Source organism: Enterobacter cloacae complex sp. P1B (assembly GCF_014982345.1).
Taxonomy (GTDB): domain Bacteria; phylum Pseudomonadota; class Gammaproteobacteria; order Enterobacterales; family Enterobacteriaceae; genus Enterobacter; species Enterobacter bugandensis.
On sequence record NZ_JADCLF010000008.1, the window covers coordinates 1 to 56,558 of the forward strand.

The window sequence follows — 56,558 nt, forward strand, 5'->3', positions numbered from 1 at the left end:
TTTGTGCGCCGGAAAATGCCGGATGGCGGCACCGCCTGACCGTGCCTACAATTGTTAAAACGATTTTAACAATGGTGCCGCTTTGACACGTCCCTTTGATTACCAAAAAGATTTTGCCAACATTAATTTCCGTGACCATGCAGAGTTGTATCAGGTGGGGCGGGGAGAGCAGGGTGTGCTCATGGTGGAACCTTACAAAAGCGAGATCCTTCCGCACTGGCGATACAAAGATGCTGAAGTTGCAGCGCGATCGGCAAAAGAAATTTACGCCCTGTTTGAAGAATATCGTCAGCAAAACGACTTTGTGGGTATGGATATGGCGCGTAAATTCATTCAGATGGGCTATACGCGCGCCAGGCGATACGCCAATCATAAAGGCGGTAAAAAGTACGATGAGAAGCGCCAGGTCAAACCGCTGGATTGCGATCCCGTAAAAGCCGAAGCCGCCGCGGTCTTCAAAAAGTGGTGGGATAAAATTCGTGCAGATGAAGATTATTTGCAGCGAAAAAAGGCGCATCAGCAGAAGTGGGGATAATTGCTACGCCCGCTAATAATTCGATACCTGATCGAGTTCACAAAACGTAATGAAACATATTGGAAACATTTTATTTACCTAACGATTCGTTTTAAATCCGGTTTTACTGTTTGTGGGCAATGGCCCGCAATGTGAGACAGGGGATTTTAAAATGACAGAAACCGTAGCCAGTGCAGATACGGATAACACCAATTTGGCAGGTAAGGATACCCGTCGTCGGGTTTGGGCAATCGTTGGGGCCTCCTCGGGGAACCTCGTAGAGTGGTTTGACTTTTACGTCTATTCATTCTGTTCACTCTACTTTGCGCATATCTTTTTCCCGTCCGGGAATACCACCACTCAGCTTCTGCAAACCGCAGGCGTTTTTGCCGCCGGGTTCCTGATGCGCCCTATCGGTGGATGGCTGTTCGGCAGGATCGCAGACAGAAAAGGGCGCAAGACCTCCATGCTCATCTCCGTATGCATGATGTGCGTCGGCTCGCTGGTGATTGCCTGCCTGCCCGGATATGACACTATCGGAACATGGGCACCCGCGTTGCTGCTGCTGGCACGTCTGTTCCAGGGGCTGTCGGTCGGTGGGGAATACGGCACCAGTGCGACATACATGAGCGAAGTGGCGGTTGAAGGCCGAAAAGGTTTCTATGCATCATTCCAGTATGTGACCCTCATTGGCGGACAGCTGCTGGCGTTACTGGTTGTGGTGATCCTGCAACAAATCCTTAGCGATGAAGATTTGCACGCCTGGGGCTGGCGCATCCCGTTTGCTATGGGCGCTGCCCTGGCGGTTGTCGCCCTGTGGCTACGCCGTCAGCTTGATGAAACCTCTCAACAGGAGGTCAGGGCGCTGAAAGAGGCGGGCTCGATGAAGGGGCTCTGGCGAAACCGCAAAGCATTTTTGATGGTGTTAGGTTTTACCGCCGCGGGCTCGCTAAGTTTCTATACCTTTACCACCTACATGCAAAAATATCTGGTTAACACCACGGGCATGCATGCAAACGTTGCGAGCGTCGTCATGACGGTGGCGTTACTCGTCTTTATGCTTATCCAGCCGATTGTCGGCGCGCTGTCGGACAAAATAGGTCGCCGCACCTCCATGCTGATCTTTGGCGGCATGCTCACCCTGGGTACCGTTCCGCTTTTGACTGCGCTACAGCAGACAACGTCGCCGTATGCCGCTTTCGCGCTGATCATGGTGGCACTCATTATTATCAGTTTTTACACGGCAATCAGCGGCATTTTGAAAGCGGAAATGTTTCCCGCACAGGTGAGGGCGCTGGGTGTTGGCCTCTCTTATGCGGTCGCGAATGCCCTGTTTGGCGGTTCGGCAGAGTATGTCGCGCTATCGCTTAAGTCGTGGGGCAGTGAAACGACCTTCTTCTGGTATGTCACCGTAATGGGAGCGCTGGCGTTTATTGTCTCGCTGATGCTGCATCGCAAAGGAAAAGGTATCCGCCTTTAATAATGAGCCATCTGCCAGACGGCGTAGCCGGTCGTTGCGCCGGCGACATCCCAGGCGAAATCTTTCCAGCTCCAGCCGCTCCCTGAGGGGCGGCTATCCCATAGTTCTTTTGATGCCCCAAGGCCCACTGAGAACATCAACCCTATCGCCGCGCTACGGTCCCGGCTGTATCCCTGATGCTGCGCGTACTCATTACCGGCTGCAGACAGCATAGCGGAAGCGAGGAAGTGTTGTGCTTTGTCCTGACCGGACCAGCTATCATTGGCCATATGACTGCAGCCAGTCAGAAAGAAAGCGCTCAGTAACAGAGGAATACGCATCAACGGGCTCCATAAAAAAGCCCTGCGGGTAACAGGGCCTGGACATTACAGAATTCGGCTGATAAGTCGGTCAATACGGATACGACGCAAGCGGCGAATCAGCTTGCGAACTTTCACAGGATAATCGGCAATGCTCTGCAGCTCGCGGTAATGATTAACCACCGTGGTGTGCGTGCGAATCAACTCCAGTTCACGCTCACGCTGTGCGGCTAACTCATGCTGCGGGTCATGGATCAGGATCGCGTTTTCCAGATCCAGTCTCCACGCGCGCGGGTTCAGGTTGTTACCGGTCAGCAGCATCCACTCATCGTCGACCCACATACCTTTCAGATGGTAACTGTTGTCTTCATCTTTCCACAGACGCACAACCAGCTGGTCAGTGTTTACGTAATACTGTAAACGGCTCAGGAAGCGGCGCAGGTTAATTTCATAAAGATAAGGCAGCGCACCGATGATTTTGAACGGCTGATCTTCAGGTATGAAGAAGTCGTTCGCCGTTTTATCCCCAACGATAATTTCCACTTTTTTACCATCGCGCAGCAGCTGAATGATATTACGCACCAGCACGGCAGGAAGGTTAAAGTACGGCGTACAGATGGTGAGCTTTTGCTCCGCGCACGGCATCAGATGGAAAATCGTTTTATTCAGCAGGCTTGATTTGCCAAGCCCAACCAGCGGGGTAACGGATAACTCTTCGTTGTTAGCGTCGCCCTGAAAATGGTAAACAGCATCGCGCAGCTCCTGGCGGAAGGCGCGAACATCGTTTTTGATTTCCGGGCTCTTAGGGCGCTCGGGATCGTCAAGGCGATTAACGCCACGGCCATGTACCAGGTTTTTATCAACCCAGTTAAACATGATATCGGCCATCTGAGGATTACGGATCAGATGGTAGCGGTCATAGCGATATTTATCGAGCTGATGAAGGTAGACATCATTGAGGCTTGCGCCGCTGTAAAGCACGCTGTCATCGATGATGAACCCTTTAAAATGAAGGACGCCGAGCGCTTCTCGGGTATTCACCGGGACGCCATAAACAGGTACATCGACGCCAGGATTTTCCTGCGCCGTGCGGCAATACCAGTCTGCATTGGTGTTTGAAGCGGCCGCGCCAATACGGCCACGCTGGGCGCGATGCCAGTCAACCAGCACGCGAACATCCAGTTCCGGACGCTGACGCTTGGCTTCATAGAGCGCGTTCAGGATCGCGCGCCCGCCTTCATCTTGTTCAAGATACAGGGCCACAATGCAAATGCGTCGCGTGGCACTGGCAATCTTTTCCAGAAGCGTCTCCCGAAAATGAGCGGGAGCGTAAAAGAACTCTACATCATCAACTGACTGAGAAATCTTCGGTAGTTGAGCAAGGTGTTGTTGATGTTTATTACGCTTAAATTTTGACAACATCACAGTGCGTTTCTTCTCTGTTCATTGAAGGGTTGTCTGTACCATGCAAACAACATAAGCGGACAATGATACCACCAGTCCCGTCCAAAGTGGGTAACATTTCCAGTAGCTTACTCGGGTTTGTCTGCCGGTGTCAGGCCGAGGGATAAGGCGACAATACCTTCGTCCAGCTGAATATCAACGTCAAATCCGAGTTTTCGCGCCAGGGTCACCATACCGCGATTGTTCGGCATAGTAATGCCATTCAGGCGTAACAATCCGTGATCTCGCGTATAACTGATGAGTTTTTCCAGCAGTCGTCTGCCCAGACCCAGGCCTTTAAGATCGGAGCGCACCAGCACAGCAAATTCCGCGTCAATGTTATCCGGATCGGAAATTGCGCGCGTCACGCCGAGGATCTCATCGCCCCGATCGGAACGTCGAACGGCGACAAACGCCATCTCTCGATCGTAGTCGATCTGGGTCATATTGGCTAAATCATCGTGGGTAAATTCGTTGATTTCGCTAAAGTAGCGATAATAGAGATCTTCTTTCGTAACCTGAGAAATAAAGGCACGCAGCTGCGGTTCATCTTCCGGCAGAATAGGGCGGAACAGGGCGCGTTCCCCATTCTTCATCTCGACCCACTCCTCCAGCTGCAGAGGATACGGACGGATCGCCAGGCGGCTCTCTCTGTCCCCTTCAAATGGCGCGATATCCAGCGTTACGTCCAGCGCCGTAAATTCAGTGCCGGAGGCGAGCAGCGGATGGATATCCAGCCGCTGGATCTCCGCACAATCTACGACCAGGTTAGACACCTGCACCAGGAACTGACTTAACCCGGCAATATCGAGCGGACGCAGGGCGCTGCGGCCCCGGATCTTTTTGCTTTTAATCGCCTGAATGATCAGATAGCGCGCCAGATTCATGTTCAGCGGCGGTAGCGCCACCGCGGCCTGTTCCTCTGGACGCCACTCAACGCCGCCTTCCCCCAACATAATGAGCGGGCCGAAGACAGGATCGTGTTCAACCACCACCCGCAGTTCCTGGGCACCCGCGCGGTGAGCCATGCTTTGCACCAGCAGTCCGTGGATCCGAGCCTGCGGCCAGGCCATTTTGACGCGATCGAAAATGGCATCGGCTGCCTGCTGCACCTCCGTTGCCGTACGCAGGTACAACATGACCCCCTGAACGTCCGACTTATGCGGGATATCGGGGGAACGAAGCTTAAGGGCGACCGGGTAGCCAATCTGTTCGGCTATATGTACGGCCTCAGCGCTGTCGCTGGCGATCCAGGTTGGCAGAGTTTGCATCCCGTAGCTGCCCAGTATGGGCTGCACTTCATGCGTATCAAGCGAGGTCGCGCCTTCTTCAATGGCCTGCTGTAACAGCCGATGAACGTCGACGGTGTTCGCCGTCAGGTTTCCGGGCAAAGCCGGTGTCTCACGCAGCTGTTTCTGGTTGCGGCGATATTCCACCATATGCATAAATGCCGTGATGGTGCCTTCCGGCGTGCGGTAGGTTGGCAGTCCGGCTTCACTGAACAAGCGTCGCGCCTCCTGAGAGGAAAACTCACCGCACCAGTTGGTCAGCAGGGTGACATATTTGCCGCGCGGATGATTTCGTACCGCCTCAATCAGCGCCCGCGCGCTTTCACTGCCCGGCGCGGCCGCGCTGGGGGAGTGGATAATCATCAGCGCATCGAAATCCTGGCTGTCCAGCAAAATGGAGATTGCCCTGATATAGCGATCGCTGCTGGCGTCATCGCGCAAATCAAGCGGATTGCCGGGCGTCACGCTTGCCGGAAGCACCTCTCTGAGGCGTTGCAGCGTCTCTTCACCCAGCGTGGCCAGCTTGCCGTTACGCAGCCAAAGCTCATCCAGCGCCAGCGCGGCAGGGGCCGCGCCATTGCTGACAATCATTAACTTCTCGCCGCGCAGCGGACGCATGTGGCTCAACGTCTCAACGGCGGAAAAAAGCTCGTGTGTATCCTGCACCCGCAGCAACCCCGCGCGCTGAATGGCAGCATCCCAGGCCGGATCCATACCGGAATGAGACTGCAGCAGACGCTGCGCTGCAGGGCTGCGACCGCTTTTGATAACGAGGATCGGTTTATTGCGCGATGCGCTACGCGAAGCGGAAACAAAACGACGGGCGTCGCTCAGGTGCTCAAGATAAAGGAGAATTGCGCTGGTTTTGCTGTCTCGCGCCAGGAAATCCAGCAGTTCGTCAACGTCAATATCCAGGCTGTCGCCCAGAGCAATGAAGTAGGAGAATCCCATTTCACGCTGCTGCGCCCAGTCAAGGATGGTGTTTGAGACCGCAGCCGACTGCGAGATAAACGCCAGCTTGCCTTTACGGATCGGCACCGGGGAGAAGCTGGCGTTCAGCCCCTGCCAGGGCGCGAGCAGACCCAGGCTGTTCGGCCCGAGAATGCGCATCTGATAGCGGCTGGCGCAGGCCAGCAGTTCGGGCTGCTGTTCAGGCGGAGACGAGAGAATAATGCAGGTTTTACACCCTTTCTTGCCGAGTGACTCCAGCAGTTCCGGATTGCGTTTGGCGTTTGTACACAGAACGGCGAGATCCGGTACGAAAGGCAGGCTCTCCACGTCCGGCCAGGCAAGTACGCCCTGAACGGCCTTATAAGACGGCGTGACGGGCATAACGGGACCGTTAAATCCTCCGGCTAGCAGGTTGCGCATCATCAGATAGCCTGCACGATCCGGTTTCATTGATGCGCCGATGACGGCAATGGATTTAGGACGGAGTAGCGCTTCTAACCCTCTCTGGCTCATGCAGGCCTCCTGTGAATGCAAGCGACCTGATGATTTTAAACGCTTTCTGTCTCCGTTGCTGTGATGCTGCCCTTATGAACGGTTTTTCCCGCCAGATAGCGCTCCCGGAAGCATGAGAAATGGTTGCCCAGAGCGCCAGCTGCAGCGGTATCTCCTGCTAAATCCAGTAGCGCAATGGCGACTTCGGCAGTGCAGTATTGCCCGTCAGCATGCGCTTGGCGCAGGCGGTAGGCCGAGACGCGGGAAAGATCGACAGAAATAACCGGCAGAGCGTCGAGGTAAGGGCTTTTGCGAAACATTTTCCGCGCTTCGGTCCAGGTACCGTCCAGCATAATAAACAGCGGTGGTTTGCCTGATGGCGGCGCGGTAAGGACCTGACGCTGTTCTCCCGCATAAGATGCCGGGAAAACCACCATCGGCTGGTAGTCCGGGCTTGCCACCAGGTCGAGCAGAGCCTGAGGTGGCTCAGTGCGCGACCACTGAAACGCAGCGGTATCCGGCAGAATATCGGCAATAAGACGCCCCGTATTACTGGGCTTCATCGGCTCGGTATCGAACATGACCAGACAAAAGCGGCTCTCCGCAGTACTTGGGGCCAGCGTCTCGCACAGACACACCTTCAGCGGCAGCAGGCAGCGCTGACAGCGACGTATGCGATTGCCACGAGCAAGAAAGGGGCGAGTCGCGCGCGCAAGGCGTTCGGCGCGTAATTTAAGGACAGCGTTATCAGTCATGGGCGAAATGGAGGAAAAACCCTATTTTCGCAGAGGCGGGAACGGGGCACAAGGTGTGCCCCGGGAATGTTACAGCGATTCGTTTAACCAGCTATCAAAAGGTGCTTTTGGAACCGCACCGTTGAGCATATCGATCACTTCACCATTTTTGAAAATCATGATGGTCGGGATACTGCGAATACGAAAACGTGCGCTTAACTCGCGTTCGGCCTCGGTATTAACCTTAACGAACCGCATTTTTCCGCTGCGCTCTTCGGCCACATCTTCGAAGATTGGCGCGAAGCTGCGGCACGGACCGCACCATGGCGCCCAGAAATCGACCACCACCGGGAGATCGTCCTTGAGGAGTTTGTCCAGCGTAGCACCCGTCGCGTTAATGACATCGCCATCAAACAATTCATGGCCACAACGTCCGCATTTCGCACCGTCATCCATCCGATCGTCCGGAATGCGGTTTAAAGCCTGACAGTTGGCACATACGGTATTCATAACTAACCTCTGATAGAGCCGTGGGACAGCGGCAGAACGCCGATAATGTTTCTGATATGTTACATATTATCAGTGAGCCTGTATGAAACGACAATGCGTTTTATTCAATGGGAACAATAGTCACAGGCTTTTGTACGAAATTATGGCTATGCGCTGGCACATCGGGTAATCTGCGCGCTTCGCGCAGCGCTGGTGGAGAAAAGCATGAACGACGAAATGAAAAACAAAAGCGGCAAGGTCAAAGTGATGTATGTCCGCAGTGATGATGACTCTGATAAACGCACCCAAAATCCGCGTACCGGAAAAGGTGGCGGGCGTCCAGCGTCCTCTCGTGCAGACGGTGGCCGTCGCCCCGCCCGCGATGACAGAAATAACCGCGGTGATGACCGCAAACGTGATGACCGCAAGCGTGACGATCGCAAGCGCGATGACCGTCCGCGTGATGACTTCTCACGTGATAACGCCTCTCCGTGGCGCACCGTTTCTCGCGCCCCAGGCGATGAGACGCCGGAAAAAGCCGATCACGGCGGTATCAGCGGTAAAAGCTTTATCGACCCGGAAGTGCTGCGTCGTCAGCGCGCGGAAGAGACCCGTGTATATGGCGAGAACGCCTGCCAGGCGCTGTTCCAGAGCCGTCCTGAGTGTATCGTCCGCGCCTGGTTTATCCAGAGCGTGACCCCGCGCTTTAAAGAAGCGCTGCGCTGGATGGCGGCGAACCGCAAAGCCTACCACGTGGTTGATGATGCTGAACTGACAAAAGCGTCCGGTACCGAGCACCACGGCGGCGTCTGCTTCCTGATTAAAAAACGTAACGGCACGACAGTTCAGCAGTGGGTCAGCCAGGCAGATGCCGATGACTGCGTGCTGGCGCTGGAAGACGTGGGCAACCCGCACAACCTGGGCGCAATGATGCGCAGCTGCGCGCATTTTGGCGTGAAGGGCGTGCTGCTGCAGGATGCCGCGCTGCTGGAATCCGGCGCCGCGATCCGTACTGCGGAAGGCGGAGCCGAGCACGTACAGCCGATCACCGGCGACAGCGTTCTGGATGCCCTCGAGCAGTTCCGTAAAGCGGGCTATTCCATCGTGACCACATCCAGCCATGCCGGTACGCCGCTGTTTAAAGCGACGCTGCCGCGCAAGATGGTGCTGGTGTTGGGTCAGGAACGCGATGGTCTGTCTGATGCGGCGCTCTCCAGCTCGGATCTGAGCGTCTCCATCGACGGGACGGGCAATGTGGAAAGTCTGAACGTATCCGTTGCGACCGGCGTGCTGCTGGCCGAGTGGTGGCGTCAGAATAAGGCATAAGCCTCTTATGTGCCGGGCCTGACCCGGCACATTCAAACCCTACTCGCTCTCTGCCGGTAACACAGGCATCCAGTCAATTGGCGTTTCGCCACGTTTTTCCAGCCATTCATTTGCCAGAACAAAATGATTACTGCCAAAGAAACCGCGATGGGCAGAAAGCGGTGACGGGTGCGGTGCCTTCAACACGTGATGACGCTGACGATCGATAATTGCCCCTTTCTTCTGCGCGTGAGAACCCCAGAGTAAAAACACGACCCCTTCACGATGCTCGTTGATAAGGCTGATAACTTTATCGGTAAAGGTTTCCCACCCAAGGCTGGCGTGCGAGTGCGCCTGGCCCGCCCGTACGGTGAGCACCGTGTTCAATAACAGCACGCCCTGGCGCGCCCAGCTTTCCAGATAACCGTGGTTGGGGCGGGTAAACCCGGGCACGGTTCCCTCAAGCTCTTTATACATGTTGAGCAGAGAAGGGGGGATCGCCACGCCTGGGCGTACGGAAAATGCCAGCCCGTGCGCCTGCCCAGGGCCGTGATAGGGATCCTGGCCCAGAATGACGACTTTCACATCGCTCAACTCGGTATAGCGAAACGCGTTGAATACATCTTTTTGCGGCGGATAAATCGTTTGCCCGGACTGACGCTCAGCGGCAACGGTACTGAGCGTATTGATAAAATAAGGCTGCTGCTTTTCTTCTGCCAGCACGTCATGCCAGGTTAAAGGTGTCGTCATGTCGCTCTCCTGCGAATCTCAATCTGTCACTAGCTTACCTGTTTAACGCTTATGAGCAAAATTACGCGCTGAAATGCGTGCTAAGTCGTTAAATTTATTTTGAAATGATGCAGGTTAAGTTGAGTTGATGGGGGTATGAAATTGATCTAAAGCAATAAATTCAAACCACACTCTTTATGTGGTTGGTGTTTTTGTTGATTTAAATCAATAAATCGCCGTGGTGTGAATGATATATATACACACAAGAAACAATGGTTTTACCAATTGGCCGCGTAAGGCCAGCATCAGTTAATGTAGCCTAAGGGAGGCAACACATGATTACAGGTATCCAGATTACCAAAGCGGCAAATGACGATCTGCTCAACTCTTTCTGGCTGCTGGACAGCGAGAAAAATGAAGCGCGCTGTGTGGTTGCGAAAGCGGGTTTTGCTGAAGATGAAATCGTACCGGTGAATAAACTGGGCGAAATCGAATACCGTGAAATCCCAATGGAAGTGCAGCCGGAAGTGCGCGTTGAAGGGGGTCAGCACCTGAACGTTAACGTGCTGCGCCGCGAAACGCTGATGGATGCCGTTGAGCACCCGGAAAAATACCCACAGTTGACTATCCGCGTGTCTGGTTATGCGGTTCGCTTTAACTCACTGACTCCAGAACAGCAGCGCGACGTTATCGCCCGTACGTTTACTGAAAGCCTGTAAGGCTTCAGCCACGGGGGGGAACAAAAAAGCCGGGGATTACCCCGGCTTTTTCTTACTCTTCAGTCTTCGTTTCCTGCGCGGCAGCGCTTGGCTTACGACGCTTACCAATGTTTTTGGTATCGCGGTGGCGCTGCTTCACGCGCGGCTTCTCTTTTTCTTTCTCTTTTCTCTCAGCACGTTTCGCGAGCGCTTTCTTGGACGGTTTACCCGTCATTTTTTCACTCGGCGCACGTGTGGTTGGGCGCAAGCCATCAATAACGCGCGCTTTCAGCGGCTCGTCAACATAGCGGCCAATTTTCTGCAGCAGCAGGTAGTCATGCGCTTCAACCAGTGAAATTGCAATCCCTTTGCGGCCCGCGCGACCGGTACGGCCAATGCGGTGCAGGTAGGTATCTCCGCTGCGCGGCATATCGAAGTTAATGACGTGGCTCACGTCAGGGATGTCGATCCCGCGGGCGGCAACGTCTGTTGCGACCAGCACGTTAACGCGGCCATCGGTCAGGCGCTTAATGCCTTCGGTACGCTTGATCTGCGCCATCTCACCTTCAAGATAGCAGTTGTTGATCCCGGCGTTGCGCAGCATTTCAGCCAGCTCGTGCACGCGCTCGCGCTTACGCACAAACACGATAGTGCGGGTGGCGTCTTCCTGCGTCAGCAGGTGCTTGAGCAGCTCAACCTTATGCTCAAGGTTGTCCGCACGGTAATACCACTGGTGGATCTTTTTACGCTCTCGCGTGGATGGCGTCGCAGAGACTTCCACCGGATCTTCCAGCAGACGCTCTGCGAAGTCTTTAATCGCATCCCCTTCAAGGGTGGCAGAGAACAGCATCGTCTGGTTACGCCAGCGCGTTTCACCTGCAATATGCTCGATATCCTGCGCAAAGCCCATGTCCAGCATGCGGTCCGCTTCGTCGAGGATCAGCGTTTCTACCGCGCGGCAGTCGAAGTTCTCTTCTTTAATATACTGCAGCAGGCGGCCCGTCGTCGCGACGACGATGTCCTGGTTTTCGCTGAACACTTCGGCGTGGTTCATATACGCAACGCCGCCGGTGATGGTGGCGATATCCAGATGCGTATTCGCCGCGAGTTCACGCGCGTGATCGGCAACCTGCATGGCCAGCTCGCGCGTAGGCGTCAGGATCAAAATACGCGGCGGGCCAGATTTTTTACGTGGAAAGTCGAGCAGGTGCTGCAACACAGGCAGCAAATAGGCTGCTGTCTTCCCCGTGCCGGTTGGCGCAGAACCGAGCACATCGCGGCCCTCAAGCGCAGGCGGAATGGCCGCTGCCTGAATGGCGGTCGGGCGTGTAAAGCCTTTGCTCTCAAGAGCATTGAGCAGGCTTTCATCGAGTTCAAGTTCGGAAAAAGTCGTTACAGTCATGTTCTACCTCTGTGTGGGGCGCTGATTATAGACGTTACGGCTGTAATCTTCATCTGTTTGTATGGATATCGCTTTGCGGCCACTTCGCTTTCCCCTATGCTACTCCAGTTTCACTTAGAAGGTTGCCCTGACATGTCTCAACTCAAAGCGCAGCTGCGCCGCGATGGTTTTACGTTTAAACAATTTTTTGTCGCTCACGATCGCTGTGCCATGAAAGTCGGTACAGACGGCATTTTACTGGGAGCATGGGCACCTGTCGCAGGTGTTAAGCGTATTCTTGATATCGGTACCGGCAGCGGGCTGGTGGCCTTGATGCTGGCGCAGCGTACTGAAGAACATGTCACTATTGATGCCATTGAGCTGGATGCGCAGGCCGCAGGGCAGGCGGGTGAAAACGCGGCCGAGTCCCCCTGGGCTGACCGGATAACCGTTAAGTGCGCGGACGTGCTGGCCTGGGCGCCAGAGCAGACGGCGCGTTACGATCTTATCGTCAGCAACCCCCCTTACTACGAGCCCGGCGTGGAGTGCGGTACACCGGAGCGTGAACAGGCGCGCTATACCGGTTCACTCGATCACAAAGCGCTGCTCGTCAACGCGGCTGAACTTATCTCAGAAGAGGGCTTTTTCTGCGTGGTGCTGCCAGAAAGTACGGGCAACACGTTTATCGCTACCGCGCAGGAGATCGGCTGGACGTTACGTTTGCGAACTGACATCTCTGATACGGAAGGCCGATTGCCGCACCGCGTGCTGCTGGCGCTTTCGCCAAAAGAGGGTGAGTGCTTTAATGACCGTATGGTGATCCGTGGGCCAGACCAGCGTTATTCCGAAGATTACACGGCTCTGACCCAAGCGTTTTATTTGTTTATGTAAACCTGCGGGGCGAGTATCGACGGGCCGGACTCAGCAAGCCGATCCGGGTAGTCGAGTATGTAGTGCAAACCGCGGCTCTCTTTACGCATCATCGCGCAGCGAACAATCAGCTCGGCAACCTGCACCAGATTGCGCAGCTCCAGCAGATTATTGGAGACGCGGAAATGGGCATAATATTCATCAATTTCCTGCTGCAGCATCGTAATGCGGCGCAACGCGCGTTCCAGACGTTTCGTGGTGCGCACAATCCCAACGTAATCCCACATAAACAACCGTAGCTCGTGCCAGTTGTGCTGGATCACTACCAGCTCGTCCGGGTTCTCCACGCGGCTTTCATCCCAGGCCGGTAAACGCTCTGTTTCACGGGCGTAAGGCATGCGCTTCGTGATGTCCTCCGCCGCTGACCAGCCGTACACCAGACATTCAAGCAGCGAGTTAGACGCCATACGGTTCGCGCCGTGTAGCCCGGTATAGCTGACCTCACCAATAGCATACAGACCGTCTACATCAGTGCGTCCGTGATCGTCAACCATCACGCCGCCGCAGGTATAGTGGGCGGCTGGCACAATGGGCACCGGATCGCGTGTTAAATCAATGCCAAGATTGAGCAGCTTTTCGTAAATCATCGGGAAATGCTGGCGAATGAATTCTGCCGGCTTATGGCTGATATCGAGATACATGCAGTCCACGCCAAGGCGCTTCATTTCGTGGTCGATGGCGCGGGCAACAATATCACGCGGCGCCAGTTCACCGCGGGCGTCAAAGTCCGGCATAAAGCGGGTACCGTCAGGGCGTTTCAGATAAGCCCCTTCGCCGCGCAGGGCTTCCGTCAGTAGGAAATTTCGCGCCTGAGGGTGGAACAGGGCGGTGGGGTGAAACTGATTAAATTCGAGATTCGCCACGCGGCAGCCGGCGCGCCAGGCCATGGCGATACCGTCCCCGGAAGCGATATCCGGATTCGTGGTGTACTGATACACCTTAGAGGCGCCACCTGTAGCCAACACCACAGCCTTCGCCTGACAGGTTTCCACCTTCTCTTTATTACGGTTCCAGACCCACGCTCCCACCACGCGACGCGTGCCAGGCAGGCCTATCTTGTCGGAAATGATCAGATCAACCGCGTTGCTCCGCTCAAGGACCCGGATGTTAGGATGGTTCAGCGCTTTGCTGACCAGCGTGGTTTCCACTTCTTTTCCGGTAGCATCCGCGGCGTGCAGGATGCGGCGGTGGCTATGACCGCCTTCACGCGTTAAGTGGTAGCTCTCTTCACCGTTGGGCTGAACCTGAGTATCGAATAAAACACCCTGATCGATAAGCCACTGAACGCAATGGCGGGCATTGCTGGCGACAAACTCTGCCGCGTGCGCATCCACGATCCCGGCCCCGGCAATCAGCGTATCTTCCACATGTGACGCAATGCTGTCGGTCTCGTCAAATACCGCGGCAATGCCGCCCTGAGCATAAAATGTGGAGCCTTCACTTATCGGGCCTTTGCTCAGAACGATAACGTTCTGATGTTCAGCCAGACGCAGCGCCAGAGAGAGACCGGCAGCGCCGCTGCCGATGATCAGTACATCACAATGAAGTTCAGGTGTTGTGTTCATGATTGTTGTTTAATTTACTAAACAGTGTTGGGGCAGAATAGCACCTGAATGCGAGATATCGCACGTTTTTTTTAATGGAAGTTGCAATGACTAAACGCAGAGGCAGGGGTAAACGAAGGGTAAATAAATGAAATTATTTTGCGAAGCAGATCGTTAGCGTCAGATTTTGTGGTGAAATAAAGCCTGTGTTGCGTTACTCTTCTGGCGGGAAAAAGATGTTTCTTGTCAGAAAGTGGTGCGTATCGTGAACAGACTTATAATGAGAGAAAATGAACGGTCTGCGGCGCGATGAACAAAAACAAAGGCGTTACGGAACTTATTGAAGATCAGACACTCTAACCTGGTGCTTGCTCAAAGTGCGGTAGTTATAGAGTGGCGTTTCGATAACGCGTGGAATTTAGGTTTGGGGAGACATTACCTCGGATGAGCGAGCAGTTAACGGACCAGGTCCTGGTTGAACGGGTCCAGAAGGGAGATCAGAAAGCCTTTAACCTACTGGTGGTGCGCTACCAGCATAAGGTGGCGAGTCTGGTTTCCCGCTATGTACCGTCAGGTGATGTACCTGATGTGGTGCAAGAGTCTTTTATTAAGGCCTATCGCGCGCTGGAATCTTTCCGGGGAGATAGTGCTTTTTATACCTGGCTGTACCGTATTGCTGTCAATACGGCAAAGAATTACCTGGTTGCTCAGGGTCGTCGTCCGCCGTCCAGTGATGTAGACGCTATCGACGCCGAAAACTTCGAAAGTGGCGGTGCGCTGAAAGAAATTTCGAACCCTGAGAACTTAATGTTGTCAGAAGAACTGAGACAAATTGTTTTTCGCACGATCGAGTCACTCCCGGAAGATTTACGCATGGCAATTACGTTACGGGAGCTTGATGGTCTGAGCTATGAAGAGATAGCCGCTATCATGGATTGTCCGGTCGGCACGGTTCGTTCACGAATTTTCCGTGCGCGAGAAGCTATTGATAATAAAGTTCAACCGCTTATCAGGCGTTGACGATAGCGGGATACTGGAAAAGGTATTAGGCATGCAGAAAGAAAAACTTTCCGCTTTAATGGATGGTGAGACGCTGGATAGTGAGCTGCTCAACGAGCTGTCTCATTCTCCCGAAATGCAAGAGACCTGGGAGAGTTACCATCTCATCCGTGACACGCTGCGCGGTGATACCGGAGAGGTTCTCCATTTCGATATCTCAGCCCGCGTGATGGCGGCCATCGAGAATGAGCCTGTTCATCAGACCACTCCGCTGATTCCTGAAGCGCAACCCGCACCGCACCAGTGGCAGAAAATGCCGTTCTGGCAAAAAGTGCGTCCGTGGGCCAGCCAGCTCACCCAAATGGGGGTGGCTGCATGCGTATCTCTTGCAGTTATCGTTGGCGTCCAGCACTATAATACTCAGTCTGAAACTAATCAGCAGCCAGAAGCGCCAGTGTTTAACACACTGCCGATGATGGGCAAAGCCAGCCCGGTAAGTCTGGGCGTACCGGCTGATGCCTCCGCCAGCGGCGGTCAGCAACAGCAGGTTCAGGAGCAGCGCCGTCGCATTAATGCGATGTTGCAGGATTATGAGTTGCAGCGTCGTCTGCACTCTGAACAGCTTCAGTTTGAGCAGGCCCAAACTCAGCAAGCTGCTGTGCAGGTGCCCGGAAACCAAACTTTAGGAACGCAATCGCAGTAATGAAGCAACTTTGGTTCGCCATGTCTCTGATGGCGGGTAGCCTGTTCTTCTCTGCTAACGCCTCGGCTGATGTTTCATCCGGGGCGTTGTTGCAGCAAATGAATCTGGCCAGCCAGTCACTCAATTACGAGTTGGCATTTATCAGCATTAACAAGCAGGGCGTCGAGTCGTTACGCTATCGCCATGCCCGTCTTGATAACCAGCCGCTCGCCCAGCTTTTACAGATGGATGGCCCGCGTCGGGAAGTTGTCCAGCGTGGCAACGAAATCAGCTATTTCGAGCCCGGTCTGGAGCCTTTCACGCTGAATGGCGACTATATCGTTGATTCTCTACCGTCGCTTATCTATACCGACTTCAAACGACTTGCCCCTTACTATGATTTTATTTCGGTAGGGCGTACCCGTATTGCAGACAGGCTGTGTGAAGTGATCCGCGTGGTTGCGCGCGATGGTACGCGCTACAGCTATATCGTCTGGATTGATGCGGAAACCAAGCTGCCGATGCGCGTGGACCTGCTCGACCGCGACGGCGAGACGCTTGAACAGTTCCGCGTCATCTCCTTTAGCGTGAACAATCAGGTTGGTAACAGCATGCAGAATCTGGCGAAGGCCAGCCTGCCGCCGCTGCTTTCTGTTCCTGCAGGGGACTCCGCTAATTTCAACTGGGTTCCTTCCTGGATACCGCAAGGCTTTAGCGAAGTGTCCAGCAGCCGTCGTCAGTTGCCCACCATTGATACGCCGGTTGAATCACGCCTCTATTCCGATGGCTTGTTCAGCTTCTCGGTGAATATCAACCGCGCAACGGCAAACAGCGCTGAACAAATGCTTCGTACCGGGCGTCGTACGGTCAGCACCACGGTTCGCGATAACGCAGAAATCACGATTGTGGGGGAATTACCTCCGCAGACGGCGAAGCGCATTTCAGACAGCATTAAATTCAGGGCCGCACAATGATTAAAGAGTGGGCGACCGTCGTCTCGTGGCAGAATGGTATTGCGCTGGTCAGCTGTGATGTTAAAGCCTCATGCAATAGCTGCGCATCCCGAGCCGGTTGTGGCAGTCGCGTGCTGAATAAGTTAGGGCCACAGACATCGCATACAATCTCCGTGGCGAGCGAACAGCCGCTGGTGGCGGGTCAGAAGGTGGAACTGGGCATTACGGAAGGCAGTCTGCTGAGTTCCGCGATGCTGGTCTATCTCTCCCCGCTGGTGGGGCTGTTTGTCATGGGCGGCCTTTTTCAGATGCTGTTTGGTACCGACGTGGCCGCCATGTGCGGCGCAGCTTTGGGTGGCGTAGGGGGATTCTGGCTTGCCAAAGGCATCTCACCGAAGCTCGCCGCGCGCGATGAGTGGCAGCCCGTTATTCTGAGCGTTGCGCTGGCGCCTGACCAACTTCGCGTCGAGACGCTCTCTTCTGAGGCCCGGTGATCCACCGGGCTTTATCATTATTTACATCTCAAAAAAGAAAACGCCATTTCTTCGCGCTATGCTTGGCTCTAAGTGCATTTCCAGGTTGCGGGTATGTAGTGTAGAATGCTGCGTTTTCGCACTGAAAAACGTCAGGCTAAGAACAGCGGCCTCCAGGAATTCGTAAGGCATAATTATTTAACTATATGAAGAACATACGTAACTTTTCGATCATTGCTCACATTGACCACGGTAAGTCGACGCTGTCTGACCGTATTATCCAGATTTGCGGTGGCCTGTCTGATCGTGAAATGGCAGCCCAGGTACTGGACTCCATGGACCTGGAACGCGAACGCGGTATCACCATCAAAGCGCAGAGCGTGACGCTCGACTATAAAGCTTCTGATGGCGAAACCTATCAACTGAACTTTATCGACACCCCAGGCCACGTTGACTTCTCCTATGAAGTATCACGCTCGCTGGCGGCCTGTGAAGGTGCGCTGCTGGTGGTCGATGCCGGGCAGGGCGTTGAAGCCCAGACCCTGGCGAACTGCTACACCGCGATGGAAATGGATCTCGAGGTTGTGCCGGTTCTGAACAAAATCGACCTGCCAGCCGCCGATCCTGAGCGCGTGGCGGAAGAGATTGAAGACATTGTCGGCATTGACGCGACCGACGCCGTACGCTGCTCCGCGAAAACCGGTGTGGGTGTGACCGACGTGCTGGAACGCCTGGTACGTGATATTCCGGCCCCGGAAGGCGACCCGGATGGTCCATTGCAGGCGCTGATCATCGACTCCTGGTTCGATAACTACCTGGGCGTGGTCTCACTGGTGCGTATCAAAAACGGCACCATGCGTAAAGGCGACAAAATCAAGGTTATGAGTACCGGACAGGTCTACAACGCAGACCGTCTGGGTATCTTCACGCCAAAACAGGTTGACCGTACCGAGCTGAAATGCGGCGAGGTGGGCTGGCTGGTCTGCGCGATTAAAGACATCCTCGGCGCGCCAGTGGGCGATACCCTGACCGGCGCGCGTAACCCGGCAGACAAAGCGCTGCCTGGCTTCAAAAAGGTGAAACCGCAGGTTTACGCGGGTCTGTTCCCGGTCAGCTCTGACGACTATGAAAACTTCCGCGATGCGCTCGGCAAGCTGAGCCTGAACGATGCTTCCCTGTTCTACGAGCCAGAAAGCTCAACGGCGCTGGGCTTCGGCTTCCGCTGCGGCTTCCTCGGCCTGCTGCACATGGAGATCATTCAGGAACGTCTGGAGCGTGAATACGATCTGGATCTGATCACCACCGCACCAACGGTAGTCTACGAAGTAGAAACCACCTCGAAAGAAGTGATCTACGTCGACAGCCCGTCCAAGCTGCCGCCGCTGAACAACATTCACGAGCTGCGCGAGCCTATTGCAGAATGTCACATGCTGCTGCCGCAGGAGTTCCTGGGGAACGTTATTACGCTCTGTATTGAGAAGCGTGGCGTGCAGACCAACATGGTTTACCACGGTAACCAGGTGGCGCTGACCTATGAAATTCCTATGGCGGAAGTGGTACTCGACTTCTTCGACCGTCTGAAGTCTACCTCCCGTGGCTATGCGTCACTGGATTACAACTTCAAGCGTTTCCAGGCCTCCAACATGGTGCGCGTGGACGTGCTGATCAACGGCGAGCGTGTGGATGCGCTGGCGCTGATCACCCACAACGACAATGCGCCGTACCGTGGCCGCGAGCTGGTTGAGAAGATGAAAGATCTGATCCCGCGTCAGCAGTTTGACATTGCGATTCAGGCGGCCATCGGTAACCACATCATTGCCCGCTCAACCGTGAAGCAGCTGCGTAAAAACGTTCTGGCGAAGTGCTATGGCGGTGACGTTAGCCGTAAGAAAAAGCTGCTGCAGAAGCAGAAAGAAGGTAAGAAGCGTATGAAGCAGGTCGGTAACGTTGAGCTGCCGCAGGAAGCATTCCTTGCCATTCTTCATGTCGGTAAAGACGGCAAATAACCTTTAAGGAGTTGGCATGGCGAACATGTTTGCCCTGATCCTGGTCATCGCTACGCTGGTGACAGGCCTGCTGTGGTGCCTGGATAAGTTTATCTTCGCCCCAAAACGCCGTGAACGTCAGGCTGCCGCGCAGGCAGCGACTGGCGATGCGCTTGACGCGAAAACCCTGAAGAAAGTTGGCCCGAAACCGGGCTGGCTGGAAACGGGCGCGTCGGTGTTCCCGGTGCTGGCGATTGTGCTGGTGGTACGTTCGTTTATTTATGAGCCGTTCCAGATCCCATCGGGATCAATGATGCCAACGCTGCTGATCGGTGATTTTATTCTGGTTGAGAAGTTTGCCTACGGCATTAAAGATCCGATTTACCAGAAAACGCTGATCGAAACGGGGCATCCGAAACGTGGCGACATCGTGGTGTTTAAATATCCGGACGATCCGCGTCTGGATTACATTAAGCGCGCGGTGGGTCTGCCGGGTGATAAAGTGACCTACGATCCGGTTGCGAAGGAAGTCACCGTTCAGCCGGGCTGCAGCTCCGGTACCGCGTGTGAAAACGCGCTGCCAATCACCTACTCAAACGTTGAGCCAAGTGATTTCGTGCAGACTTTCGCCCGTCGTAACGGCGGTGAAGCGACCAGCGGGTTCTTCCAGGTGCCAAAAGGTGAAACCAAAGAGAACGGCATTCGTCTGGTTGAGCGCAAAGAGACGCTGGGCGATGTCACTCACCGCATTCTGACCGTGCCAATCGCGCAGGACCAGGTGGGGATGTATTACAAACAGCCGGGTCAGCAGCTGGCCAGCTGGATCGTACCGCCGGGACACTACTTCATGATGGGCGATAACCGCGATAACTCCGCGGACAGCCGTTACTGGGGCTTTGTGCCGGAAGCGAATCTGGTGGGTAAAGCAACCGCGATCTGGATGAGTTTTGAGAAGCAGGAAGGCGAGTGGCCGACCGGGGTGCGCCTGAATCGTATTGGCGGAATCCATTAATTCTCAGGAAAAGAACACGTAGCCGCGTTATTTCGCGGCTACGTGAATTATTTCCTCGATAAATCTCTTTGAACTAACGACATCCCCTGTCGTTGTGTATAGAATATTCCCCCGAAGTTTAAGGTTGGCCCTGCAAGGGTGCCACGGCACACGAAACCGCGTTGGTTTTCTCAGGTCGGTTTCGTGTGCTGCATTTTTGACGCATTCATTTATTGGTATCGCATGAACCCCATCGTAATTAATCGGCTTCAACGGAAGCTGGGCTACACTTTTCATCATCAGGAGTTGTTGCAACAGGCATTAACCCATCGCAGTGCCAGCAGCAAACATAATGAGCGTCTCGAGTTTCTGGGTGACTCTATTTTAAGTTTCGTGATTGCGAATGCGCTTTATCATCGTTTCCCGCGCGTGGACGAAGGTGATATGAGCCGCATGCGCGCCACGCTGGTGCGCGGCAACACCCTCGCTGAAATCGCGCGCGAATTTGAACTGGGCGAATGTCTGCGTCTTGGGCCGGGTGAACTGAAAAGCGGCGGCTTCCGTCGTGAATCTATTCTTGCCGATACGGTCGAAGCATTAATTGGTGGCGTGTTCCTGGACAGCGATATCCAGACCGTAGAAAAGCTGATCCTTAACTGGTATCAGACCCGTCTGGACGAAATTAGCCCGGGCGATAAACAAAAAGATCCGAAAACGCGCCTGCAGGAATATTTGCAGGGCCGTCATCTGCCGCTGCCATCCTATCTGGTGGTGCAGGTGCGTGGCGAAGCGCACGATCAGGAATTTACCATCCATTGCCAGGTCAGTGGCCTGAGTGAACCGGTGGTGGGCACAGGTTCGAGCCGCCGTAAGGCTGAACAGGCTGCCGCCGAACAGGCGTTAAAAATGCTGGAGCTGGAATGAGCGAAGAAAAAACCTATTGCGGATTTATTGCCATCGTCGGACGTCCGAACGTCGGCAAATCCACCCTGCTGAATAATCTGCTTGGGCAGAAGATTTCCATCACCTCGCGTAAGGCGCAGACCACGCGTCACCGCATCGTCGGCATCCATACTGAAGGCGCGTATCAGGCAATCTACGTCGATACCCCTGGCCTGCACATGGAAGAGAAGCGCGCCATTAACCGTCTGATGAACAAGGCGGCGAGCAGCTCCATCGGCGACGTAGAGCTGGTGATTTTCGTAGTGGAAGGCACCCGCTGGACGCCGGACGACGAAATGGTACTGAACAAGCTGCGTGACGGCAAAACGCCGGTGATCCTCGCGGTCAACAAAGTTGACAACGTGCAGGAAAAAGCTGACCTGCTGCCGCACCTGCAGTGGCTGGGCAGCCAGATGAACTTCCTCGATATCGTTCCGCTGTCTGCTGAGACCGGCCTGAACGTTGATACCATCGCGGGCATCGTACGTAAGCATCTACCGGAAGCGATTCACCACTTCCCGGAAGACTACATCACCGATCGCTCTCAGCGCTTTATGGCGTCTGAAATCATCCGTGAAAAGCTGATGCGTTTCCTGGGCGCCGAGCTGCCGTACTCTGTGACGGTGGAGATCGAGCGTTTCCAGAGCAACGAGCGCGGTGGCTACGACATTAACGGCCTGATCCTCGTCGAGCGCGAAGGGCAGAAGAAGATGGTGATCGGCAACAAAGGCGCCAAGATCAAAACCATCGGTATCGAAGCCCGTAAAGACATGCAGGAGATGTTCGAAGCGCCAGTTCATCTGGAACTGTGGGTGAAGGTGAAATCTGGCTGGGCCGATGATGAGCGTGCTCTGCGCAGCCTCGGTTACGGCGAAGATCAGTAACTCAAGACGACGAGTATAATGGAAGGTTGGCAGCGCGCCTTCGTTCTCCATAGTCGTCCCTGGAGCGAAACCAGCCTGATGCTGGACGTCTTCACGGAAGAGTCGGGCCGCGTGCGCCTTGTTGCGAAAGGCGCACGTTCCAAACGTTCTAATCTGAAGGGGGCCCTACAGCCTTTTACGCCGCTGCTGGTTCGCTTTGGCGGGCGAGGGGAAGTCAAAACCTTGCGCAGCGCTGAAGCCGTCTCTCTGGCGCTTCCCCTTTCTGGCATCACGCTCTACAGCGGTCTGTATGTCAACGAGCTCATCTCCCGCGTCCTTGAACATGAGACTCGCTTCTCGGAACTTTTCTTCGATTATCTGCACTGTATCCAGGCACTGGCGGGTGCGACCGGCACGCCCGAACCCGCCCTGCGTCGTTTCGAACTGGCGCTGCTGGGCCACCTCGGGTACGGCGTGGATTTTCTGCACTGCGCAGGCAGCGGTGATGAGGTGGAAGACACCATGACCTACCGCTACCGCGAAGAAAAAGGCTTTATTGCCAGCGTCGTCGTTGATAACAGTACTTTTACCGGACGCCAGCTCAGAGCACTTTATGAACGCGAGTTTCCGGACGCCGACACCCTGCGCGCAGCAAAACGCTTTACCCGGATTGCCCTCAAGCCGTATCTTGGCGGCAAGCCCTTAAAGAGCCGCGAATTATTCAGGCAGTTTATGCCCAAACGTTAGACCACAGCATCAGAAAGAAAACCGAGGATTGTCATGGCTGAATTACTGTTAGGCGTCAACATCGACCACATCGCCACCCTGCGCAACGCGCGCGGCACGGCGTATCCCGATCCGGTTCAGGCGGCGTTTATCGCTGAACAGGCTGGTGCCGACGGCATTACCGTTCACCTGCGTGAAGACCGCCGCCACATTACCGACCGCGACGTGCGCATTCTTCGTCAGACGCTGGACACCCGTATGAATCTGGAGATGGCGGTCACCGAAGAGATGCTGACCATTGCCTGCGAGACCAAACCGCACTTCTGCTGCCTGGTGCCGGAAAAACGCCAGGAAGTGACCACCGAAGGCGGGCTGGACGTGGCGGCGCAGCAGGACAAAATGCGCGATGCCTGCAAGCGCCTGGCGGATGCCGGTATCCTGGTTTCTCTGTTTATCGACGCCGATTTCGCGCAGATTAAAGCGGCAGCCGACGTGGGCGCGCCGTATATCGAAATTCACACCGGCTGCTATGCCGATGCTAAAAACGATGCCGAGCAGGCCAAAGAGCTGGAGCGTATCGCCAAAGCGGCCACCTACGCCGCGAGCCTGGGACTGAAGGTTAATGCCGGTCACGGCCTGACCTACCACAACGTGAAGGCCATTGCCGCCCTGCCGGAAATGCACGAGCTGAACATCGGCCACGCCATTATTGGCCGCGCGGTGATGAGCGGCCTGAAAGAGGCGGTTTCAGAGATGAAACGCCTGATGCTGGAAGCGCGTCAGTAATGGCCATTTTGGGCTTAGGCACCGATATCGTCGAAATAGCCCGCATTGAAGCGGTGATCGCCCGGAGCGGCGATCGCCTGGCAAGGCGCGTGCTGAGCGATAACGAATGGGCCATCTGGGAAGCGCACCAGCAGCCGGTGCGTTTTCTGGCAAAGCGCTTTGCGGTAAAAGAGGCGGCAGCCAAAGCCTTCGGGACCGGCATTCGTAACGGCCTGGCATTTAACCAGTTCGAAGTTTTTAATGATGAGCTGGGCAAACCGAGCCTGCGTCTGTGGGGTGAAGCGCAAAAGCTGGCGGAGAAGCTAGGGGTGAATCATATGCACGTGACGATCGCAGATGAACGTCACTATGCCAGCGCGACGGTGATTATCGAAAGCTAAATTTTGTCCGCGTGGTGCATCAGGACAAATTTATCCCACAGCTGCTCTTCGCTCTCGACGTGTGTCGGATCCTTCAGAATTGTGTTGGGGATCGGGCACACCTTCTGGCAGGTCGGCGTCTCATAGTGGCCGACGCATTCCGTACAGCGGTCGCTGTTAATCTCGTAAATGCTGTCGCCCATCGAAATCGCCTGGTTCGGGCATTCGGGTTCGCACATATCGCAATTGATGCATTTTTTGGTAATTAACAGCGCCATCAGGAAATTCTCAGAAACAACACAAACTGGGCGGGCATTATACGCGTCAAACCAGTTTCTTTACCAGTTCTTCGCTGTGACGAATGCGCTCGGGCGCGCGCTCCAGATCCTGCTGTACCAGCGCCATAAACAGCAGGTCCGTCAGCATCATTTGTGCGCTGGTGGACGAAATTGCCGCGCTGCGCGTGGCCTGCTCTTCGGCAATGGTATACAAACAGCGCGTTGCCCGCTGCTGCAGCGCATTAGGCGTAAAGCCGGTGATCGCCAGAATTTTGCCGCCGACGCGCAGGGCTTCGTCGGTCGCCATGTTGATCTCGCGGCGCTCGCCGGAGTAGGAGATGGCCAGCAGCAGATCGTCAGGATCCATCGCCTGCACGGTCGCCAGCAGGGCGTGCATATCCTGCTCGACGATTGCGTTAAAACCGATTTTAGTCAGCTTCCAGCCAAAATTACGGGCCACCAGACCGGACGCGCCAATACCGGTTAAAATAATTCGCCGCGCCGCCCGCAGCATCGCCACGCTTTCCAGTAATTTCTCTTCGGTATTCACGTCCAGCGTGGCGTGCATGGCCGCCACGTTCTCCTTGATCAGCTTTTCCCCAACCAGACGCATCGGGTCATCGCCGCGGATCTGGTTATGCACCGGCATGGACTGCGGATTCGGGTTACTCACCAGCGCTTCGCTGATTGCCAGCTTAAGAGCGGGAAAACCCTTAAACCCGATCTTCTGGGCAAATTTCACCACGCTTGACTGGCTCACTCCAGCTTCGCTTGCCAGCTGCTGTGAGCTGAGGTGGCGGGCGCGATCGGGCTGAGAAAGCAGAAAATCCGCCAGCTTTTTGTCGCTTTGAGCAAAGCCGGCGTAGCGCTGGCGAATGCGAATTAAACAGTTCATGAGTACTCCCGGCGGAAATGTGATTGTCTGCGCAAAAACGAATTCTGCTCGCCTGAATGAATTTTATATTCCATTATAGTGTGATTATTATGAATTAAAAATTCTTGAGGTACAAAAAATGAATCTTGGCTCACTTGTTTCTGAAACGCGTAACCCGCAAACCATGGATCTGGATGCGCTCTCCACCCTGGAGCTGGTTAACCGCTTTAATCAACAGGATACGCTGGTCGCGCAGGCAGTGAAAGAGACATTGCCAGAGGTGGCGAAAGCGGTCGATGCGGCGGCGGAAGCTCTTAAGGCCGGTGGTCGCATTATCTATATGGGGGCCGGTACCAGCGGGCGTCTCGGGGTGCTTGATGCCTCGGAATGTCCGCCCACCTTTGGCGTTCCGCACGGCCTGGTGGTTGGCCTGATTGCTGGTGGTCCCGGCGCGCTGCTGAAGGCCGTTGAAGGGGCGGAGGACAATAAACAGCTGGGTGAGGATGACCTGAAGGATCTGAACCTGACGGCGAACGATCTGGTGGTCGGCCTGGCGGCATCCGGGCGCACGCCGTACGTCATTGGCGGCCTGGAATACGCCAACCGGACCGGCTGCACGACGGTCGCCATCTCCTGCAACCCCGGCTCGCCGATTGCGCAGGTGGCCGCTATCGCCATCTCTCCGGTCGTTGGGCCGGAAGCGCTCACCGGCTCCACGCGCCTGAAATCCGGGACCGCGCAAAAGCTGGTGCTCAATATGATCTCCACCGGTGCGATGGTGAAGTTCGGCAAGGTCTACCAGAACCTGATGGTCGATATGCAGGCCACCAACGTCAAGCTGGTGGACAGAGCCTGCCGCATGGTGATGGAGGCGACAGGCGCGGGCCGTGAAGAGGCAGAAGCGGTGCTCAGGCAGACCGATCACGACGTTAAACCGGCCATTTTAATGATCTTAAGCGGGCTGGACGCGGCGGCCGCGCGAGCCAAACTCGACGCGCACAACGGCTTCTTACGGGCGGCTTTAGAAAACTAGCAGAGGCGTTTATGGACAAAACAGCAGCGCTCGCCAGCGATATCCTGCAGGGGATAGGCGGGGAACAAAATATTCAGCGTCTGGAAAACTGCATGACGCGCGTGCGCGTCGAGGTGCATAACGACGACCAGCTTGACGTGCCGGGCCTGAAGAAGCTGTCCGGCGTCAGTGGCTACGTGAAACAGGGGCAGCAACACCAGCTGATCGTCGGGCCGGGCAAGGCGGCGCAGGTTGTCGACGCCATGCGCGCGCTGATGGTCGGCGGTGCAAGCGTGACGGTTGACGACGCTGAACGCACCAAAGCGCAGGCGAAGGCCAAATACAAAGCTCCTATGAGCGATGCGCTGCGACAGCTGGCAAACGTCTTTATCCCGCTGATCCCGGCGTTTATAGCTTCCGGCTTGATCACCGGGATCATCAACATCCTTAAGCGGCCAGATATCGTCGGGGATTTTGCCACGCAGTATCCGAACCTGCTGGGCATTCTCGGGATCTTCGGCAGCGCGGTGTTTGCCATTATGAACATCCTGGTCGGGGTCAATACCGCGAAGGTGTTTGGCGGCTCGCTGGCCATGGGCGGCGTAATGGCAGGGATCTTGTCCAGCCCGCAGCTGGCGCAAATCACGCTGTTTGGCGAGGCGCTCCAGCCTGGTCGCGGCGGGGTGATTGCCGTGCTGCTGGTGGTTATTCTTATGTGCTGGATCGAGAAAAAGCTACGCGCGGTTCTGCCTGGCTCGATTGAGCTTATCCTCAACCCGCTGCTGACCACGTTAATTACCGGTAGCGTCGCGATTGTGGTTCTTCAGCCACTAGGCGGGTGGATCTCTGATGCCATCGCCCACGGCGCGTCTCTGGCTATCGACCGCGGCGGCCTGCTGGTGGGGGCGGTGCTGTCAGGTACCTTCCTGCCGCTGGTGCTGACCGGCCTGCATCAGGGGCTGGTGCCGATCCACGTCGAGCTGGTGCAGGCGCACGGTTATAACGCGCTGCTGCCTATTCTCTCGATGGCGGGCGTCGGGCAGGTGGGGGCAGCGATTGCCGTCCTGATGAAAACCCGCAACGCGCGCCTGAAAAAAGTGATTAAAGGGGCGCTGCCGGTCGGGCTGCTCGGCATTGGCGAGCCGCTGATATTCGGCGTCACGCTGCCGCTGGGTAAACCGTTCCTTGCGGCCTGTCTGGGGGGCGCGGTAGGCGGGGCTCTCATCAGCTACTGGAAAGTCGCCACCGTTATCACCTTTGGTCTCTCCGGTTTACCGCTGGCATTAACCATCGTGACCGGAAAAGTCATGCTCTATCTGTTAGGCTATTTAGTAGCGGTGATCGCCGGGTTCCTGTTTACCTGGCTGTTAGGATTCAACGACCCAGAGGAGTAAGGTTTGGCCAATCACGAGCGTCGCGTTGTCTTTTTCGATCTGGATGGAACGCTGCATCAGCAGGATATGTTTGGTACGTTTATGCGCTACCTGCTGCGGCGTCAGCCTCTGAACGCGCTGCTCGTCTTACCGCTCTTACCCCTCATTGGCATCGCGCTGCTGGTAAAAGGCCGGGCGGCGCGCTGGCCGATGAGCCTGCTGCTGTGGGGATGTACGTTTGGCCACAGCGAAGCGCGGCTCAAACAGCTCGAAAAGGAGTTCGCTCTCTGGTTCCGCGGCCACGTTGCCGCGTTTCCCGTGGTGCAGGCGCGCCTGACCAGCTATCTTGACGCCAACGATGCCGATATCTGGCTGATTACCGGCTCCCCGCAGACGCTGGTGGAGCAGGTCTACTTTGATACCCCCTGGCTGCCGCGCGTAAATCTTATCGCCACGCAAATTTCCCGCGGCTACGGCGGCTGGGTCCTGACGATGCGCTGTCTGGGGCATGAAAAAGTGGTCCAGCTGGAAAAACGCATCGGCACGCCGCTGCGTCTTTACAGCGGCTACAGCGACAGCAAGCAGGACAACCCGCTGCTCTATTTTTGCCAGCACCGCTGGCGCGTTACTCCCCTCGGTGAACTTCAGCAACTCGAATAGTCTTATCTGTAAGGGCTGTGTATAATGCCGCCCGCTTTTCGACTGGAGTATCAGCCCTTGTCCACCTCAGAACACAATCATGAATACTGGATGCGCCACGCGCTGGCGCTGGCTCAACGAGCCTGGGACGAGGGCGAAGTGCCCGTGGGCGCGGTGCTGGTTCATAACAACCGGGTGATTGGGGAAGGGTGGAACCGTCCTATTGGCCGCCACGATCCTACCGCGCACGCCGAAATTATGGCGCTTCGTCAGGGCGGGCTGGTGCTGCAAAACTATCGTCTGCTTGATACCACCCTGTACGTCACCCTTGAACCCTGCGTGATGTGCTCCGGGGCGATGGTGCACAGCCGAATCGGTACCCTGGTGTTTGGAGCGCGGGATGAAAAAACCGGTGCGGCCGGTTCACTGATGGACGTGCTGGGTCATCCCGGAATGAATCATCAGGTGCAGACTATCGGTGGGGTACTTGCACCAGAGTGTTCGGGGCTATTAAGCGATTTCTTTCGAATGCGCCGTCAGCAGAAAAAGCAACAAAAGGCAGAATTGAAGTTGTCGGATGATTAAGCTCGTCCGGCGCCACAACCGGATAACTTTCCGCCAGCTGTTTTGCCTCTGTTGCCTCTTTCTCTTTCTCCAGCAGATAGCCGACCAGGCTAATCTGATACTTACGTATATTTTCCACGTAGGCGTAGGCTTCATGTCCGCGCGCGTAGCCATACGTCAGCTTGTTGTACCATGGCTTCTGGCTCAGCAGCGGCAGGCGCTGTTTTACGTCTGACCAGCTGTCCGGGTTTCCCTTCGTTTTCGCCGTCAGAGCCCGCGCGTCAAGCATGTGCGCGTAGCCCATGTTGTAGGCCGCCAGCGCAAACCAGATCCGTTCCTCTTCCGGCACGGTTTCCGGGACTTTAGCCATCATATCCTGCAGGTAGCGCGCCCCGCCGCTGATGCTCTGTTCCGCATCGGTACGGTCGTTAACGCCCAGGCTCAGCGCGGTATTTTTGGTTAACATCATCAGTCCGCGTACGCCCGTTGGCGACGTGGCCTGAGTGTCCCAGTGGGACTCCTGGTACGAGATAGCCGCCAGCAGTTTCCAGTCAATCTCCTGGGCATATTTTTCGAAAAGCGGCTGCAGGTCAGGCAGGACGCTGTCAACCGCGCGCAGGAAGCTGCGGGTGTCAACGTAGTCAAAGTCATCCCCGTGGCCGAGGTACTTCTCCTCAAGTCGCGCCAGCGTGCCGTCTTCATTGATGGTGTTATAAAAATCCAGCATGGCCGCCGAGAGGGTCTGGTCATCATCCAGATGGGTAAACCAGGTCACCGGCTGTTCGTCCGTCACGTCCAGCGCCACGGCGATTTCAGGATGCACCCGCTGGAACAGGCTGATCGCCACCGAATCGGCGATGGTGTAGGGCAGTTTCTGATCTTTGACCTGCTCCAGCAGCTCCGTCGTGCCGAGTTTAGGGTCAACCGTCCAGCTCAGATCCGGGTATTTTTTCTCCTTTAACTCACGCAGGTCGTCAATCACTACGTGGCCGGGAGCAATCGTCAGCTGTTGCGCGTTGATCGAGGCAAGCGTACGCGGGCGCAGGCTCCCGACGCGATAAACCAGCTGCTGGGAAACGGAGTAGTAGGTCGGGCCCGGCTGGTAGTTCTTGCTGCGCTCGCTGTTATAGACCAGCCCGGCAGCGAGGATATCGGCGTTGTTGTTGTCCAGGTCGTCAAACAGCTGGTTGATGTTCTGGCGGACGGTAATTTTAAGCTTCACGCCCAGATAATCGGCAAACTGCTGCGCCAGCTCATAATCCAGACCAATAATTTTGCCGTTGATGTCGCTGTAAATCAGCGGAGAGTTGAGGGTACTGACGCGCAGTTCCCCCCGCTCCTGAATGGCGGCGATACGATTTTCGGCTTTGCCGAACCAGGGGATGGAAGGCCAGAGGGCCACTGCCAGCAGCAACGTTACAATGCCGATGAGCAGATAATTAATCTTTAATTTTTTCAATTAGTTAATTCTCTGCGACGCCGGTTGCCTCAGTCTGCTGTAGCCATGTTAATCATAAGGTTTGTCATTGAATGAGCGGCATTTTGCGTAAACTTGCGCCACTTGGCAACCAATTAGAGAGACAGGTCACATCTATTGTTAAACGCTGAAGTCGATTTTATTTCGACGCAAACGGTTTCGTCGGCGCTCAGGATTCTCTATAATGACGCCCGTTTTCCCCCCTTGCGCACACTGTAAGCGCCCCGGCGCTTCGAAGACGAGAGACTTATGATGGAAATTCTGCGTGGTTCGCCTGCACTGTCTGCCTTCCGTATTACCAAACTGCTGGCACGTTTTCAGGCGGCCGACCTTCCGGTAAGCAATATTTACGCTGAGTATGTCCATTTTGCTGACCTGAATGCCCCCCTGAATGCAGAGGAGCGCGTACAGCTGGAACGCCTGCTCAAGTATGGCCCAAATCTGAGCAGCCATACGCCAACCGGCAAACTGATCCTTGCGACGCCGCGTCCGGGCACCATCTCCCCCTGGTCTTCCAAAGCCACCGACATTGCCCACAACTGCGGCCTGAGCCAGATTAACCGTCTGGAGCGCGGCGTAGCGTACTACGTCGAAGCCTCTACCCTGAGCGACGCGCAGTGGCAGGCGGTTGCGGCTGAATTGCACGACCGCATGATGGAGAGCGTGTTTGCCTCTCTTGATGACGCACAGAAGCTTTTCTCCCATCATCAGCCTGCGCCGGTACAGAGCGTGGACCTGCTGGGGCAGGGCCGCCAGGCGCTGATTGACGCCAACCTGCGTCTCGGCCTGGCGCTGGCAGAAGACGAAATTGACTACCTGCAGGACGCGTTCGTTAAGCTCAACCGCAACCCGAACGACATCGAACTCTACATGTTCGCGCAGGCCAACTCTGAGCACTGCCGCCATAAGATTTTCAACGCCGACTGGATTATCGACGGCGAACAGCAGCCGAAGTCGCTGTTCAAAATGATCAAAAACACCATGGAACAAACCCCTGATCACGTGCTGTCTGCCTATAAAGACAACGCCGCGGTGATGGAAGGTTCCGAGGTGGGCCGCTTCTTCGCCGATCGCGAAGCAGGGCGCTATGACTTCCATCAGGAGCCTGCGCATATTCTGATGAAAGTGGAAACCCACAACCACCCGACGGCCATTTCTCCGTGGCCGGGTGCGGCGACCGGCTCCGGCGGCGAAATCCGTGACGAAGGGGCGACCGGTCGTGGGGCGAAACCAAAAGCGGGTCTGGTCGGCTTTTCCGTTTCTAACCTGCGCATCCCTGGCTTTGAACAGCCATGGGAAGAAGATTTCGGCAAGCCAGAGCGCATCGTGACCGCGCTGGATATCATGACCGAAGGCCCGCTGGGCGGCGCGGCGTTTAACAACGAATTTGGACGTCCGGCGCTGAACGGTTACTTCCGTACCTACGAAGAGAAGGTGGACAGCCACAACGGCGAAGAGCTGCGTGGCTACCACAAACCGATCATGCTGGCGGGCGGGATCGGCAACATCCGTGCCGATCACGTGCAGAAAGGCGAGATCGTCGTCGGCGCGAAGCTGATCGTGCTGGGCGGCCCGGCGATGAACATCGGTCTGGGCGGCGGTGCGGCCTCCTCTATGGCCTCCGGCCAGTCTGATGCGGATCTCGACTTCGCATCCGTGCAGCGTGACAACCCTGAGATGGAGCGTCGCTGCCAGGAAGTGATCGACCGCTGCTGGCAGCTGGGCGATGCTAACCCGATTTTGTTCATCCACGACGTGGGCGCGGGCGGCCTGTCCAACGCTATGCCGGAGCTGGTGAGCGACGGCGGTCGCGGTGGCCGTTTCAACCTGCGCGATATCCTGAGCGATGAGCCGGGCATGAGCCCGCTCGAAATCTGGTGTAACGAATCCCAGGAGCGCTATGTGCTGGCGGTTGCGGCCGACCAGCTGCCGCTGTTTGACGAGCTGTGCCGCCGCGAACGCGCGCCGTATGCCGTCATCGGTGAAGCGACCGAAGAGCAGCACCTGACTCTGAGCGACACCCATTTCGACAACCAGCCTATCGATCTGCCGCTGGACGTGCTGCTCGGCAAAACGCCGAAGATGACCCGCGATGTGCAGACCCGTAAAGCGGCGGGCAAAGCGCTGGATCGCCAGGGCATCACCGTGGCAGAAGCCGTTAATCGCGTGCTGCACCTGCCTGCTGTTGCTGAGAAAACCTTCCTGGTCACCATCGGCGATCGTACCGTGACCGGTATGGTATCCCGCGATCAGATGGTTGGCCCGTGGCAGATCCCGGTGGCGAACTGCGCCGTGACCACCGCGAGCCTCGACAGCTACTACGGTGAAGCGATGGCGCTGGGCGAACGCACCCCGGTGGCGCTGCTGGACTTCGCCGCCTCTGCACGACTGGCGGTTGGTGAAGCGCTGACCAACATCGCGGCGACGCAGATTGGCGACATCAAACGTATCAAACTTTCCGCGAACTGGATGGCGGCAGCCGGTCACCCGGGGGAAGACGCGGGCCTGTATGAAGCCGTGAAAGCGGTGGGTGAGGAGCTGTGTCCAGCCCTCGGCCTGACCATTCCGGTGGGTAAAGACTCCATGTCGATGAAAACCCGCTGGCAGGAGGGTAACGAGCAGCGCGAGATGACGTCTCCGCTGTCGCTGGTGATCACCGCGTTTGCCCGCGTGGAAGACGTGCGCCATACCGTTACGCCGCAGCTGGCGACCGAAGATAACGCCCTGCTGTTGATTGACCTGGGTAAAGGCCACAACGCGCTGGGCGCCACCGCACTGGCGCAGGTTTACCGTCAACTTGGCGACAAGCCAGCCGACGTGCGCGACGTGGCGCAGCTAAAAGGCTTCTACGACGCAATTCAGGCGCTGGTGGCACAGCGCAAGCTGCTGGCCTACCACGACCGTTCCGACGGCGGCCTGCTGGTGACCCTGGCAGAGATGGCCTTCACCGGCCACTGCGGCGTGGAAGCGAACATTGCAACGCTTGGCGAAGACCGCCTGGCGGCGCTGTTTAACGAAGAACTGGGTGCGGTGATTCAGGTTCGCGCCGCAGACCGCGAGGCGGTGGAAGCGATTCTGGCGAAGCACGGTCTGGCAGACTGCGTCCACTATCTGGGGAAAGCCGTTCAGGGCGACCGCTTCGTCATTGAGGCCGACGGTCACGCCGTGTTCAGCGAAAGCCGCACCACGCTGCGCATGTGGTGGGCAGAAACCACCTGGCAGATGCAGCGCCTGCGCGATAACCCGGAATGCGCCGATCAGGAGCATAACGCGAAAGCGAATGACCAGGATCCTGGCCTGAACGTGAAGCTTTCCTTCGACATCAACGAAGATATCGCTGCGCCGTACATTGCGACCGGCGCGCGCCCGAAAGTGGCCGTGCTGCGCGAGCAGGGCGTTAACTCCCACGTTGAGATGGCTGCGGCCTTCCACCGCGCGGGCTTTGACGCTATCGATGTCCACATGAGCGACCTGCTGGCCGGGCGTATCGGTCTGGAAGATTTCCATGCGCTGGTGGCGTGCGGCGGTTTCTCCTACGGCGACGTGCTGGGCGCAGGCGAAGGCTGGGCGAAGTCCATTCTGTTTAACAGCCGCGTGCGCGACGAGTTCGAGACCTTCTTCCATCGTCCGCAAACCCTGGCGCTGGGCGTGTGCAACGGCTGCCAGATGATGTCTAACCTGCGCGAGCTGATCCCGGGCAGCGAAGCCTGGCCACGCTTTGTGCGCAACCAGTCCGACCGCTTCGAAGCGCGCTTCAGTCTGGTTGAAGTGACTCAGAGCCCGTCTCTGCTGCTGCAGGGGATGGTTGGCTCTCAGATGCCAATCGCCGTTTCCCACGGCGAAGGTCAGGTAGAAGTGCGCGATGCGGCCCATCTGGCGCAGCTCGAGAACAAAGGCCTGGTGGCGCTGCGCTTTGTCGATAACTTCGGCAAGGTCACGGAAACCTATCCGGCGAACCCGAACGGCTCCGTCAATGGTATTACGGCGGTGACCAGCGAAAGCGGTCGCGCGACCATCATGATGCCGCACCCTGAACGCGTGTTCCGTACCGTGAGCAACTCCTGGCACCCGGAAAACTGGGGCGAGGACAGCCCGTGGATGCGTATCTTCCGCAACGCGCGTAAACAGCTGGGTTAAGATGTAAAGCAGGTACTTTGTAGGCCCGGTGAGCGTAGCGCCACCGGGTTTTTTTATGCGTGTCGCAAAATTGCGACAAAGATGGTATAGGGGTGTCTCCAAATGGAGACATTTAACTCATTGATTTATATATGGCAGGAAAGGTTCCCGTTAAGGTGTTGCTTAATAGCGACACTTAGCCTGGAAATCATTCAGCGCACAACAAATAGATTAAACGAATAAAAGATATATATTTCAATGTGTTAATATTTTGTTTTGCATTCTGGCATGGGTGTTGCATAATATTAACCAGTGGCTCATTCACCTTCTTATGTCAGCCCCTTCGGGACGTGCTACATAAACTTCGAATGACGCACAAAAAGGTGCCTGCCGTCCAACTACTGATCATAGCGATGCTTTATCAGGCCAGGGCGAAACGTCGAGTTAGGCACCGCCTTATTCCATAACAAAGCCGGGTTTTTACCCGGCTTTGTTGTATCTGAAGGGCAGACTCAGTTACGCTCTCCGTAAACCCCCATGAAGAGAGTAATGCGTTGAAACGCTGGCCCGTTTTTCCCCGCTCCCTGCGACAGCTCGTGATGATGGCCTTTCTGCTGATCCTGCTGCCGCTGCTGATCCTCGCCTGGCAGGCATGGCAGAGCCTCAACGCGCTGAGTGCCCAGGCGGCGCTGACGAACCGCACCACGCTTATCGATGCCAGACGCAGTGAAGCGATGACCAACGCCGCGCTGGAGATGGAGCGTAGCTATCGTCAGTACTGCGTGCTCGACGATCGGACGCTGGAGAAGGTCTACCAGAGCCAGCGCAAGCGCTACAGCGAAATGCTGGATGCCCACGCGGGCGTGCTGCCGGACGACAGGCTGTATCAGGCGTTACGTCAGGATCTGAACGATCTCGCGCAGCTGCAGTGCCAGAACAGCGGCCCGGATGCGGCTGCCGCCGCGCGCCTTGAGGCATTCGCCGCCGCCAATACCGAAATGGTGCAGTCAACGCGCACGGTCATTTTCTCTCGCGGCCAGCAGCTGCAGCAGGAGATTGCCGAGCGCGGCCAGTTCTTTGGCTGGCAGGCGCTGGTGCTGTTCCTGGTGAGCCTCGGGCTGGTGCTGCTCTTTACCCGCATGATCATCGGCCCGGTAAAGGGTATTCAGCGTATGATCAACCGCCTGGGGGAGGGGAAATCGCTCGGGGATACGGTTGCCTTTAAAGGCCCGCGCGAGCTGCGATCCGTCGGTCAGCGCATTATCTGGCTATCCGAGCGCCTGGCGTGGCTGGAATCCCAGCGTCATCAGTTCCTTCGCCATATTTCCCATGAGCTGAAAACCCCGCTGGCCAGCATGCGTGAAGGAACGGAGCTGCTGGCGGACGAGGTGGCAGGGCCACTTACGCCGGAGCAGAAAGAGATTGTCGAAATTCTGGACGCCAGCAGCCGCAATTTGCAAAAGCTGATCGAGCAGCTTCTGGATTATAACCGCAAGCTGGCTGACGGGACGGTGGTACTGGAAGAGGTGGAGATTGAGCCACTGGTGGATATGGTGATCTCCGCCCATAGCTTGCCGGCAAGAGCTAAAATGATGCATACCGGGGTGGAGCTGAATGCGCAGACCTGCCTGGCTGAACCCATGCTATTAATGAGCGTTCTGGATAATCTTTACTCCAATGCGGTGCACTATGGTACTGAATCCGGTAACATTTATATCCGAAGTTATACGAAGGGCTCCCGGGTGTTTATTGACGTCGCAAACACCGGCACCCCGATCCCCGATGACGAAAAAACTATGATCTTCGAACCCTTTTTCCAGGGGAGTCATCAGCGGAAAGGCGCGGTAAAAGGAAGCGGTCTGGGATTAAGCATTGCCCGGGACTGCATACGACGCATGCAGGGTGAGCTAAACATTGCCACGGACGAACGTTCAGATGTTTGCTTCCGTATTGAACTGCCCCTGAGCCGGAAAAATTAATAAAATGAATCTATATCTGGTGAGTATGTCACACGTCTTTTTCCGCGCCATACGCGCGGTGTTTTCCAGCAAAGCGGGTCGCCTGAGTCTGCCCTGTTTAGTTCTGGCGGGGTGCGTTTCCCATGCGCCGCAAAGTGCGATAAGCGGTAAACAGGAAGACAAATGGCCCGATAACCAGCTGGCGGATTTCCTCTCTACCCGCTGTGAGGATATCTGGAATCTGTCAGGGCATGATGTCGAAAATAACCCGCTGTTCTGGCTGCGCGGAATAGATTGCGCCCAGCGGCTTGCGCCGGTAGACGCCCGCATGAAGGCGGCGATGCTGGATGAAGACACCTGGCAGGACGCGTTCAAGCGTGGGATTTTACTGGCCGATGCGAAAATTACCCCCGTTGAACGTCGGGCCAACGTGACCCGCCTGGACACGTTTGTGATCAATCTTCCCGCACAGGTGCGCCCGGTATACCAGCTCTGGCGGGATGGGCAGACGTTACAGCTGCAGCTGTCTGAAGAGCGCTCCCGCTACAGCAAGCTACAGCAGTCAACCGACAGCGAGCTGGATACGCTGCGCCAACAGCAACAGCATTTACGTACTCAGCTGGATACCACGACGCGAAAGCTGGAAAACCTGACCGATATCGAAAGACAGCTCTCGTCGCGTAAATATCAGCCTGGTAGTTCATCTGCTGCACCGGACAGCGATATGCCGAAACAAGAGGATGTGAAGCATGACGAGCCGTAAACCAGCCCATCTTTTACTGGTGGATGACGATCCCGGCCTGTTAAAGCTGCTGGGGATGCGTCTGGTCAGTGAAGGCTACACCGTGGTGACCGCGGAAAGCGGGCAGGAGGGGCTTAAAGTCCTCAGCCGCGAAAAGATTGACCTGGTGATCAGCGACCTGCGGATGGACGAAATGGATGGCATGCAGCTGTTCGCCGAAATCCAGAAGCAGCAGCCTGGCATGCCGGTCATTATCCTGACGGCGCACGGGTCAATCCCGGATGCCGTCGCCGCAACCCAGCAGGGCGTGTTCAGCTTCCTCACCAAGCCGGTAGATAAAGACGCGCTCTACAAAGCTATCGACAGCGCGCTGGAGCACGCCGCGCCCTCCGGAGACGACGCATGGCGTGAATCTATCGTCACCCGCAGCCCGATAATGCTGCGTCTGCTTGAGCAGGCGCGAATGGTCGCACAGTCAGACGTCAGCGTGTTGATTAACGGCCAGAGCGGAACCGGGAAAGAGATCCTGGCGCAGGCGATCCACAACGCCAGCCCGCGCAGTAAAAATGCCTTTATCGCCATTAACTGCGGTGCCCTCCCAGAGCAGCTTCTTGAGTCTGAACTTTTTGGCCATGCCCGCGGCGCATTTACCGGCGCGGTAAGCAGCCGGGAAGGGCTCTTCCAGGCCGCGGAAGGCGGCACGCTGTTCCTCGACGAAATTGGCGACATGCCTGCGCCGCTGCAGGTCAAACTGTTGCGCGTACTTCAGGAGCGCAAAGTGCGCCCGTTGGGTAGCAACCGCGATATTGATATTAACGTGCGAATCATTTCCGCTACCCACCGCGACTTGCCCAAAGTGATGGCCCGCAACGAGTTCCGTGAAGATCTCTACTACCGTCTGAACGTGGTGAACCTGAAGATCCCGGCGCTGGCGGAGCGTGCGGAAGATATTCCGCTGCTGGCGAATCACCTCCTGCGCCAGGCGGCAGATCGGCATAAACCGTTCGTGCGCGCCTTTTCGACTGATGCGATGAAACGGCTGATGGCCGCCAGTTGGCCGGGTAACGTGCGCCAGTTGGTGAACGTGATTGAGCAGTGCGTGGCGCTAACGTCCTCGCCCGTTATCAGCGACGCGCTGGTGGAACAGGCGCTGGAAGGGGAGAACACGGCCTTGCCGACGTTTGCGGAAGCGCGTAACCAGTTCGAGCTGAACTATCTGCGCAAGCTGCTGCAGATCACCAAAGGCAACGTGACCCACGCGGCGCGGATGGCCGGACGCAACCGCACCGAGTTCTATAAGCTGCTCTCACGCCACGAGCTGGAAGCAAACGATTTTAAAGAGTAATGCCGTATGGTACTGTGAGCAATCGATTACGAGGCAGCTTACAGGCAAGAGTTTAAGGACCCACCATGAAAAAGATTGATGCGATTATTAAACCTTTCAAACTGGATGATGTACGTGAAGCGCTGGCGGAAGTAGGCATCACCGGGATGACCGTGACGGAAGTGAAAGGTTTTGGTCGTCAGAAGGGCCACACCGAGCTTTATCGTGGCGCAGAGTACATGGTCGACTTTCTGCCGAAAGTGAAAATTGAAATCGTGGTCAGCGACGATATCGTCGATACCTGCGTGGATACCATTATCCGCACGGCGCAGACGGGCAAAATTGGCGACGGGAAAATCTTCGTCTTTGATGTGGCGCGCGTGATCCGTATCCGTACCGGCGAAGAAGACGACGCCGCGATTTAACCATTCGCCACCCGGCGAAAAAAAGCCCCTCGAACGAGGGGCTTTTTGCGTTACAGCACCTTATGCGGCCCGAAACATTCGTAATGAATGTTGTCTTTATTCACGCCCAGCTCAACCAGCTGCTTCGCGGCATACTGCATAAACGCCACGGGTCCACAGACGTAGAACTGCATTTCCGGCGCGCTAAACGCCCCTTCCATCTGGCTTAAATTCATCAGTCCTTCGCTGTCAAAGCGTGCGGCAGTGCGGTCTGCCTCCGTCGGCAGGCGATACCAGGTATGCGCGGTGAAACGCGGCAGGGTCGCTCCCAGCGCTTTCACTTCATCCGCAAAGGCGTGGACGTCGCCGTTCTCCGCTGCGTGGAACCAGTTAACCTGCGCGCTGTGGTTTGCTTTCGCCAGCGTATCCAGCATCGCCAGCATTGGCGTTTGGCCCACGCCCGCGGAGATCAGCGTGACCGGGATATTGTTTTCAATGGCCATAAAGAAGTCGCCCGCCGGCGCGGCCAGATGGATCACGTCGCCCACGCTCGCTTCGTTATGCAGCCAGTTGGATACCTGACCGCCGTCCTCGCGCTTCACCGCAATGCGGTAGCCTTTGCCGTTTGGTTTGCGGGTCAGAGAGTACTGGCGGATCTCCTGATGCGGGAAGCCTTCAGGCTTCAGCCATACGCCCAGATACTGGCCCGGCTGGTAATCGGCCACCGGCTGGCCGTCAACCGGCTCAAATTCAAAACTGGTGATAAGCGCGCTGCGCGGCGTTTTCTCGACGATACGGAAGGCGCGCGTTCCTTCCCAGCCACCGTTCTTGCTGGCGTTTTCGCTGTAGATCTGCGCTTCACGGTTGATAAACACGTTTGCCAGCACGCCGTAGGCTTTACCCCAGGCGTCCAGCACCTCCTGGCCCGGGCTGAACATTTCGTCCAGCGTTGCCAGCAGGTGAGTGCCGACGATGTTGTACTGCTCGGGTTGGATCTGGAAGCTTGTGTGCTTCTGGGCGATTTTTTCCACCGCGGGCAGCAACGCCTCCAGGTTTTCGATGTTGCTGGCGTAGGCCGCGATGGCGTTGAAAAGCGCTTCACGCTGATCGCCGTTACGCTGGTTGCTCATATTGAAAATCTCTTTGAGCTCCGGATTGTGCGTGAACATGCGATCGTAGAAATGGGCGGTAAGTTTAGGGCCGGTTTCCACCAGCAGGGGAATGGTGGCTTTAACGGTAGCGATGGTTTGAGCGTCGAGCATGGCAGCTTCCTTCTGATATAACCTAATGATGTATTTTAAATGCATCTTATAAAAAATACCCATGCTTTGTAAATGGTTCTTTGCAAGATGAAAAATACGCATCACAAACCTGAAAAGAAATCCGCTGGAAATAGTGAGATCTTTATTCCTCAAACCCTTGCGTGGCGTGAAGGAAAACGTTTGCGTAAAATCGTTTGTCAAGACCTGTTATCACAGAACTATTCAGTTATACTGTTGCCCGTCGTCCAACAGGACTGCCTTTTCAGGCCAAAATTTACTTGTTAGCTGAGTCAGGAGATGCGGATGTTAAAGCGTGAAATGAACATTGCCGATTATGATGCCGAACTGTGGCAGGCTATGGAGCAGGAAAAAGTACGTCAGGAAGAGCACATCGAACTGATCGCCTCCGAAAACTACACCAGCCCGCGCGTAATGCAGGCGCAGGGCTCTCAGCTGACCAACAAATACGCTGAAGGTTACCCGGGCAAGCGCTACTACGGCGGTTGCGAGTACGTTGATATCGTTGAGCAGCTGGCTATCGACCGTGCGAAAGCACTCTTCGGCGCTGACTACGCGAACGTTCAGCCGCACTCCGGCTCTCAGGCTAACTTCGCTGTTTACACCGCGCTGCTGCAGCCGGGCGATACCGTTCTGGGTATGAACCTGGCGCAGGGCGGCCACCTGACTCACGGCTCCCCGGTTAACTTCTCCGGCAAACTGTACAACATCATTCCTTACGGTATTGATGAGTCCGGTAAAATTGACTACGAAGACATGGCTAAGCAGGCCAAAGAGCACAAGCCGAAGATGATCATCGGTGGCTTCTCTGCTTACTCCGGTATCGTTGACTGGGCAAAAATGCGTGAAATCGCAGACAGCATCGGCGCGTACCTGTTCGTTGACATGGCGCACGTTGCGGGCCTTATTGCCGCAGGCGTTTACCCGAACCCGGTTCCTCACGCTCACGTTGTGACCACCACTACTCACAAAACCCTGGCGGGTCCACGCGGTGGCCTGATCCTGGCGAAAGGCGGTGACGAAGAGCTGTACAAAAAACTGAACTCTGCCGTGTTCCCAAGCGCGCAGGGCGGCCCGCTGATGCACGTTATCGCCGCAAAAGCGGTCGCGCTGAAAGAAGCGATGGAGCCAGAGTTCAAGGTGTATCAGCAGCAGGTTGCTAAGAACGCCAAAGCGATGGTGGAAGTGTTCCTGAACCGTGGCTACAAAGTGGTATCCGGCGGGACTGAAAACCACCTGTTCCTGCTGGACCTGGTTGATAAGAACCTGACCGGTAAAGAAGCTGACGCTGCCCTGGGCCGCGCCAACATCACCGTGAACAAAAACAGCGTGCCAAACGATCCGAAGAGCCCGTTCGTGACCTCCGGTATCCGTATCGGTTCTCCGGCCGTGACGCGTCGCGGCTTTAAAGAAGCGGAAGTGAAAGAGCTGGCTGGCTGGATGTGTGACGTTCTGGACAACATCAATGACGAAGCGGTTATCGAGCGCGTCAAAGGTAAAGTTCTGGATATCTGCGCACGCTTCCCGGTATACGCATAATTCCTCTGCTTTGCAGAAATAAAAAAGGCCGCGCTTGCGGCCTTTTTTTATGGCTTAACGCCGGTCCAGGGAAATGGCCCCCGGTCCCACAATCGCCAGCAAAATAAACGCGCCAGCAATACTGACGTTCTTGTAGAAATTAATCATATTCGGCACAACCGCATCTCCGGTCATATCCCAGTAGTGGTGACCAATAATCGCCGTGCCCAGCGTATAGAAGACAAAGAGCACCGCGAGGGGGCGGGTGAAAAAGCCGAGCACGATCAGGATCGCGGCGGGAACCTCCATTACTACGGCGATAATGGCCGCCAGCATCGGCATGGGGGCGCCGAGCGACGTCATATACTGAACGGTGCCGCTAAACCCCGTCAGCTTGGGATAGCCAAAAATAATAAACAGGACAACGATGGCAATACGGGCAATCAATAGCAGGAAGGAGCGTGAGGAGCCGAAATCGAAATAACGTAAGCTGTTCATGGCAAACGACCTCTTCAGGCGATGTCTTTTAAACGTAATACAATTTTGCCGCTCACGCCATACGCTGACCGGCTGTCCAGGAGGTTAATTTATCGTTAATTTATAGCGCGCTAACGACTTGCTAAAGTGCAGGATAAACGCCAGACTATCGCCTCCATTTCGGGAGGGATTCATGGTCTTGCATTCCACGCGCTGGCTGGCGCTCAGCTACTTCACCTACTTCTTTAGCTACGGTATTTTTCTGCCTTTCTGGAGCGTCTGGCTCAAGGGAATTGGTTTGACGCCAGAAACCATTGGCATCCTGCTGGGCGCGGGGCTGGTGGCGCGTTTCCTCGGAAGCCTGCTGATTGCCCCCCGCGTCAGCGATCCCTCCTTACTGATTAAAGCGGTGCGCATTCTGGCCCTGCTGACGCTGGTCTTCGCGGCCTGCTTCTGGGTCAGCCACCAGTTTGCCTGGCTGATGGTAGTGATGGTTGGCTTTAATCTGTTCTTCTCCCCGCTGGTACCCCTGACGGATGCGCTGGCGAACACCTGGCAAAAGCAGATCACCATGGACTATGGTCGCGTGCGCCTCTGGGGATCGATTGCCTTCGTGATCGGCTCGGCGTTGGTGGGGAAACTGGTCAGCCTTTACGACTACCGCGCGATTCTGGCGCTGCTGAGTATCGGTATTGCCTCGATGCTGCTGGGCATGCTGCTGCGCCCGTCGGTGATGCCGCAAGGGGAGAGTCGCCATCAGGAGAGCGCCGGCTGGCCCGCCTGGCGGAGCCTGGTGGCCCAGAGCTGGCGTTTTCTGGCGTGCGTCTGTCTGCTTCAGGGGGCGCATGCGGCGTACTATGGCTTCAGCGCCATCTACTGGCAGGGGGCGGGCTACTCGGCCTCTGCGGTCGGTTACCTGTGGTCGCTGGGGGTGGTGGCAGAAGTCATTATTTTCGCCCTGAGCAAAAAGCTGTTCCGCCGCTTCGGCGCGCGCGATCTGCTGCTGCTTTCCGCGGTCTGCGGCGTGGCGCGCTGGGGGATTATGGGCTGGACGACCGAACTGCCGTGGCTGATTATGGCGCAGATCCTTCACTGTGGCACCTTCACCGTGTGCCACCTGGCGGCGATGCGCTATATCGCGGCGCGCGAGGGCGGGGACGTGATCCGTCTGCAGGCGGTCTACTCTGCGGTGGCGATGGGCGGCAGCATTGCGGTGATGACGGTCTTTGCGGGCTTTCTGTATCAGCATCTGGGACACGGCGTGTTCTGGGTCATGGCGCTGGTGGCGCTCCCGGCGATGTTTGTTCGACCGAAAGTGGCCGCACGGGCGTAGCTACGATTCCAGCATGGCGCGAATATGTTCCTGCTGCTGCGCGTTAAGTGATTCAACCGCGTGGATCAGCGGCGGCGAGAACAGCGGCAGCACGGTAGGATAGGGGGTGATAACCAGCGCGGCTTCGCGCGGTGCCCCCTCTTTCTGGAACGCCTGCAGCGTCAGATAGCGAATGTTGAGCGGCAGCAGGGTTAATTCGCGCAGCTGCTGTTCAATCACCTCCTCACAGGATTTATCCTCCCCGGTCAGCAGCACTACCTGTTTTTCATGCAGATCGGTCTCCTGCATCAGCCAGGCGCCGAAAATAACCGCTACCAGCGCCATCTCTTCATCGGAGAACCGCAGCCCAAATTCGGCTTCCAGCTCAAAGAGTGCCTCTTTCGTGGTGCGTAACAGCCGGGGATAGAGACGGTGAATTTCCTCAGGCAGGCTATTGTCGATGCCGATCTCAAACAGCGAGCGGTCCAGCGCCTGAGCCAGATGGATATACAGCTGATCGGTCAGCCCCTGCTCATCGCTGAAGTTCATCCCGGTCTGGGAGCGGAAACGGGCCACCATGCGCACAATGGCGCGGCGGAGGCGCTGATCCTGCTGGTGTTTATCGAGCACTGGATCGGGCGTGCGGAGCATCATAAACAGCAGCGCCAGAAACAGCTGCTCATCCACGTGCGCGCCCTGCGGCACGCGCCGCTTCCAGTGACGAACAATTTCCTGCGCCGTAAAATACTCTCCCCGCGACTGGGTCCAGCTGCGCTGCGCGTGGGAAAACTGCGGCGTATTCCCTAAGTGGTGCTGGATGAGGCAGTATTGCAAGTAGAGCTGTAAGAACTGGACGTCCCGGCATTCAAACTGACGCTGCAGCTTGCGTGAGCAGAAGCCGATCAGCGCCCGCAGATTAGCATCGTCGTAGAGCGGCCGCGCGATGCCGTGCTGTTTAAGCGCGGTTTTTAAGGCTGGGGTAAACTGGTGCGAGACAAACTGCGGACAAAGGCGGAGCGCCCTGCGCAGCCAGTGCAGCAGACATAAACGCTGATTCAGGGCAGTGCCTTCAATTCGGTAGCTACCGTCATGGTGCGTGACGATATCCAGCCGGTGATAGCGCTGGATTTCATCGCGCGTCTCGGCTATATCTTGCCGTGCCATGACCTCGTCCACGCCGTTGGCAGCGATTATGCTCTGTGCGGTGACGGCAGCATCGGGCAGGTAAAGCATCAAAAGCACCTGGCAGCGGCGCTGCGAACTGGAAAGCACAGATGGAATTTCAAGCGTCGTCATCATCTGTCGGGTATCCAGTGTGAATGTTTGATAAGAATAGCTAAAGGATGGGCGCTGAAAAGCGTGCCGGCAGGCCTTTCACTCAGGATTGCTGGGGAACATCACAGAATTTTTGACGTGAGGAATTGATGCAGACAGTTAAACAAAATGCGATGGCGTTATTTTTGGCGGTTATCACCTTTACCGCCAGCGCACATCCTCACAGTTTTATCAGCCTGAAAACCGAGCTGGTCACCGACGGCACGCAGCTGAGCGGCCTGAAAATGCGCTGGACGATGGATGAAATCACCTCGGCGGATCTGCTTTATGATGCGGGTAACGCGAAGCCCGGCGACGAAATCTGGAAAAAGCTGGCGGCAGAAGTGATGGCCAACGTGCTCGGGCAACACTACTTCACCGAGTTCTGGCATAACGGACAAAAGGTGAAGTTCCTCAATCGCCCGACAGAATACGGCATGTCCCGCGACGGACATCAGGCGGTGCTGACGTTCGTGCTTCCACTGGCGCATCCGCAGCCGCTGGCAGGACAAACCTATACGTTTTCTACCTTTGACCCAACGTACTACGTCGATATGAGCTACGCCGAGGACAGCGACGTGCAGCTTCCTGCGTCGTTGCAAAAAACCTGCAACATTACGGTTCACACCCCGAAGCCCAGCGAAGAGACGCTGAATTTTGCTGTCTCTCTTGATAAAGAGGATGCCCCACCGGAGGACATGGAACTGGGTAAACAGTTTGCACAGAAGGTAACGTTACAATGTCAGTGATCTCCTCTCCGGTACGAAAGCCGCGCCGCTGGCTGCACCTCTGGCCGCTGGCGCTTTTTCTACTGCTCGCCGTTTGCGGTTCGCTCTGGCTGTGGCAGGCCTGGCCGCAGGTGATGATGAAAAGCATCATCTGGCAGCGTGAGGTCAATCAGCAGATGAGCGGGCTGCTGAAGGCGGTGGCGGAGAACCCGACCAAAGCGGGCGGTTCTCTGCTGGCGTTCAGCTTTATCTATGGCGTGCTGCACGCGCTGGGGCCGGGGCACGGCAAAATCGTCATCACCACCTGGCTTGCTACCCATCCGTCGAAGCTGAAATCAAGCATTGGCCTGACGCTGGTCTCTTCGCTGCTTCAGGGGGGCGTGGCGATTGCGCTGGTGGTGGTTGTGCTTTCGCTATTACAGCTTCCCGCGCGCCAGTTGCACCTGAGCAGCTTCTGGCTGGAGAAGGGCAGCTATGCGCTGGTCGGCGTGCTGGGGCTGATCCTCTGCTGGCGGGCACTGAAAAAGCTGCGCGCGCTGCTGCAAAAGCCCAAATTCAAAACCTTTACGCCGCACCATGTGCATGATGAGCACTGCGGCTGCGGGCATCAGCATCTGCCGACGCAGGAACAATTACAGAGCGGTGACGACTGGCGCGCGCGGCTGATGATAGTTCTCTCTATGGGGATGCGCCCGTGCTCGGGGGCAATCATGGTGCTGCTGTTCAGTAAAGTGATTGGCGTGTTCGGCTGGGGCATGCTCTCGGCGCTGGCGATGGCGGCAGGAACCTCTCTCACCATTTCGTCTTTGGCGTTGCTGGTTCACAGCTTCCGTCAGCTTGCGGTAAAACTCAGCGGCAATAAAACGCCGGTACTGTGGCGACAGGTAGGATGGACAACGCTCGCGCTGGCGGGGGGAGTGATTCTGCTGGTGGCGGCGGTGACGATGTGGATGAGCGCGGCGCCGTTTAGCACCCTCTCCCCTTTGGGGAGAGGGCTGAGATGAGGAGATTAACGCTTCAGCGCATCGCTCAGCTCGTCACGCATGTTGGCCAGCATGGCTTTAACAACGCGTGGGTTACCCGCAACGATGTTGCCGGTGGTCATGTAGTTGTGGCCGCCGGTGAAGTCGCAAACAATCGCGCCTGCTTCACGTGCGATCAGCTCGCCTGCAGCGAAGTCCCACGGCTTCAGTGACAGTTCGAAGTAACCGTCAACGCGGCCGGTTGCCACATAGGCCAGATCCAGCGCAGCAGAGCCGGTGCGACGGAAGTCCGCGCATTCGGTGAACAGCTTGCCCAGGATATTCATATAGGTAGTTGCGTGCTGCTTCGCCTTGAACGGGAAGCCGGTCGCCAGGATGGTGCCGTCCAGATCGCGTGCGTTGCTGCAGCGCAGACGGTAGCCGTTCAGCTGTGCGCCCTGGCCGCGGGTCGCGGTGAACAGTTCGTTACGCATTGGATCGTAAACAACGGCGACTTCAGTACGGCCTTTAATGCGAACTGCGATTGACACAGAGAAGTGTGGCAGGCGTTTAACGAAGTTGGTGGTGCCATCCAGTGGATCGATAACCCATTGAACATCCTGATCGGTACCTTCATGTTCACCGCTTTCTTCGGTGATGATGGTGTGCTGCGGGTAAGATTTGCGGATCGTTTCGATAATAATCGCTTCTGCGGCTTTATCGACGTTAGTCACGAAATCATTGCTGCCTTTCTGGCTGGTTTCTACGGAGTCTGGCGTTTCGTAGTGTTTGGCAATTACATTACCCGCCTTGCGCGCTGCGCGCACGGCGATGGTCAGCATCGGATGCATCGGTCTCTCTCACTGGATGTTAAAGAACAGGAAAATCGGCGCAGAGTATAGCAGCGGGATCGGATTATGTCTCCCGTTTATGATAATATGCCCGAATATTCTTCAGACACTGAACCCAGACATCTAAAAATTATGCTGCAAAACATTCGAATCGTGCTGGTCGAAACATCGCACACCGGCAACATGGGCTCTGTGGCCCGCGCTATGAAAACGATGGGCTTAACGAACCTGTGGCTGGTTAATCCGCTGGTGAAACCAGACTCTCAGGCTATCGCCCTGGCGGCCGGGGCCAGCGACGTAATCGGTAATGCGCAGATCGTTGATACCCTCGACGAAGCGCTGGCCGGCTGCAGCCTCGTTGTCGGCACCAGCGCGCGCTCACGCACGCTGCCGTGGCCGATGCTGGATCCGCGTGAATGCGGCCTGAAAAGCGTCTCAGAAGCAGAGCAGGCACCGGTTGCGCTGGTGTTTGGCCGCGAGCGCGTTGGCCTGACCAACGACGAACTGCAGAAGTGCCACTACCACGTGGCAATTGCCGCCAACCCGGAATACAGCTCGCTGAACCTGGCAATGGCGGTGCAGGTTATCGCCTACGAGGTGCGTATGGCGTGGCTGGCGACGCAGGAGAAGCAGGCAGAACCGAAAGAAGAGACGGCCTACCCGCTGGTGGACGACCTTGAGCGTTTCTACGGTCACCTGGAGCAGACGCTGCTCGCTACCGGCTTCATCCGTGAAGGCCACCCTGGCCAGGTGATGAATAAGCTGCGCCGCATGTTTACCCGCGCGCGTCCGGAAAGCCAGGAGCTGAACATCCTGCGCGGAATTCTGGCGTCGATTGAGCAGAAGAATAAAGAGTAGTGCCGATTTCCCCCTCTCCCCGTGGGAGAGGGTTGGGGTGAGGGCATCAGGCCGCACCTATATTATGAAGGCACAGAAGGTTAAATACCTGACTAAAACAGTCAAGTAAATAGTTGACCATTTTAGTCAGGAATGTCAGACTTGGCCCTGCTATGCAATACCCCCATTTTACTATAAAAAACCCCGGGCAGGGGCGAGTTTGAGGTTAAGTAAGACATGAGACTGACATCTAAAGGGCGTTATGCCGTGACCGCGATGCTGGACGTTGCGCTCAACTCCGAAGCGGGCCCGGTTCCGTTGGCTGATATTTCTGAACGACAAGGGATCTCCCTCTCTTACCTGGAACAGCTGTTCTCCAGACTGCGTAAAAATGGACTGGTGTCCAGCGTTCGTGGCCCGGGCGGCGGTTATCTGCTGGGTAAAGACGCGGGCAGTATTGCGGTTGGCGAAGTGATTAGCGCGGTGGATGAATCCGTTGACGCAACCCGTTGCCAGGGTAAAGGCGGCTGCCAGGGCGGCGATAAGTGCCTGACCCACGCGCTGTGGCGCGATCTGAGCGACCGTCTGACCGGCTTCCTGAACAACATCACCCTCGGTGAACTGGTCAATAACCAGGAAGTTCTGGACGTATCAGGCCGTCAGCACAGCCATGATTCACAACGCAGCACCCGCGCGCAGGACGCTATCGACGTCAAATTACGCGCGTAATAAAACGATAAGTATTTCAGAATCAGGCCGGGGTGGTCACACCCCGCGTACTCGGTCGTACATCCAGCCGGTTGCCTGATTCCTTGCATTGAAGCGATGTACGGAGTTTATAGAGCAATGAAATTACCGATTTATCTCGACTACTCCGCAACCACGCCGGTGGACCCGCGTGTTGCCGAGAAAATGATGCAGTGTCTGACCCTGGACGGAAACTTTGGTAACCCAGCTTCCCGTTCACACCGTTTTGGCTGGCATGCTGAAGAGGCGGTGGATATCGCCCGTAATCAGATTGCTGACCTGGTGGGTGCCGACCCGCGTGAGATTGTTTTCACCTCCGGTGCGACCGAATCCGACAACCTGGCGATCAAAGGTGCAGCCAACTTTTATCAGAAAAAAGGCAAGCACATCATCACCAGCAAAACCGAACACAAAGCCGTGCTGGACACCTGCCGCCAGCTGGAGCGTGAAGGTTTCGAAGTGACCTATCTGGCGCCGCAGAGCAACGGTATTATTGACCTGAAAGAGCTCGAAGCGGCGATGCGTGACGACACCATCCTGGTCTCCATCATGCACGTTAACAACGAAATCGGCGTGGTACAAGACATCGCGACCATCGGCGAAATGTGCCGCGCGCGCGGTATCATCTATCACGTTGATGCGACCCAGAGCGTGGGCAAACTGCCTATCGACCTGAGCCAGCTGAAAGTAGACCTGATGTCCTTCTCCGGCCACAAAATCTATGGCCCGAAAGGGATCGGCGCGCTGTACGTTCGTCGTAAGCCACGCATCCGCATCGAAGCACAGATGCACGGCGGCGGTCACGAGCGCGGCATGCGTTCCGGTACGCTGCCTGTTCACCAGATCGTGGGCATGGGCGAAGCGTACCGCATTGCGAAAGAAGAGATGGAAACCGAGATGGCACGCCTGCGCACGCTGCGTAACCGTCTGTGGGACGGCGTGAAAGATATGGAAGAAGTGTATCTGAACGGCGATCTCGAGCAGGGCGCGCCGAACATCCTCAACGTCAGCTTCAACTATGTTGAAGGCGAATCGCTGATCATGGCGCTGAAAGACCTGGCCGTTTCTTCCGGTTCTGCCTGTACGTCTGCAAGCCTGGAGCCATCCTACGTGCTGCGCGCGCTGGGTATGACTGACGAGCTGGCACACAGCTCTATCCGTTTCTCTTTAGGTCGTTTCACTACCGAAGAAGAGATTGACTACACCATCAAGCTGGTTCGTAACTCCATTGGCCGTCTGCGCGACCTTTCTCCACTGTGGGAAATGTTCAAGCAGGGCGTGGATCTGAACAGCATTGAATGGTCACATCACTAATCGGTATATAAGGAGAATTCAATCATGGCATACAGCGAAAAAGTTATCGATCATTACGAGAACCCGCGCAACGTTGGCTCTTTTGACAACAGCGATGAATCTGTCGGTAGCGGCATGGTTGGCGCGCCAGCGTGTGGCGACGTGATGAAGTTGCAGATTAAAGTCAACAATGAAGGTATCATTGAAGACGCGCGCTTCAAGACCTACGGCTGCGGTTCTGCAATTGCGTCCAGCTCCCTGGTCACCGAGTGGGTGAAGGGCAAGTCTCTGGACGAAGCACAGGCAATCAAGAACACGGATATTGCTGAAGAACTCGAACTGCCGCCGGTGAAAATTCACTGTTCAATTCTGGCAGAAGACGCGATCAAAGCCGCCATTGCGGATTACAAAAGCAAACGTGAAGCAAAATAATTGAGGTTTGAGTATGTCGATTACCCTTAGCGACAGCGCTGCCGCGCGAGTAAGCTCTTTTCTGGCGAACCGTGGTAAAGGCTTTGGCCTGCGACTGGGCGTACGTACCTCCGGCTGTTCTGGTATGGCTTACGTACTGGAGTTTGTTGACGAGCCGGCGTCTGATGACACCGTGTTTGAAGACAAGGGCGTGAAGGTGGTGGTCGATGGCAAAAGCCTGCAATTTCTCAACGGCACTCAGCTGGACTTCGTAAAAGAAGGCCTGAACGAAGGGTTCAAATTCACGAACCCGAACGTCAAAGACGAGTGTGGTTGCGGCGAAAGCTTCCACGTTTAACCGCGCGTCATCCGAAACCCCACCGTGGCTTTGCTGCGCGTGGGGTTTGTTCTAACAGGCTACCCCTGAGATTGTTATGGATTACTTCACTCTCTTCGGACTACCCGCTCAATACCCGATCGATCTTCAGGCGCTGACGGTCCGTTTTCAGGATCTGCAGCGTCAGTATCATCCGGATAAATTCGCCAGCGGGACGCAGGCAGAGCAGCTGGCTGCGGTATCGCACTCCGCGACCATCAACCAGGCCTGGCAGACGCTGCGCCATCCGCTGGCGCGTGCAGAATATCTGCTCTTGCTCCACGGCTTTGATCTGGCGAGCGAACAGCACACCGTGCGCGACACCGCGTTTCTGATGGAACAGCTGGAGCTGCGCGAAGAGCTGGATGAGATTGAACAGGCCAAAGACGAAGCGCGTCTGGAACGTTTTATCACGCGCGTGAAGGGCATGTTCGATACCCGCCATCAGCAGATGGTGGAGCAACTGAACAACGAGACCTGGGACGTGGCGGCAGACACTGTGCGCAAACTCCGTTTTCTCGATAAACTGCGAAGCAGCGCTGAACAACTCGAAGAAAAGCTGCTCGATTTTTAATTTCGGAAGCAATTATGGCCTTATTACAAATTAGTGAGCCTGGCTTAAGCGCCGCACCGCACCAGCGTCGTCTGGCGGTCGGTATTGACCTGGGCACCACCAATTCCCTCGTGGCGACCGTGCGCAGCGGCCAGGCGGAAACGCTGGCCGACGAGCAGGGCCGCCATCTGCTGCCTTCCGTGGTCCACTACCAGCAGCAGGGTCACGCGGTCGGCTATGACGCCCGCGCCAACGCCGCGCGCGATCCGGCCAACACCATCAGCTCCGTAAAGCGCATGATGGGCCGCTCGCTGGCTGATATCCAGACCCGCTACCCGCACCTGCCGTATCAGCTGCAGGCCAGTGAAAACGGTCTGCCGATGATTGCCACGGCGGCCGGTTTGCTGAACCCAATTCGCGTGTCTGCTGATATCCTCAAAGCGCTGGCGGCGCGCGCGACGGCGACGCTTGGCGGCGATCTGGACGGCGTAGTGATCACCGTTCCGGCCTATTTTGACGACGCACAGCGACAGGGCACCAAAGACGCCGCGCGTCTGGCGGGCCTGCACGTGCTGCGCCTGCTGAACGAACCGACGGCGGCGGCGATTGCCTACGGCCTCGACTCCGGTCAGGAAGGGGTAATTGCGGTCTACGATCTGGGCGGCGGCACCTTTGATATTTCTATCCTGCGCCTGAGCCGCGGCGTGTTTGAAGTGCTGGCGACCGGCGGGGATTCCGCGCTCGGCGGCGATGATTTCGACCATCTGCTGGCGGACTACATCCGCGAGCAGGCGGGCATCAGCGATCGCAGCGATGCGCGCGTTCAGCGCGAACTGCTGGATGCAGCCATCGACGCCAAAATTGCGCTGAGCGATGCGCAGTCGGTCAGCGTTAATGTCGCAGGCTGGCAGGGTGAAATCACCCGCGACCAGTTCAGCGAGCTGATTGCGCCTCTGGTTAAACGCACCCTGCTGGCCTGCCGTCGCGCATTAAAGGATGCGGGCGTGGAGGCTGACGAGGTGCTGGAAGTGGTCATGGTGGGCGGCTCAACGCGCGTGCCGCTGGTGCGCGAGCGGGTGGGCGAGTTCTTTGGCCGCACGCCGCTGACCTCCATCGACCCGGACAAAGTGGTTGCCGTCGGCGCCGCTATCCAGGCCGATATTCTGGTTGGCAACAAGCCGGACAGTGAAATGCTGCTGCTGGATGTCATCCCGCTGTCTCTCGGTTTAGAAACCATGGGCGGCCTGGTGGAGAAAGTGATCCCGCGTAACACCACCATTCCGGTGGCGCGTGCGCAGGAGTTCACCACCTTCAAAGACGGCCAGACCGCGATGTCCATCCACGTGATGCAGGGCGAGCGCGAACTGGTGCAGGACTGCCGCTCTCTGGCGCGCTTTGCGCTGCGCGGCATCCCGGTGCTGCCAGCTGGCGGGGCGCATATTCGCGTGACCTTCCAGGTAGATGCGGACGGCCTGCTGAGCGTCACGGCGATGGAAAAATCGACCGGCGTGGAGTCGTCCATCCAGGTGAAGCCGTCCTACGGCCTGACCGATGGCGAAATCGCCTCCATGATCCAGGATTCAATGAGCTACGCCGAGCAGGATGTGAAGGCGCGTATGCTGGCTGAACAGAAAGTTGAAGCCGCACGTGTGCTGGAAAGTCTGAACGGGGCGCTCGCTGCCGATGCCGCGCTGTTAAGCGCCGCCGAGCGTCAGGTGATTGACGAGGCTGCCGCGCGCTTACGCGCAGTCGCCGAAGGCAATGACGCTGACGCAATAGAAGAAGCCATTAAAAACGTTGATAAACAAACCCAGGACTTCGCTGCTCGCCGCATGGACAAATCTGTCCGCGTCGCGCTGAAAGGCCAGTCCGTGGACGAGGTTTAATATGCCAAAGATTGTTATTTTGCCTCATGCGGACCTCTGTCCGGATGGCGCTGTTCTGGAAGCGAAGACCGGTGAAACCATTCTCGATGTTGCCCTGCGTGCAGGTATCGAAGTGGAACACGCCTGTGAAAAATCCTGTGCCTGCACCACCTGCCACTGCATCGTGCGTGAAGGTTTTGACTCCCTCGCCGAGAGCACCGAAGACGAAGACGACATGCTGGATAAAGCATGGGGTCTGGAGCCAGACAGCCGCCTGAGCTGCCAGGCCGCGGTGACCGATGAAGATCTGGTCGTGGAATTCCCACGCTACACCATCAACCACGCACGCGAGCATTAATATGGGACTGAAGTGGACAGACAGCCGTGAAATCGGCGAAGCGCTCTACGACGCGAACCCGGATCTCGATCCCAAAACCGTACGATTCACCGACATGCACCAGTGGATCTGCGATTTAGAGGATTTCGACGACGATCCAAACGCATCCAATGAAAAAATTCTGGAGGCGATTCTGTTAGTCTGGTTAGATGAAGCAGAGTAAATCACTTAACGGGCTGCCTTCAGGCGGCCCGTTTGCTAATAAGGATAAATAAAATGACCGAAGCGATGAAGATTACGCTCTCTACGCAGCCCGCCGACGCGCGCTGGGGCGAGAAAGCCAGCTACAGCATCAACAACGACGGTATCACCCTGCACCTGACGGGCAAAGATGATTTAGGTCTGATCCAGCGCGCCGCGCGTAAAATTGACGGCCTGGGCATTAAGCATGTCTCGCTGGAAGGCGAAGGTTGGGATACTGACCGCAGCTGGGCGTTCTGGGCGGGCTACAAAGGCCCGAAAGGCACCCGTAAAATTGAGTGGGCGAACCTCGACGAAGCCGGTCAGAAAGAGCTGGAAAGCCGCCTGAAAATTATCGACTGGGTGCGCGACACCATCAACGCCCCGGCGGAGGAGTTAGGCCCTGAGCAACTGGCGCAGCGTGCGGTTGACCTGCTGTGCGGCGTGGCGGGGGATAAGATGTCCTACCGCATCACCAAAGGTGAAGATCTCCGCGAGCAGAACTACATGGGCATTCATACCGTGGGCCGCGGCTCCGAACGTCCTCCGGTCCTGCTGGCGCTGGATTACAACCCAACCGGCGATAAAGACGCGCCTGTCTTTGCCTGCCTGGTCGGTAAAGGTATCACCTTCGACACCGGCGGCTACAGCCTGAAGCAGAGCGCGTTCATGGATTCCATGAAGTCCGACATGGGCGGCGCGGCAACCATCACCGGCGCGCTGGCATTCGCCATCACCCGCGGTCTTAACAAGCGCGTGAAGCTCTACCTGTGCTGCGCGGACAACATGGTGAGCGGCAACGCCTTCAAGCTGGGCGACATCATTCGCTACCGCAACGGTAAAAATGTCGAAGTGATGAACACCGATGCCGAAGGCCGTCTGGTGCTGGCCGATGGCCTGATCGACGCCTCTGCCCAGAAGCCAGAGCTGATTATCGACATGGCGACCCTGACCGGCGCGGCGAAAACCGCCCTGGGCAACGACTACCACGCGCTGTTCAGCTTTGACGACAAGCTGGCCGCTCGCCTGCTGGCAAGCGCGGCTGCGGAAAACGAACCGTTCTGGCGTCTGCCGCTGGCCGAGTTCCACCGCAGCCAGCTGCCGTCTAACTTTGCCGAGCTGAATAACACCGCGAGCGCGGCGTACCCGGCGGGGGCAAGTACCGCAGCAGGCTTCCTGTCGCACTTCGTTGAGAACTATCACGAAGGCTGGCTGCACATCGACTGCTCCGCAACCTACCGTAAAGCGGCAGTTGAGCAGTGGTCCGCGGGGGCGACCGGTCTGGGCGTGCGTACCGTGGCGAACCTGCTGACGGCTGAGTGATCTTTTTTGCCCGGCGGCGCTGCGCTTGCACGGGCCTGTGGTTTTGTAGGCCGGGTAAGCAAAGCGCCACCCGGCGTTTATTGAAGTAGCCAAACTATGTCAGATACCAAAAACGAATTAGAAACCCTGCTGGAACAGGCGGCGACCGAGCCCGCCCATCGTCCGGCATTTTTCCGCACGCTACTGGAATCCACCGTCTGGGTGCCGGGCACCGCGGCGGAAGGTGAGCAGGTAGTGGAAGACAGCGCGCTGGATCTGCTGCACTGGGAGAAAGATGACGGCACGTCGGTGATCCCGTTCTTCACTTCATTGGAAGCGTTGCAGGAAGCGGTAGAAGATGAACAGGCGTTCGTGGTAATGCCGGTGCGCACGCTGTTCGAAATGACGCTGGGCCAGACGCTGTTCCTTAACGCTAAGCTGCCAACCGGGAAAGAGTTCACCCCGCGTGAGATCAGCCACCTGATTGGTGAAGAGGGTAACCCGCTTAGCACCCAGGAGGTGCTGGAAGGGGGCGAAACGCTGCTGCTGTCTGAGGTGGCCGAGCCGCCTGCGCAGATGATCGATTCGCTGACGACGCTGTTCAAAACGCTCAAGCCCGTCAGGCGCGCGTTCCTCTGCTCTATCAAAGAGAGCGCTAACGAAAAGCCTGTTCTGCTGATTGGGATTGAAGCCGACGGCGATATCGACGACATCATTCAGGCGGCGGGAAGCGTGGCCACCGACACGCTGCCGGGCGATGAGCCGATCGATATCTGTCAGGTGACGAAAGGTGAGAAGGGCATCAGCCACTTCATCACCGAGCATATCACGCCGTTCTACGAGCGTCGCTGGGGCGGCTTCCTGCGCGATCTCAAGACCAACCGCATCATCTGATTACGGCGGGGTGAATGTCACCCCGTTGCCTCCAGCAGCAGTAAATCCATCAGCAGCACCAGATTCGACTCAAACGACGTCACGCCCGCGGCTTCGGCGGCGAAGTGCACCGCTTCGTCATACAGTGCAAAGTGCACGTCCGCCATGCCCGCCAGCGTATTGGCCGAGGCGCGGGTAAAGGCGACGACCGTCATGCCGACGTTTTTGGCAATCCGCGCCTTATCCAGCACCTGTTCCGTTTCGCCGCTGCGGGAGACGGCAATAAATACCTGATAACGCGCGGCGTTGCTGAGAAAAATGTTTCGGCTGTCCCCCGGCCCGGAGATGAACGCCGTTTTGCCCAGCACCTGCAGCTTCTTGGTCAGGTATTCGGCAAAGAGATAGGAAAACCCGGCCCCGTAGAGGAAAAAGCTTTCTTTCTGCCGCAGCAGGTCGGCGAACTGCTGGCGCTTCTCCTGCGTGA

57 protein-coding genes (1 of these 57 running past the window's edge) are annotated in these 56,558 nt (G+C 56.6%); 41 read left to right on the top strand and 16 right to left on the bottom strand.

What is annotated here, in order from left to right; translation table 11 throughout:
* The first annotated feature begins 82 nt into the window (after window positions 1-82).
* Together INF77_RS08510 and INF77_RS08515 are read left to right on the top strand one after the other, a co-directional pair.
* Window positions 83-535: a DUF4385 domain-containing protein gene (locus tag INF77_RS08510; protein WP_041908646.1), complete on the top strand. Its 453-nt coding sequence runs from the start codon at window positions 83-85 to the stop codon at window positions 533-535.
* Window positions 536-686: 151 nt separating this feature from the next.
* Complete coding sequence (locus tag INF77_RS08515) at window positions 687-1,994, top strand: MFS transporter (RefSeq protein ID WP_041908648.1); 1,308 nt, start codon at window positions 687-689, stop codon at window positions 1,992-1,994.
* Here the strand turns inward: INF77_RS08515 and INF77_RS08520 are convergent.
* From INF77_RS08520 to trxC, 5 genes are all read right to left on the bottom strand, one after another.
* Complete coding sequence (locus INF77_RS08520; RefSeq protein WP_041908650.1) at window positions 1,991-2,314, bottom strand: YfiM family lipoprotein; 324 nt, start codon at window positions 2,312-2,314, stop codon at window positions 1,991-1,993. The genes INF77_RS08515 and INF77_RS08520 overlap by 4 nt on opposite strands.
* Window positions 2,315-2,359: 45 nt before the next feature.
* Window positions 2,360-3,715 carry a CDP-diacylglycerol--serine O-phosphatidyltransferase gene (gene pssA, locus INF77_RS08525; RefSeq protein WP_023331103.1) on the bottom strand — a complete coding sequence of 452 codons (1,356 nt, stop codon included), beginning with the start codon at window positions 3,713-3,715 and terminating at the stop codon, window positions 2,360-2,362.
* Window positions 3,716-3,825: 110 nt separating this feature from the next.
* On the bottom strand, window positions 3,826-6,489 hold the full coding sequence (gene pat / locus INF77_RS08530) for a protein lysine acetyltransferase (RefSeq protein WP_049136674.1): 2,664 nt from the start codon (window positions 6,487-6,489) through the stop codon (window positions 3,826-3,828).
* A 35-nt stretch (window positions 6,490-6,524) separates the two neighbouring features.
* The gene (gene tapT / locus INF77_RS08535; protein WP_193532628.1) at window positions 6,525-7,223 is read right to left on the bottom strand and encodes a tRNA-uridine aminocarboxypropyltransferase; all 699 of its coding nucleotides are present in this window, start codon (window positions 7,221-7,223) and stop codon (window positions 6,525-6,527) included.
* 69 nt (window positions 7,224-7,292) lie between these two features.
* Window positions 7,293-7,712 carry a thioredoxin TrxC gene (gene trxC / locus INF77_RS08540; RefSeq protein ID WP_028014108.1) on the bottom strand — a complete coding sequence of 140 codons (420 nt, stop codon included), beginning with the start codon at window positions 7,710-7,712 and terminating at the stop codon, window positions 7,293-7,295.
* Window positions 7,713-7,916: 204 nt separating this feature from the next.
* On the opposite strand from trxC, the gene INF77_RS08545 reads away from it, so the two are divergent.
* Entirely contained in the window at window positions 7,917-9,017 is a 1,101-nt protein-coding gene (locus tag INF77_RS08545; protein WP_041908658.1) for a tRNA/rRNA methyltransferase, read from the top strand.
* A gap of 39 nt (window positions 9,018-9,056) precedes the next feature.
* Here the strand turns inward: INF77_RS08545 and ung are convergent, their stop codons facing one another.
* Window positions 9,057-9,746 carry a uracil-DNA glycosylase gene (gene ung / locus INF77_RS08550; protein WP_023333064.1) on the bottom strand — a complete coding sequence of 230 codons (690 nt, stop codon included), beginning with the start codon at window positions 9,744-9,746 and terminating at the stop codon, window positions 9,057-9,059.
* Window positions 9,747-10,060: 314 nt separating this feature from the next.
* On the opposite strand from ung, the gene grcA reads away from it, so the two are divergent.
* On the top strand, window positions 10,061-10,444 hold the full coding sequence (gene grcA / locus INF77_RS08555) for an autonomous glycyl radical cofactor GrcA (protein WP_006176733.1): 384 nt from the start codon (window positions 10,061-10,063) through the stop codon (window positions 10,442-10,444).
* Between the two features lie 52 nt (window positions 10,445-10,496).
* Here grcA and srmB read toward each other — a convergent pair whose 3' ends face one another.
* Window positions 10,497-11,825, bottom strand: coding sequence for an ATP-dependent RNA helicase SrmB (gene srmB / locus INF77_RS08560; protein ID WP_047368112.1), 1,329 nt, complete (start codon window positions 11,823-11,825; stop codon window positions 10,497-10,499).
* Window positions 11,826-11,957: 132 nt separating this feature from the next.
* Here srmB and INF77_RS08565 point away from each other — a divergent pair, with 132 nt between their 5' ends.
* Window positions 11,958-12,695, top strand: a complete 738-nt coding sequence (locus tag INF77_RS08565) for a tRNA1(Val) (adenine(37)-N6)-methyltransferase (protein ID WP_182035015.1) — start codon at window positions 11,958-11,960, stop codon at window positions 12,693-12,695.
* Here INF77_RS08565 and nadB read toward each other — a convergent pair.
* Entirely contained in the window at window positions 12,680-14,299 is a 1,620-nt protein-coding gene (gene nadB, locus INF77_RS08570) for an L-aspartate oxidase (protein WP_028014103.1), read from the bottom strand. The genes INF77_RS08565 and nadB overlap by 16 nt on opposite strands.
* Before the next feature lie 343 nt (window positions 14,300-14,642).
* Here nadB and rseD point away from each other — a divergent pair, with 343 nt between their 5' ends.
* The 12 genes from rseD (at window position 14,643) to acpS (ending at window position 24,058) form a co-directional block, all read left to right on the top strand.
* On the top strand, window positions 14,643-14,726 hold the full coding sequence (gene rseD / locus INF77_RS23450) for a rpoE leader peptide RseD (protein WP_231940818.1): 84 nt from the start codon (window positions 14,643-14,645) through the stop codon (window positions 14,724-14,726).
* Window positions 14,723-15,298: an RNA polymerase sigma factor RpoE gene (rpoE, locus tag INF77_RS08580; protein WP_028014102.1), complete on the top strand. Its 576-nt coding sequence runs from the start codon at window positions 14,723-14,725 to the stop codon at window positions 15,296-15,298. Before rseD ends, rpoE begins: the two co-directional genes overlap by 4 nt.
* Before the next feature lie 31 nt (window positions 15,299-15,329).
* On the top strand, window positions 15,330-15,980 hold the full coding sequence (gene rseA, locus INF77_RS08585; protein WP_014832926.1) for an anti-sigma-E factor RseA: 651 nt from the start codon (window positions 15,330-15,332) through the stop codon (window positions 15,978-15,980).
* Window positions 15,980-16,933, top strand: a complete 954-nt coding sequence (rseB, locus tag INF77_RS08590; protein ID WP_041908666.1) for a sigma-E factor regulatory protein RseB — start codon at window positions 15,980-15,982, stop codon at window positions 16,931-16,933. The genes rseA and rseB overlap by 1 nt, the downstream gene beginning before the upstream one ends.
* On the top strand, window positions 16,930-17,406 hold the full coding sequence (gene rseC / locus INF77_RS08595) for a SoxR-reducing system protein RseC (RefSeq protein ID WP_088204535.1): 477 nt from the start codon (window positions 16,930-16,932) through the stop codon (window positions 17,404-17,406). Before rseB ends, rseC begins: the two co-directional genes overlap by 4 nt.
* A gap of 185 nt (window positions 17,407-17,591) precedes the next feature.
* Entirely contained in the window at window positions 17,592-19,391 is a 1,800-nt protein-coding gene (gene lepA, locus INF77_RS08600) for a translation elongation factor 4 (protein ID WP_028014099.1), read from the top strand.
* Between the two features lie 16 nt (window positions 19,392-19,407).
* The gene (lepB, locus tag INF77_RS08605) at window positions 19,408-20,382 is read left to right on the top strand and encodes a signal peptidase I (protein ID WP_047364182.1); all 975 of its coding nucleotides are present in this window, start codon (window positions 19,408-19,410) and stop codon (window positions 20,380-20,382) included.
* 222 nt (window positions 20,383-20,604) lie between these two features.
* Window positions 20,605-21,285 carry a ribonuclease III gene (gene rnc / locus INF77_RS08610; protein WP_003860711.1) on the top strand — a complete coding sequence of 227 codons (681 nt, stop codon included), beginning with the start codon at window positions 20,605-20,607 and terminating at the stop codon, window positions 21,283-21,285.
* Complete coding sequence (gene era, locus INF77_RS08615; protein ID WP_028014097.1) at window positions 21,282-22,187, top strand: GTPase Era; 906 nt, start codon at window positions 21,282-21,284, stop codon at window positions 22,185-22,187. Before rnc ends, era begins: the two co-directional genes overlap by 4 nt.
* 18 nt (window positions 22,188-22,205) lie before the next feature.
* Entirely contained in the window at window positions 22,206-22,913 is a 708-nt protein-coding gene (recO, locus tag INF77_RS08620) for a DNA repair protein RecO (RefSeq protein ID WP_028014096.1), read from the top strand.
* Between the two features lie 33 nt (window positions 22,914-22,946).
* On the top strand, window positions 22,947-23,678 hold the full coding sequence (gene pdxJ / locus INF77_RS08625) for a pyridoxine 5'-phosphate synthase (RefSeq protein WP_193532629.1): 732 nt from the start codon (window positions 22,947-22,949) through the stop codon (window positions 23,676-23,678).
* Entirely contained in the window at window positions 23,678-24,058 is a 381-nt protein-coding gene (acpS, locus tag INF77_RS08630; protein ID WP_023294331.1) for a holo-ACP synthase, read from the top strand. The genes pdxJ and acpS overlap by 1 nt, the downstream gene beginning before the upstream one ends.
* Here the strand turns inward: acpS and INF77_RS08635 are convergent.
* Together INF77_RS08635 and INF77_RS08640 are read right to left on the bottom strand one after the other, a co-directional pair.
* Window positions 24,055-24,315, bottom strand: coding sequence for a YfhL family 4Fe-4S dicluster ferredoxin (locus tag INF77_RS08635; protein ID WP_028014093.1), 261 nt, complete (start codon window positions 24,313-24,315; stop codon window positions 24,055-24,057). The genes acpS and INF77_RS08635 overlap by 4 nt on opposite strands.
* 46 nt (window positions 24,316-24,361) lie before the next feature.
* Window positions 24,362-25,210: a MurR/RpiR family transcriptional regulator gene (locus tag INF77_RS08640; protein WP_028014092.1), complete on the bottom strand. Its 849-nt coding sequence runs from the start codon at window positions 25,208-25,210 to the stop codon at window positions 24,362-24,364.
* 118 nt (window positions 25,211-25,328) lie between these two features.
* Between INF77_RS08640 and murQ the strand changes: the two genes are divergently transcribed.
* The 4 genes from murQ to tadA are packed head-to-tail and all read left to right on the top strand — an operon-like array spanning window position 25,329 to window position 28,798.
* Entirely contained in the window at window positions 25,329-26,222 is an 894-nt protein-coding gene (gene murQ, locus INF77_RS08645; protein WP_047364180.1) for an N-acetylmuramic acid 6-phosphate etherase, read from the top strand.
* A gap of 11 nt (window positions 26,223-26,233) precedes the next feature.
* Entirely contained in the window at window positions 26,234-27,595 is a 1,362-nt protein-coding gene (locus tag INF77_RS08650) for a PTS transporter subunit EIIC (protein WP_028014090.1), read from the top strand.
* Window positions 27,596-27,598: 3 nt separating this feature from the next.
* Window positions 27,599-28,234 (top strand): phosphatidylglycerophosphatase C, encoded by a 636-nt coding sequence (gene yfhb, locus INF77_RS08655; RefSeq protein ID WP_028014089.1) that lies wholly within the window; start codon window positions 27,599-27,601, stop codon window positions 28,232-28,234.
* Between the two features lie 24 nt (window positions 28,235-28,258).
* A complete protein-coding gene (gene tadA, locus INF77_RS08660) occupies window positions 28,259-28,798 on the top strand; it encodes a tRNA adenosine(34) deaminase TadA (RefSeq protein ID WP_048338854.1) in 540 nt (179 codons plus the stop codon).
* Here tadA and mltF read toward each other — a convergent pair.
* Window positions 28,686-30,236: a membrane-bound lytic murein transglycosylase MltF gene (gene mltF, locus INF77_RS08665; RefSeq protein ID WP_028014088.1), complete on the bottom strand. Its 1,551-nt coding sequence runs from the start codon at window positions 30,234-30,236 to the stop codon at window positions 28,686-28,688. The genes tadA and mltF overlap by 113 nt on opposite strands.
* Before the next feature lie 267 nt (window positions 30,237-30,503).
* Between mltF and purL the strand changes: the two genes are divergently transcribed.
* The 5 genes from purL (at window position 30,504) to glnB (ending at window position 38,819) form a co-directional block, all read left to right on the top strand.
* Window positions 30,504-34,391, top strand: coding sequence for a phosphoribosylformylglycinamidine synthase (purL, locus tag INF77_RS08670; RefSeq protein WP_063155425.1), 3,888 nt, complete (start codon window positions 30,504-30,506; stop codon window positions 34,389-34,391).
* A gap of 533 nt (window positions 34,392-34,924) precedes the next feature.
* Window positions 34,925-36,349 (top strand): two component system sensor histidine kinase QseE/GlrK, encoded by a 1,425-nt coding sequence (qseE, locus tag INF77_RS08675; protein ID WP_120247354.1) that lies wholly within the window; start codon window positions 34,925-34,927, stop codon window positions 36,347-36,349.
* A gap of 4 nt (window positions 36,350-36,353) precedes the next feature.
* Window positions 36,354-37,091 (top strand): two-component system QseEF-associated lipoprotein QseG, encoded by a 738-nt coding sequence (gene qseG, locus INF77_RS08680; RefSeq protein ID WP_028014085.1) that lies wholly within the window; start codon window positions 36,354-36,356, stop codon window positions 37,089-37,091.
* The gene (gene glrR / locus INF77_RS08685; RefSeq protein ID WP_028014084.1) at window positions 37,078-38,415 is read left to right on the top strand and encodes a two-component system response regulator GlrR; all 1,338 of its coding nucleotides are present in this window, start codon (window positions 37,078-37,080) and stop codon (window positions 38,413-38,415) included. Before qseG ends, glrR begins: the two co-directional genes overlap by 14 nt.
* Window positions 38,416-38,480: 65 nt before the next feature.
* A complete protein-coding gene (glnB, locus tag INF77_RS08690) occupies window positions 38,481-38,819 on the top strand; it encodes a nitrogen regulatory protein P-II (RefSeq protein ID WP_003860685.1) in 339 nt (112 codons plus the stop codon).
* Between the two features lie 50 nt (window positions 38,820-38,869).
* Here glnB and hmpA read toward each other — a convergent pair whose 3' ends face one another.
* Window positions 38,870-40,060: an NO-inducible flavohemoprotein gene (gene hmpA / locus INF77_RS08695; protein WP_193532630.1), complete on the bottom strand. Its 1,191-nt coding sequence runs from the start codon at window positions 40,058-40,060 to the stop codon at window positions 38,870-38,872.
* A gap of 303 nt (window positions 40,061-40,363) precedes the next feature.
* Between hmpA and glyA the strand changes: the two genes are divergently transcribed.
* Entirely contained in the window at window positions 40,364-41,617 is a 1,254-nt protein-coding gene (gene glyA, locus INF77_RS08700; RefSeq protein ID WP_025757663.1) for a serine hydroxymethyltransferase, read from the top strand.
* A 54-nt stretch (window positions 41,618-41,671) separates the two neighbouring features.
* Here the strand turns inward: glyA and INF77_RS08705 are convergent, their stop codons facing one another.
* The gene (locus INF77_RS08705; RefSeq protein ID WP_028014082.1) at window positions 41,672-42,094 is read right to left on the bottom strand and encodes a DoxX family protein; all 423 of its coding nucleotides are present in this window, start codon (window positions 42,092-42,094) and stop codon (window positions 41,672-41,674) included.
* A 172-nt stretch (window positions 42,095-42,266) separates the two neighbouring features.
* On the opposite strand from INF77_RS08705, the gene INF77_RS08710 reads away from it, so the two are divergent.
* Window positions 42,267-43,406, top strand: coding sequence for a 3-phenylpropionate MFS transporter (locus INF77_RS08710; protein WP_028014081.1), 1,140 nt, complete (start codon window positions 42,267-42,269; stop codon window positions 43,404-43,406).
* Here the strand turns inward: INF77_RS08710 and csiE are convergent, their stop codons facing one another.
* Window positions 43,407-44,684, bottom strand: coding sequence for a stationary phase inducible protein CsiE (gene csiE, locus INF77_RS08715; protein WP_049001532.1), 1,278 nt, complete (start codon window positions 44,682-44,684; stop codon window positions 43,407-43,409).
* 125 nt (window positions 44,685-44,809) lie between these two features.
* On the opposite strand from csiE, the gene INF77_RS08720 reads away from it, so the two are divergent.
* Window positions 44,810-45,448 (top strand): DUF1007 family protein, encoded by a 639-nt coding sequence (locus tag INF77_RS08720; protein WP_028014079.1) that lies wholly within the window; start codon window positions 44,810-44,812, stop codon window positions 45,446-45,448.
* Window positions 45,439-46,431 carry a nickel/cobalt transporter gene (locus INF77_RS08725; protein WP_047368105.1) on the top strand — a complete coding sequence of 331 codons (993 nt, stop codon included), beginning with the start codon at window positions 45,439-45,441 and terminating at the stop codon, window positions 46,429-46,431. The genes INF77_RS08720 and INF77_RS08725 overlap by 10 nt, the downstream gene beginning before the upstream one ends.
* Before the next feature lie 5 nt (window positions 46,432-46,436).
* Here the strand turns inward: INF77_RS08725 and suhB are convergent, their stop codons facing one another.
* Window positions 46,437-47,240: an inositol-1-monophosphatase gene (suhB, locus tag INF77_RS08730; protein WP_028014077.1), complete on the bottom strand. Its 804-nt coding sequence runs from the start codon at window positions 47,238-47,240 to the stop codon at window positions 46,437-46,439.
* A gap of 132 nt (window positions 47,241-47,372) precedes the next feature.
* Between suhB and trmJ the strand changes: the two genes are divergently transcribed.
* From trmJ to sseB, 11 genes are all read left to right on the top strand, one after another.
* Window positions 47,373-48,098, top strand: a complete 726-nt coding sequence (gene trmJ / locus INF77_RS08735; RefSeq protein WP_028014076.1) for a tRNA (cytosine(32)/uridine(32)-2'-O)-methyltransferase TrmJ — start codon at window positions 47,373-47,375, stop codon at window positions 48,096-48,098.
* A gap of 216 nt (window positions 48,099-48,314) precedes the next feature.
* Complete coding sequence (gene iscR, locus INF77_RS08740) at window positions 48,315-48,806, top strand: Fe-S cluster assembly transcriptional regulator IscR (RefSeq protein WP_008502158.1); 492 nt, start codon at window positions 48,315-48,317, stop codon at window positions 48,804-48,806.
* A gap of 117 nt (window positions 48,807-48,923) precedes the next feature.
* On the top strand, window positions 48,924-50,138 hold the full coding sequence (iscS, locus tag INF77_RS08745) for a cysteine desulfurase (RefSeq protein ID WP_003860663.1): 1,215 nt from the start codon (window positions 48,924-48,926) through the stop codon (window positions 50,136-50,138).
* Window positions 50,139-50,162: 24 nt separating this feature from the next.
* Entirely contained in the window at window positions 50,163-50,549 is a 387-nt protein-coding gene (gene iscU / locus INF77_RS08750) for a Fe-S cluster assembly scaffold IscU (protein WP_003860661.1), read from the top strand.
* A gap of 13 nt (window positions 50,550-50,562) precedes the next feature.
* Window positions 50,563-50,886, top strand: coding sequence for an iron-sulfur cluster assembly protein IscA (gene iscA, locus INF77_RS08755; protein ID WP_003860659.1), 324 nt, complete (start codon window positions 50,563-50,565; stop codon window positions 50,884-50,886).
* A gap of 76 nt (window positions 50,887-50,962) precedes the next feature.
* Window positions 50,963-51,478 (top strand): co-chaperone HscB, encoded by a 516-nt coding sequence (gene hscB, locus INF77_RS08760; protein ID WP_049136695.1) that lies wholly within the window; start codon window positions 50,963-50,965, stop codon window positions 51,476-51,478.
* A gap of 14 nt (window positions 51,479-51,492) precedes the next feature.
* Window positions 51,493-53,343 carry a Fe-S protein assembly chaperone HscA gene (gene hscA, locus INF77_RS08765; protein ID WP_193532631.1) on the top strand — a complete coding sequence of 617 codons (1,851 nt, stop codon included), beginning with the start codon at window positions 51,493-51,495 and terminating at the stop codon, window positions 53,341-53,343.
* A 1-nt stretch (window position 53,344) separates the two neighbouring features.
* A complete protein-coding gene (gene fdx / locus INF77_RS08770; protein WP_003860652.1) occupies window positions 53,345-53,680 on the top strand; it encodes an ISC system 2Fe-2S type ferredoxin in 336 nt (111 codons plus the stop codon).
* Between the two features lies 1 nt (window position 53,681).
* The gene (gene iscX / locus INF77_RS08775; protein WP_003860650.1) at window positions 53,682-53,882 is read left to right on the top strand and encodes a Fe-S cluster assembly protein IscX; all 201 of its coding nucleotides are present in this window, start codon (window positions 53,682-53,684) and stop codon (window positions 53,880-53,882) included.
* A gap of 53 nt (window positions 53,883-53,935) precedes the next feature.
* Complete coding sequence (gene pepB, locus INF77_RS08780; RefSeq protein WP_069733424.1) at window positions 53,936-55,222, top strand: aminopeptidase PepB; 1,287 nt, start codon at window positions 53,936-53,938, stop codon at window positions 55,220-55,222.
* Between the two features lie 96 nt (window positions 55,223-55,318).
* Window positions 55,319-56,095 (top strand): enhanced serine sensitivity protein SseB, encoded by a 777-nt coding sequence (sseB, locus tag INF77_RS08785; RefSeq protein WP_048960051.1) that lies wholly within the window; start codon window positions 55,319-55,321, stop codon window positions 56,093-56,095.
* 17 nt (window positions 56,096-56,112) lie between these two features.
* Here the strand turns inward: sseB and INF77_RS08790 are convergent, their stop codons facing one another.
* Window positions 56,113-56,558 carry the 3' portion of a MurR/RpiR family transcriptional regulator gene (locus INF77_RS08790; RefSeq protein ID WP_028014071.1) on the bottom strand. Its footprint extends 325 nt past the window's final position, so only the last 446 of its 771 coding nucleotides appear in the window; its start codon lies off the right edge, out of view; it ends in the stop codon at window positions 56,113-56,115.

Coding starts and splice junctions, on each gene's coding strand:
- INF77_RS08515 (WP_041908648.1), top strand. CDS start 687: ATGACAGAAACCGTAGCCAGTGCAGATACGGATAACACCAATTTGGCA.
- INF77_RS08520 (WP_041908650.1), bottom strand. CDS start 2,314: ATGCGTATTCCTCTGTTACTGAGCGCTTTCTTTCTGACTGGCTGCAGT.
- pssA (WP_023331103.1), bottom strand. CDS start 3,715: ATGTTGTCAAAATTTAAGCGTAATAAACATCAACAACACCTTGCTCAA.
- pat (WP_049136674.1), bottom strand. CDS start 6,489: ATGAGCCAGAGAGGGTTAGAAGCGCTACTCCGTCCTAAATCCATTGCC.
- tapT (WP_193532628.1), bottom strand. CDS start 7,223: ATGACTGATAACGCTGTCCTTAAATTACGCGCCGAACGCCTTGCGCGC.
- trxC (WP_028014108.1), bottom strand. CDS start 7,712: ATGAATACCGTATGTGCCAACTGTCAGGCTTTAAACCGCATTCCGGAC.
- INF77_RS08545 (WP_041908658.1), top strand. CDS start 7,917: ATGAACGACGAAATGAAAAACAAAAGCGGCAAGGTCAAAGTGATGTAT.
- ung (WP_023333064.1), bottom strand. CDS start 9,746: ATGACGACACCTTTAACCTGGCATGACGTGCTGGCAGAAGAAAAGCAG.
- grcA (WP_006176733.1), top strand. CDS start 10,061: ATGATTACAGGTATCCAGATTACCAAAGCGGCAAATGACGATCTGCTC.
- srmB (WP_047368112.1), bottom strand. CDS start 11,825: ATGACTGTAACGACTTTTTCCGAACTTGAACTCGATGAAAGCCTGCTC.
- INF77_RS08565 (WP_182035015.1), top strand. CDS start 11,958: ATGTCTCAACTCAAAGCGCAGCTGCGCCGCGATGGTTTTACGTTTAAA.
- nadB (WP_028014103.1), bottom strand. CDS start 14,299: ATGAACACAACACCTGAACTTCATTGTGATGTACTGATCATCGGCAGC.
- rpoE (WP_028014102.1), top strand. CDS start 14,723: ATGAGCGAGCAGTTAACGGACCAGGTCCTGGTTGAACGGGTCCAGAAG.
- rseA (WP_014832926.1), top strand. CDS start 15,330: ATGCAGAAAGAAAAACTTTCCGCTTTAATGGATGGTGAGACGCTGGAT.
- rseB (WP_041908666.1), top strand. CDS start 15,980: ATGAAGCAACTTTGGTTCGCCATGTCTCTGATGGCGGGTAGCCTGTTC.
- rseC (WP_088204535.1), top strand. CDS start 16,930: ATGATTAAAGAGTGGGCGACCGTCGTCTCGTGGCAGAATGGTATTGCG.
- lepA (WP_028014099.1), top strand. CDS start 17,592: ATGAAGAACATACGTAACTTTTCGATCATTGCTCACATTGACCACGGT.
- lepB (WP_047364182.1), top strand. CDS start 19,408: ATGGCGAACATGTTTGCCCTGATCCTGGTCATCGCTACGCTGGTGACA.
- rnc (WP_003860711.1), top strand. CDS start 20,605: ATGAACCCCATCGTAATTAATCGGCTTCAACGGAAGCTGGGCTACACT.
- era (WP_028014097.1), top strand. CDS start 21,282: ATGAGCGAAGAAAAAACCTATTGCGGATTTATTGCCATCGTCGGACGT.
- recO (WP_028014096.1), top strand. CDS start 22,206: ATGGAAGGTTGGCAGCGCGCCTTCGTTCTCCATAGTCGTCCCTGGAGC.
- pdxJ (WP_193532629.1), top strand. CDS start 22,947: ATGGCTGAATTACTGTTAGGCGTCAACATCGACCACATCGCCACCCTG.
- acpS (WP_023294331.1), top strand. CDS start 23,678: ATGGCCATTTTGGGCTTAGGCACCGATATCGTCGAAATAGCCCGCATT.
- INF77_RS08635 (WP_028014093.1), bottom strand. CDS start 24,315: ATGGCGCTGTTAATTACCAAAAAATGCATCAATTGCGATATGTGCGAA.
- INF77_RS08640 (WP_028014092.1), bottom strand. CDS start 25,210: ATGAACTGTTTAATTCGCATTCGCCAGCGCTACGCCGGCTTTGCTCAA.
- murQ (WP_047364180.1), top strand. CDS start 25,329: ATGAATCTTGGCTCACTTGTTTCTGAAACGCGTAACCCGCAAACCATG.
- INF77_RS08650 (WP_028014090.1), top strand. CDS start 26,234: ATGGACAAAACAGCAGCGCTCGCCAGCGATATCCTGCAGGGGATAGGC.
- tadA (WP_048338854.1), top strand. CDS start 28,259: ATGCCGCCCGCTTTTCGACTGGAGTATCAGCCCTTGTCCACCTCAGAA.
- purL (WP_063155425.1), top strand. CDS start 30,504: ATGATGGAAATTCTGCGTGGTTCGCCTGCACTGTCTGCCTTCCGTATT.
- qseG (WP_028014085.1), top strand. CDS start 36,354: ATGAATCTATATCTGGTGAGTATGTCACACGTCTTTTTCCGCGCCATA.
- glrR (WP_028014084.1), top strand. CDS start 37,078: ATGACGAGCCGTAAACCAGCCCATCTTTTACTGGTGGATGACGATCCC.
- glnB (WP_003860685.1), top strand. CDS start 38,481: ATGAAAAAGATTGATGCGATTATTAAACCTTTCAAACTGGATGATGTA.
- hmpA (WP_193532630.1), bottom strand. CDS start 40,060: ATGCTCGACGCTCAAACCATCGCTACCGTTAAAGCCACCATTCCCCTG.
- glyA (WP_025757663.1), top strand. CDS start 40,364: ATGTTAAAGCGTGAAATGAACATTGCCGATTATGATGCCGAACTGTGG.
- INF77_RS08705 (WP_028014082.1), bottom strand. CDS start 42,094: ATGAACAGCTTACGTTATTTCGATTTCGGCTCCTCACGCTCCTTCCTG.
- INF77_RS08710 (WP_028014081.1), top strand. CDS start 42,267: ATGGTCTTGCATTCCACGCGCTGGCTGGCGCTCAGCTACTTCACCTAC.
- csiE (WP_049001532.1), bottom strand. CDS start 44,684: ATGATGACGACGCTTGAAATTCCATCTGTGCTTTCCAGTTCGCAGCGC.
- INF77_RS08720 (WP_028014079.1), top strand. CDS start 44,810: ATGCAGACAGTTAAACAAAATGCGATGGCGTTATTTTTGGCGGTTATC.
- INF77_RS08725 (WP_047368105.1), top strand. CDS start 45,439: ATGTCAGTGATCTCCTCTCCGGTACGAAAGCCGCGCCGCTGGCTGCAC.
- suhB (WP_028014077.1), bottom strand. CDS start 47,240: ATGCATCCGATGCTGACCATCGCCGTGCGCGCAGCGCGCAAGGCGGGT.
- trmJ (WP_028014076.1), top strand. CDS start 47,373: ATGCTGCAAAACATTCGAATCGTGCTGGTCGAAACATCGCACACCGGC.
- iscR (WP_008502158.1), top strand. CDS start 48,315: ATGAGACTGACATCTAAAGGGCGTTATGCCGTGACCGCGATGCTGGAC.
- iscS (WP_003860663.1), top strand. CDS start 48,924: ATGAAATTACCGATTTATCTCGACTACTCCGCAACCACGCCGGTGGAC.
- iscU (WP_003860661.1), top strand. CDS start 50,163: ATGGCATACAGCGAAAAAGTTATCGATCATTACGAGAACCCGCGCAAC.
- iscA (WP_003860659.1), top strand. CDS start 50,563: ATGTCGATTACCCTTAGCGACAGCGCTGCCGCGCGAGTAAGCTCTTTT.
- hscB (WP_049136695.1), top strand. CDS start 50,963: ATGGATTACTTCACTCTCTTCGGACTACCCGCTCAATACCCGATCGAT.
- hscA (WP_193532631.1), top strand. CDS start 51,493: ATGGCCTTATTACAAATTAGTGAGCCTGGCTTAAGCGCCGCACCGCAC.
- fdx (WP_003860652.1), top strand. CDS start 53,345: ATGCCAAAGATTGTTATTTTGCCTCATGCGGACCTCTGTCCGGATGGC.
- iscX (WP_003860650.1), top strand. CDS start 53,682: ATGGGACTGAAGTGGACAGACAGCCGTGAAATCGGCGAAGCGCTCTAC.
- pepB (WP_069733424.1), top strand. CDS start 53,936: ATGACCGAAGCGATGAAGATTACGCTCTCTACGCAGCCCGCCGACGCG.
- sseB (WP_048960051.1), top strand. CDS start 55,319: ATGTCAGATACCAAAAACGAATTAGAAACCCTGCTGGAACAGGCGGCG.